The organism is Marinomonas sp., assembly GCF_965225885.1.
Classification (GTDB): Bacteria; Pseudomonadota; Gammaproteobacteria; order Pseudomonadales; family Marinomonadaceae; genus Marinomonas.
In genome coordinates, this window is record NZ_OZ245329.1 from 1,492,845 (window position 1) to 1,550,515 (window position 57,671).

Annotated in this window: 53 protein-coding genes, 3 tRNA genes and 1 pseudogene (2 of these 57 cut by a window edge); 21 read left to right on the forward strand and 36 right to left on the reverse strand. The window is 43.3% G+C overall.

The features are described from left to right. Window positions 1-610: the 3' portion of a tRNA dihydrouridine synthase gene (locus ACO05V_RS07035; protein WP_421856897.1), read on the forward strand. 326 nt of this gene lie to the left of the window's left edge; the window shows 610 of its 936 coding nt (coding positions 327-936); its start codon lies beyond the left edge, outside the window; it ends in the stop codon at window positions 608-610. 68 nt (window positions 611-678) lie between these two features. On the opposite strand, the gene ACO05V_RS07040 is transcribed toward ACO05V_RS07035, so the two are convergent. The 8 genes from ACO05V_RS07040 to ACO05V_RS07075 all read right to left on the reverse strand — a co-directional run bounded on the left by ACO05V_RS07040 (window position 679) and on the right by ACO05V_RS07075 (window position 7,957). Then, a tRNA-Arg gene (locus ACO05V_RS07040) sits at window positions 679-755 on the reverse strand. Between the two features lie 58 nt (window positions 756-813). Next, window positions 814-890 (reverse strand) — tRNA-Arg (locus ACO05V_RS07045). Window positions 891-948: 58 nt separating this feature from the next. Then, window positions 949-1,038 (reverse strand) — tRNA-Ser (locus ACO05V_RS07050). Between the two features lie 58 nt (window positions 1,039-1,096). Beyond that, a complete protein-coding gene (csrA, locus tag ACO05V_RS07055; RefSeq protein WP_072840609.1) occupies window positions 1,097-1,285 on the reverse strand; it encodes a carbon storage regulator CsrA in 189 nt (62 codons plus the stop codon). A 144-nt stretch (window positions 1,286-1,429) separates the two neighbouring features. Next, window positions 1,430-2,671 (reverse strand): aspartate kinase, encoded by a 1,242-nt coding sequence (locus ACO05V_RS07060; RefSeq protein ID WP_421848905.1) that lies wholly within the window; start codon window positions 2,669-2,671, stop codon window positions 1,430-1,432. A gap of 60 nt (window positions 2,672-2,731) precedes the next feature. Next, a complete protein-coding gene (gene alaS, locus ACO05V_RS07065; protein WP_421848908.1) occupies window positions 2,732-5,350 on the reverse strand; it encodes an alanine--tRNA ligase in 2,619 nt (872 codons plus the stop codon). Window positions 5,351-5,578: 228 nt separating this feature from the next. Then, window positions 5,579-6,673: an alanine racemase gene (alr, locus tag ACO05V_RS07070; RefSeq protein WP_421848911.1), complete on the reverse strand. Its 1,095-nt coding sequence runs from the start codon at window positions 6,671-6,673 to the stop codon at window positions 5,579-5,581. 30 nt (window positions 6,674-6,703) lie between these two features. Further along, window positions 6,704-7,957: a D-amino acid dehydrogenase gene (locus ACO05V_RS07075; RefSeq protein ID WP_421848914.1), complete on the reverse strand. Its 1,254-nt coding sequence runs from the start codon at window positions 7,955-7,957 to the stop codon at window positions 6,704-6,706. Between the two features lie 196 nt (window positions 7,958-8,153). On the opposite strand from ACO05V_RS07075, the gene ACO05V_RS07080 reads away from it, so the two are divergent. Next, window positions 8,154-8,609 (forward strand): regulatory protein RecX, encoded by a 456-nt coding sequence (locus tag ACO05V_RS07080; RefSeq protein WP_421848917.1) that lies wholly within the window; start codon window positions 8,154-8,156, stop codon window positions 8,607-8,609. Window positions 8,610-8,698: 89 nt separating this feature from the next. Here ACO05V_RS07080 and ACO05V_RS07085 read toward each other — a convergent pair whose 3' ends face one another. The 3 genes from ACO05V_RS07085 to ACO05V_RS07095 all read right to left on the reverse strand — a co-directional run bounded on the left by ACO05V_RS07085 (window position 8,699) and on the right by ACO05V_RS07095 (window position 12,124). Beyond that, window positions 8,699-10,279 carry a hypothetical protein gene (locus tag ACO05V_RS07085; RefSeq protein WP_421848920.1) on the reverse strand — a complete coding sequence of 527 codons (1,581 nt, stop codon included), beginning with the start codon at window positions 10,277-10,279 and terminating at the stop codon, window positions 8,699-8,701. Between the two features lie 163 nt (window positions 10,280-10,442). Continuing rightward, entirely contained in the window at window positions 10,443-11,519 is a 1,077-nt protein-coding gene (gene recA / locus ACO05V_RS07090; RefSeq protein ID WP_421848922.1) for a recombinase RecA, read from the reverse strand. Between the two features lie 104 nt (window positions 11,520-11,623). Then, entirely contained in the window at window positions 11,624-12,124 is a 501-nt protein-coding gene (locus ACO05V_RS07095) for a CinA family protein (protein ID WP_421848925.1), read from the reverse strand. Window positions 12,125-12,202: 78 nt separating this feature from the next. Here ACO05V_RS07095 and mutS point away from each other — a divergent pair, with 78 nt between their 5' ends. Continuing rightward, window positions 12,203-14,854, forward strand: coding sequence for a DNA mismatch repair protein MutS (gene mutS, locus ACO05V_RS07100; protein ID WP_421848927.1), 2,652 nt, complete (start codon window positions 12,203-12,205; stop codon window positions 14,852-14,854). A gap of 117 nt (window positions 14,855-14,971) precedes the next feature. After that, window positions 14,972-15,295: a ferredoxin FdxA gene (gene fdxA, locus ACO05V_RS07105; RefSeq protein ID WP_012071401.1), complete on the forward strand. Its 324-nt coding sequence runs from the start codon at window positions 14,972-14,974 to the stop codon at window positions 15,293-15,295. Window positions 15,296-15,859: 564 nt separating this feature from the next. On the opposite strand, the gene ACO05V_RS07110 is transcribed toward fdxA, so the two are convergent. Then, window positions 15,860-17,080, reverse strand: coding sequence for an EAL and HDOD domain-containing protein (locus ACO05V_RS07110; RefSeq protein WP_421848930.1), 1,221 nt, complete (start codon window positions 17,078-17,080; stop codon window positions 15,860-15,862). 162 nt (window positions 17,081-17,242) lie between these two features. On the opposite strand from ACO05V_RS07110, the gene ilvD reads away from it, so the two are divergent. From ilvD to ACO05V_RS07125, 3 genes are all read left to right on the forward strand, one after another. Next, complete coding sequence (gene ilvD / locus ACO05V_RS07115) at window positions 17,243-19,087, forward strand: dihydroxy-acid dehydratase (RefSeq protein WP_421848933.1); 1,845 nt, start codon at window positions 17,243-17,245, stop codon at window positions 19,085-19,087. A gap of 94 nt (window positions 19,088-19,181) precedes the next feature. Continuing rightward, window positions 19,182-20,024: a 23S rRNA (adenine(2030)-N(6))-methyltransferase RlmJ gene (locus tag ACO05V_RS07120; RefSeq protein WP_421848936.1), complete on the forward strand. Its 843-nt coding sequence runs from the start codon at window positions 19,182-19,184 to the stop codon at window positions 20,022-20,024. A 22-nt stretch (window positions 20,025-20,046) separates the two neighbouring features. Beyond that, the gene (locus ACO05V_RS07125) at window positions 20,047-21,270 is read left to right on the forward strand and encodes a PAS domain-containing protein (protein ID WP_421848939.1); all 1,224 of its coding nucleotides are present in this window, start codon (window positions 20,047-20,049) and stop codon (window positions 21,268-21,270) included. A gap of 77 nt (window positions 21,271-21,347) precedes the next feature. On the opposite strand, the gene ACO05V_RS07130 is transcribed toward ACO05V_RS07125, so the two are convergent. Further along, window positions 21,348-21,767: a secondary thiamine-phosphate synthase enzyme YjbQ gene (locus ACO05V_RS07130; protein WP_421848942.1), complete on the reverse strand. Its 420-nt coding sequence runs from the start codon at window positions 21,765-21,767 to the stop codon at window positions 21,348-21,350. A 6-nt stretch (window positions 21,768-21,773) separates the two neighbouring features. Next, on the reverse strand, window positions 21,774-22,283 hold the full coding sequence (locus tag ACO05V_RS07135; protein WP_421848945.1) for a dihydrofolate reductase: 510 nt from the start codon (window positions 22,281-22,283) through the stop codon (window positions 21,774-21,776). A 163-nt stretch (window positions 22,284-22,446) separates the two neighbouring features. Between ACO05V_RS07135 and ACO05V_RS07140 the strand changes: the two genes are divergently transcribed. Further along, window positions 22,447-23,298 (forward strand): thymidylate synthase, encoded by an 852-nt coding sequence (locus tag ACO05V_RS07140; RefSeq protein WP_421848948.1) that lies wholly within the window; start codon window positions 22,447-22,449, stop codon window positions 23,296-23,298. A 76-nt stretch (window positions 23,299-23,374) separates the two neighbouring features. Here ACO05V_RS07140 and ACO05V_RS07145 read toward each other — a convergent pair whose 3' ends face one another. The 7 genes from ACO05V_RS07145 to ACO05V_RS07175 form a co-directional block, all read right to left on the reverse strand. After that, window positions 23,375-23,875, reverse strand: coding sequence for a GNAT family N-acetyltransferase (locus tag ACO05V_RS07145; RefSeq protein WP_421848951.1), 501 nt, complete (start codon window positions 23,873-23,875; stop codon window positions 23,375-23,377). Then, window positions 23,859-24,386, reverse strand: coding sequence for a GNAT family N-acetyltransferase (locus ACO05V_RS07150; RefSeq protein WP_421848954.1), 528 nt, complete (start codon window positions 24,384-24,386; stop codon window positions 23,859-23,861). Before ACO05V_RS07150 ends, ACO05V_RS07145 begins: the two co-directional genes overlap by 17 nt. A 1-nt stretch (window position 24,387) precedes the next feature. Further along, window positions 24,388-24,672 carry an addiction module antidote protein gene (locus ACO05V_RS07155; RefSeq protein ID WP_421848956.1) on the reverse strand — a complete coding sequence of 95 codons (285 nt, stop codon included), beginning with the start codon at window positions 24,670-24,672 and terminating at the stop codon, window positions 24,388-24,390. Then, the gene (locus ACO05V_RS07160; protein WP_421848958.1) at window positions 24,669-24,974 is read right to left on the reverse strand and encodes a type II toxin-antitoxin system RelE/ParE family toxin; all 306 of its coding nucleotides are present in this window, start codon (window positions 24,972-24,974) and stop codon (window positions 24,669-24,671) included. Before ACO05V_RS07160 ends, ACO05V_RS07155 begins: the two co-directional genes overlap by 4 nt. A gap of 152 nt (window positions 24,975-25,126) precedes the next feature. After that, window positions 25,127-25,936: a prolipoprotein diacylglyceryl transferase gene (lgt, locus tag ACO05V_RS07165; RefSeq protein WP_421848962.1), complete on the reverse strand. Its 810-nt coding sequence runs from the start codon at window positions 25,934-25,936 to the stop codon at window positions 25,127-25,129. A gap of 27 nt (window positions 25,937-25,963) precedes the next feature. Next, a complete protein-coding gene (gene ptsP / locus ACO05V_RS07170; RefSeq protein WP_421848965.1) occupies window positions 25,964-28,252 on the reverse strand; it encodes a phosphoenolpyruvate--protein phosphotransferase in 2,289 nt (762 codons plus the stop codon). A 49-nt stretch (window positions 28,253-28,301) separates the two neighbouring features. Continuing rightward, window positions 28,302-28,787 carry an RNA pyrophosphohydrolase gene (locus tag ACO05V_RS07175; RefSeq protein ID WP_072841570.1) on the reverse strand — a complete coding sequence of 162 codons (486 nt, stop codon included), beginning with the start codon at window positions 28,785-28,787 and terminating at the stop codon, window positions 28,302-28,304. A gap of 135 nt (window positions 28,788-28,922) precedes the next feature. On the opposite strand from ACO05V_RS07175, the gene ACO05V_RS07180 reads away from it, so the two are divergent. Further along, a complete protein-coding gene (locus ACO05V_RS07180) occupies window positions 28,923-29,579 on the forward strand; it encodes an HAD family hydrolase (RefSeq protein ID WP_421848969.1) in 657 nt (218 codons plus the stop codon). Window positions 29,580-29,664: 85 nt separating this feature from the next. On the opposite strand, the gene ACO05V_RS07185 is transcribed toward ACO05V_RS07180, so the two are convergent. Then, window positions 29,665-30,861, reverse strand: a complete 1,197-nt coding sequence (locus ACO05V_RS07185; RefSeq protein ID WP_421848972.1) for a class I SAM-dependent rRNA methyltransferase — start codon at window positions 30,859-30,861, stop codon at window positions 29,665-29,667. A gap of 108 nt (window positions 30,862-30,969) precedes the next feature. Between ACO05V_RS07185 and ACO05V_RS07190 the strand changes: the two genes are divergently transcribed. After that, complete coding sequence (locus ACO05V_RS07190; protein ID WP_421848974.1) at window positions 30,970-31,836, forward strand: HDOD domain-containing protein; 867 nt, start codon at window positions 30,970-30,972, stop codon at window positions 31,834-31,836. A 101-nt stretch (window positions 31,837-31,937) separates the two neighbouring features. Here the strand turns inward: ACO05V_RS07190 and ACO05V_RS07195 are convergent, their stop codons facing one another. The 9 genes from ACO05V_RS07195 to recJ all read right to left on the reverse strand — a co-directional run bounded on the left by ACO05V_RS07195 (window position 31,938) and on the right by recJ (window position 43,099). Next, complete coding sequence (locus tag ACO05V_RS07195; RefSeq protein ID WP_421848977.1) at window positions 31,938-33,005, reverse strand: ABC transporter ATP-binding protein; 1,068 nt, start codon at window positions 33,003-33,005, stop codon at window positions 31,938-31,940. Window positions 33,006-33,029: 24 nt separating this feature from the next. Beyond that, the gene (locus tag ACO05V_RS07200) at window positions 33,030-34,694 is read right to left on the reverse strand and encodes an ABC transporter permease (RefSeq protein WP_421848981.1); all 1,665 of its coding nucleotides are present in this window, start codon (window positions 34,692-34,694) and stop codon (window positions 33,030-33,032) included. Window positions 34,695-34,749: 55 nt separating this feature from the next. After that, window positions 34,750-35,817, reverse strand: coding sequence for a Fe(3+) ABC transporter substrate-binding protein (locus ACO05V_RS07205; RefSeq protein WP_421856900.1), 1,068 nt, complete (start codon window positions 35,815-35,817; stop codon window positions 34,750-34,752). A gap of 283 nt (window positions 35,818-36,100) precedes the next feature. Then, complete coding sequence (locus tag ACO05V_RS07210) at window positions 36,101-36,928, reverse strand: HDOD domain-containing protein (RefSeq protein WP_421848984.1); 828 nt, start codon at window positions 36,926-36,928, stop codon at window positions 36,101-36,103. Window positions 36,929-37,070: 142 nt separating this feature from the next. Beyond that, complete coding sequence (locus tag ACO05V_RS07215) at window positions 37,071-38,276, reverse strand: UbiH/UbiF/VisC/COQ6 family ubiquinone biosynthesis hydroxylase (protein ID WP_421848988.1); 1,206 nt, start codon at window positions 38,274-38,276, stop codon at window positions 37,071-37,073. A 30-nt stretch (window positions 38,277-38,306) separates the two neighbouring features. Further along, entirely contained in the window at window positions 38,307-39,614 is a 1,308-nt protein-coding gene (locus tag ACO05V_RS07220) for an aminopeptidase P N-terminal domain-containing protein (protein ID WP_421848991.1), read from the reverse strand. A 70-nt stretch (window positions 39,615-39,684) separates the two neighbouring features. Beyond that, window positions 39,685-40,275: a UPF0149 family protein gene (locus tag ACO05V_RS07225; protein ID WP_421848994.1), complete on the reverse strand. Its 591-nt coding sequence runs from the start codon at window positions 40,273-40,275 to the stop codon at window positions 39,685-39,687. 124 nt (window positions 40,276-40,399) lie between these two features. Next, a complete protein-coding gene (gene folD, locus ACO05V_RS07230; protein ID WP_421848997.1) occupies window positions 40,400-41,242 on the reverse strand; it encodes a bifunctional methylenetetrahydrofolate dehydrogenase/methenyltetrahydrofolate cyclohydrolase FolD in 843 nt (280 codons plus the stop codon). Window positions 41,243-41,374: 132 nt separating this feature from the next. Next, window positions 41,375-43,099 (reverse strand): single-stranded-DNA-specific exonuclease RecJ, encoded by a 1,725-nt coding sequence (recJ, locus tag ACO05V_RS07235; RefSeq protein WP_421849000.1) that lies wholly within the window; start codon window positions 43,097-43,099, stop codon window positions 41,375-41,377. A gap of 362 nt (window positions 43,100-43,461) precedes the next feature. Here recJ and ACO05V_RS07240 point away from each other — a divergent pair, with 362 nt between their 5' ends. Next, window positions 43,462-44,694, forward strand: coding sequence for a sugar MFS transporter (locus ACO05V_RS07240; RefSeq protein ID WP_421849003.1), 1,233 nt, complete (start codon window positions 43,462-43,464; stop codon window positions 44,692-44,694). Window positions 44,695-44,785: 91 nt separating this feature from the next. Here the strand turns inward: ACO05V_RS07240 and ACO05V_RS07245 are convergent, their stop codons facing one another. Beyond that, window positions 44,786-45,016 carry a GGDEF domain-containing protein gene (locus tag ACO05V_RS07245; protein ID WP_421856903.1) on the reverse strand — a complete coding sequence of 77 codons (231 nt, stop codon included), beginning with the start codon at window positions 45,014-45,016 and terminating at the stop codon, window positions 44,786-44,788. After that, the gene (locus ACO05V_RS07250) at window positions 45,003-45,893 is read right to left on the reverse strand and encodes a GGDEF domain-containing protein (protein WP_421849006.1); all 891 of its coding nucleotides are present in this window, start codon (window positions 45,891-45,893) and stop codon (window positions 45,003-45,005) included. Before ACO05V_RS07250 ends, ACO05V_RS07245 begins: the two co-directional genes overlap by 14 nt. 200 nt (window positions 45,894-46,093) lie before the next feature. Between ACO05V_RS07250 and ACO05V_RS07255 the strand changes: the two genes are divergently transcribed. The 4 genes and pseudogenes from ACO05V_RS07255 (at window position 46,094) to ACO05V_RS07270 (ending at window position 49,387) form a co-directional block, all read left to right on the forward strand. Then, entirely contained in the window at window positions 46,094-47,305 is a 1,212-nt protein-coding gene (locus tag ACO05V_RS07255) for an IS256 family transposase (protein ID WP_421856882.1), read from the forward strand. Between the two features lie 29 nt (window positions 47,306-47,334). Further along, window positions 47,335-47,757 (forward strand): annotated as a pseudogene (locus ACO05V_RS07260) (porin); the annotation flags it as partial. Between the two features lie 256 nt (window positions 47,758-48,013). After that, complete coding sequence (locus tag ACO05V_RS07265) at window positions 48,014-48,652, forward strand: cupin domain-containing protein (RefSeq protein WP_421849009.1); 639 nt, start codon at window positions 48,014-48,016, stop codon at window positions 48,650-48,652. A 27-nt stretch (window positions 48,653-48,679) separates the two neighbouring features. Next, complete coding sequence (locus tag ACO05V_RS07270; protein WP_421849011.1) at window positions 48,680-49,387, forward strand: fumarylacetoacetate hydrolase family protein; 708 nt, start codon at window positions 48,680-48,682, stop codon at window positions 49,385-49,387. Here ACO05V_RS07270 and ACO05V_RS07275 read toward each other — a convergent pair. Next, on the reverse strand, window positions 49,377-49,835 hold the full coding sequence (locus ACO05V_RS07275; protein WP_421849014.1) for a DTW domain-containing protein: 459 nt from the start codon (window positions 49,833-49,835) through the stop codon (window positions 49,377-49,379). The two genes, ACO05V_RS07270 and ACO05V_RS07275, sit on opposite strands and share 11 nt — an antisense overlap. A 349-nt stretch (window positions 49,836-50,184) precedes the next feature. Between ACO05V_RS07275 and istA the strand changes: the two genes are divergently transcribed. Next, entirely contained in the window at window positions 50,185-51,717 is a 1,533-nt protein-coding gene (gene istA, locus ACO05V_RS07280; protein WP_421846542.1) for an IS21 family transposase, read from the forward strand. Between the two features lie 9 nt (window positions 51,718-51,726). Continuing rightward, the gene (istB, locus tag ACO05V_RS07285) at window positions 51,727-52,467 is read left to right on the forward strand and encodes an IS21-like element helper ATPase IstB (protein ID WP_421846544.1); all 741 of its coding nucleotides are present in this window, start codon (window positions 51,727-51,729) and stop codon (window positions 52,465-52,467) included. A 97-nt stretch (window positions 52,468-52,564) separates the two neighbouring features. Here istB and ACO05V_RS07290 read toward each other — a convergent pair whose 3' ends face one another. After that, window positions 52,565-53,776, reverse strand: a complete 1,212-nt coding sequence (locus ACO05V_RS07290) for an ammonium transporter (RefSeq protein ID WP_421849017.1) — start codon at window positions 53,774-53,776, stop codon at window positions 52,565-52,567. A 476-nt stretch (window positions 53,777-54,252) separates the two neighbouring features. Between ACO05V_RS07290 and ACO05V_RS07295 the strand changes: the two genes are divergently transcribed. Together ACO05V_RS07295 and ACO05V_RS07300 are read left to right on the forward strand one after the other, a co-directional pair. Then, window positions 54,253-54,465, forward strand: a complete 213-nt coding sequence (locus ACO05V_RS07295; RefSeq protein WP_212916310.1) for a cold-shock protein — start codon at window positions 54,253-54,255, stop codon at window positions 54,463-54,465. Between the two features lie 114 nt (window positions 54,466-54,579). Then, the gene (locus ACO05V_RS07300) at window positions 54,580-55,242 is read left to right on the forward strand and encodes a glutathione S-transferase (protein ID WP_421849020.1); all 663 of its coding nucleotides are present in this window, start codon (window positions 54,580-54,582) and stop codon (window positions 55,240-55,242) included. A 16-nt stretch (window positions 55,243-55,258) separates the two neighbouring features. On the opposite strand, the gene ACO05V_RS07305 is transcribed toward ACO05V_RS07300, so the two are convergent. Then, window positions 55,259-56,101 (reverse strand): outer membrane protein assembly factor BamD, encoded by an 843-nt coding sequence (locus tag ACO05V_RS07305; protein WP_421849023.1) that lies wholly within the window; start codon window positions 56,099-56,101, stop codon window positions 55,259-55,261. Between the two features lie 160 nt (window positions 56,102-56,261). Here ACO05V_RS07305 and rluD point away from each other — a divergent pair, with 160 nt between their 5' ends. Both rluD and pgeF read left to right on the forward strand, forming a co-directional pair. Beyond that, complete coding sequence (gene rluD, locus ACO05V_RS07310; RefSeq protein ID WP_421849026.1) at window positions 56,262-57,245, forward strand: 23S rRNA pseudouridine(1911/1915/1917) synthase RluD; 984 nt, start codon at window positions 56,262-56,264, stop codon at window positions 57,243-57,245. A gap of 58 nt (window positions 57,246-57,303) precedes the next feature. Next, window positions 57,304-57,671, forward strand: partial view of a peptidoglycan editing factor PgeF gene (gene pgeF / locus ACO05V_RS07315; RefSeq protein ID WP_421849030.1) — the 5' portion only. The gene runs 379 nt beyond the window's last position; only the first 368 of its 747 coding nucleotides appear in the window; the start codon lies at window positions 57,304-57,306; the stop codon falls past the right edge of the window.

Sequence of the window (57,671 nt, forward strand, 5' to 3'; positions counted from 1 at the left end):
TGACGCACTTTATGACATCATGAGCACAATTCGAAAGACACTGCCAAGCAGAATTCCTGTGTCAGCGAAAATCCGCCTTGGCTTCGAAGATGAAGATCTATTATTTGATAATGTAGCCGCCATTGAGTCTGCAGGCGTTGGCACACTCACAATCCATGGGCGCACTAAAAAAGATGGCTATAAACCACCAGCAAGATGGGAAAAAATAGGCGAAATTCAAGATAAGACAAACATGATTGTCGTCGCGAATGGCGACATTACTGATACAGAATCACTGTTACGCTGCCAATCCATTACAGGCTGCCAACACTTTATGATTGGACGAGGTTCACTCAACAACCCATTTATTTTCCAACAAATAAGAGCAGAGCTAAACGGGCACAAAAGCACAAAAGACAAGACAAGCCTGAACACACTCTTTGCAGGTTACAGCAATGAGCTACAAGAATATTATGACGAAGTCGCTACGCTTGGCAGATTAAAACAATGGTGTGGACATTTACGATTTGATTTTGCGGAAGTTAAAGAAAACCTTCAGGCATTACGACGCTGCAAAAACGTGAATGAGCTAACACAAACATTCGAAAGCATAATGACAAAAACACATTAGGAGATAAAAAAACAAACGAGTTATAAATTAACTTAGGGAGAGTAGATAATTTTATAGGATAACGAGAATGGTGCACCAGAGAGGATTCGAACCTCTGACCGCTCGGTTCGTAGCCGAGTACTCTATCCAGCTGAGCTACTGGTGCAAAACAAATCTTTACTCATAGTATTTCAAGAATAGTTCTAAAAATACTTTTTTTGGAATGGTGCACCAGAGAGGATTCGAACCTCTGACCGCTCGGTTCGTAGCCGAGTACTCTATCCAGCTGAGCTACTGGTGCAAAACAAAATTCCTGTCTTTTTGCTCAGAGAGTAAACTCTCAAAAGACAAACTTGAAATGGCGGAGAGTGAGGGATTCGAACCCTCGATGAGTGTTAACCCATACACCCTTAGCAGGGGCGCGCCTTCGGCCACTCGGCCAACTCTCCGTAACAAGTGGGGCGCATTATATACGACACATTTGTCTTGTAAAGGCTTTTTTAGAAATTAATCTTCAGAAATTTGTTCGTCTTGCTCTTTCTGAATACGAAGATAAATTTCTTCACGATGAACAGATACATCTTTAGGCGCATTAATGCCAATACGTACTTGATTCCCTTTCACACCTAATACAGTGACAGAAACTTCATCACCAACCATTAAAGTTTCACCGACACGACGAGTAAGAATAAGCATAAGAATATCTCCCTGTAATTGCTTTTAACCATTTATTAAGATGAATTGCCCGACAAGTCTTGTAGGGCAATTCCTACAAGCTAATTGTAGCCTCTCAATAAAAATTAAACCATCCATAAATACAGGATTTTATGTATCCAATTGTTAAGCTTCTCGAACCCCTGATGCTGCTTCACTCAATTTAAAAGCGGAATGCAATGCACGAACCGCCAGCTCCATGTATTTTTCATCGATAATGACAGACACTTTAATCTCCGAAGTAGAGATCAACTGAATGTTAATAGACTCCGCAGCCAAAGCTTTAAACATAGTACTCGCTACACCCGCATGAGAGCGCATACCCACACCGACAATAGACACCTTAGCAATCTTGGCATCAGAGAGCACAGCACTCGCTCCAAGCTCTTTCGCGATGACATTCAAGGTAGACAAAGCTTGATCATATTCATTGCGATGCACGGTAAAGGTAAAGTCTGTTGTACCATCCACTGATACATTTTGAACAATCATGTCTACTTCAATATTGGCATCACTAATAGGACCAAGAATACGAGAAGCAATACCTGGAATATCAGGAACTCCTTTCAAGGTTAATTTTGCTTCATCTCTATTGAACGCAATTCCAGAAACCGCTGGCTGCTCCATACCCTTACTCCCCTCAGTTGTAATCAACGTACCTTCACCTTCAACAAAACTGGACAGCACCCTAAGTGGCACTTGATATTTACCAGCAAACTCTACGGAACGGATTTGTAACACCTTCGAGCCAAGGCTAGCCATTTCTAGCATTTCCTCAAAAGTAATTTTATCCAAACGTCGCGCACTATCTACAACACGAGGATCCGTCGTATAAACACCATCCACATCGGTATAAATTTGACATTCATCCGCCTTCAAAGCGGCAGCAAGCGCAACACCAGTGGTATCAGAACCACCTCGACCTAATGTCGTAATGTTGCCGAACTCATCTGCCCCCTGAAACCCCGCCGCCACAATCACTCGCCCAGCGTCTAAGTCTGCGCGCATTGCTTCAGTATCAATCTTTTGAATTCGAGCCTTGCCATGAGCGCTGTCAGTTGTAATACGGATTTGCGAACCAGTATAAGAACGAGCATCAAGACCACGCTTCATCAACGCCATAGACAAAAGCGCAATAGTAACCTGCTCTCCTGTCGACAAAAGCACATCCATTTCACGCGCGCTTGGTGAAGCACTAATGCTTTTCGCAAGAGCAATCAATCTATTGGTTTCACCACTCATGGCAGAAACCACAACCACTATGTCATCGCCTTGTTGCTTATGCTTTAACACTCGATCTGCAACTGCTTCGATACGCTCTATTGTGCCTACCGAGGTGCCGCCGTATTTTTGAACTAACAACGCCATAATTTTTCCACTATTTAAATCAAAAAAGCCGAATTCCAAGCTCTTAAGGAACGATTCAACTTAAACTCTTTCGGCAACCCAACCAGGCACCAATTCAAGGGCTGCAGACAAGCCATCTGGATTGTTACCACCAGCCTGAGCCATATCAGGACGACCACCACCTTTACCATCAACATAAGGTGCAATCATTTTAATCAGATCCCCAGCCTTCACGTTTTTAGTCAATTCTTTGGTGACACCAGCAATCAAACTTACTTTGCCATCATTCACCGCAGCCAATAAAATAACGGCAGACTCTAACTTGCTTTTCAGTTCATCTAGTAAATCACGTAACGCTTTTGGATCTTCTACTTCAACCTGAGCAACCAACAACTTACCGCCATTGATATCTACCGCCTGAGAAGCCAAATCAGCGCCAGCCAAAGCCGCCATTTTACCTTTTAATACATCCAATTCTTTCTGCAAACTACGCGCTTGATCATTCAAGGCTACAACCTTATCTAACACACTGTCTTGGTTACCTTTAACAAGGCTAGCAATACCATCAAGAACCGACTCAGTCTGGCGAGTCGTATCTATTGCCACCTTGCCTGTAACCGCTTCAATCCGACGGACACCTGCAGCAATGCCGCTTTCTGAAATGATCTTAAAGAAGCCTATATCACCCGTACGACTAACATGCGTACCGCCACACAACTCTATCGAGTAATCGGCACCCATAGTCAACACACGCACTTCGCTGTCGTATTTCTCGCCAAACAAAGCCATAGCGCCTTTCGCTTTAGCCGATTCAACATCCATGATGTCTGTTTCTACCGAACGGTTTAAGCGAATCTGTTCGTTCACCATGTCTTCGATTTGTTCGATCTCTGTCGCCGTAACGCCTTCAAAATGCGAGAAGTCAAAACGCAAACGCTCAGGATTTACCAAAGAGCCTTTTTGCGAAACATGATCACCTAAAATACGACGCAGTGCTTCGTGCATTAAGTGAGTCGCGGAGTGATTCAATGTCGTCGCCGTACGCAAAGTACGATCGACTTCGCCAGTCACCTGATCACCAATCACCAAACGACCTTCTTTAAGCTCACCGTAATGCAAATGTGCTTTAGCTTGTTTTGTCGTGTTAGACACTTCAAAAGCACCTGAACCACGCAACCAACCTTGATCACCAACCTGACCACCAGATTCAGCATAAAAAGGAGTGGATTTCAAAATCACTGCCGCCACTTGGCCAGCTTCGATAGATTCAACTGAAGCACCATCAACAAGGATCATCTCAATTTCACAAGTAGCGTTTAGATTCTCGTAGCCAGTAAATTCAGTAACAGAATCCAATTTAACGCTGCTCGACATATCCATAGAGAAGTTACTTGCAGAACGAGCACGAGCACGCTGTGCGTCCATCGCGACTTCAAATCCAGCCTCATCTATTTCTAGATCATTTTCGCGCGCAACATCGTTGGTTAAATCCGCAGGGAAACCATACGTGTCGTAAAGCTTGAAAACAGTCTCGCCAGGAATAACCTTTTGATCGCCTAGTTCAGATATTGCTTCTTCAAGAATCTTCATCCCTTGATCAAGGGTTTTGGCAAACTGCTCTTCTTCTTTTAATAGAATAGAAGCAACTCGCTCTTTTAATTTTGTTAACTCTGGATAAGCTTCACCCATTTCGACATCAAGTGCTTCCACCAATTTATGGAAGAACACACCTTTTTGACCTAGCTTATTGCCGTGACGAATCGCTCGACGAATAATACGACGCAAGACATAACCACGACCTTCATTGGACGGAATCACGCCATCGACTATCATGAAGGAACAAGAACGAATATGGTCAGCAATAACGCGTAGTGACTGTGCACTTAGGTCTTGAGTACCAACCACTTTAGCTGTCGCTTTGATCAAATTTTGGAACAAATCGATTTCGTAGTTACTGTGAACACCCTGCAAAATCGCCGCAATACGCTCCAAGCCCATTCCAGTATCAACAGAAGGCTTAGGCAAAGGCGCCATTTCACCATCCGCAGAACGGTTAAATTGCATGAAAACCACGTTCCAGATTTCGATAAAACGGTCGCCGTCTTCTTCAGGAGAACCTGGAGGCCCACCCCAAATATGCTCGCCGTGATCATAAAACACTTCAGAACAAGGACCACAAGGGCCCGTATCACCCATCGCCCAGAAATTATCAGACTGGTAACGGCCACCTTTGTTATCGCCAATACGAATGATTTTTTCTGCAGGAAGACCGATGTCTTTGTTCCAGATATCAAAGGCTTCATCGTCGTCTGCGTAAACCGTTACCAACAGCTTTTCTGTTGGTAACTTCAATACAACCGTTAGAAACTCCCACGCATAATGAATCGCCTCTTTTTTGAAGTAATCACCAAAGCTGAAGTTACCCAACATTTCAAAGAACGTATGGTGACGCGCGGTATAACCGACGTTTTCTAAGTCATTGTGTTTACCACCCGCTCGAACACAACGCTGAGACGTCGTTGCTCGTGAGTATGGGCGAAGATCTTCTCCCAAAAAAACATCTTTAAACTGGACCATACCAGCGTTAGTGAACAGCAATGTTGGATCATTTCCAGGAATCAATGAACTGGATTCCACAATCTGATGCTGCTTACTTTCAAAGTACGATAAAAATGACTGACGTAACTCAGAACTCTTCATAATGGGATGAGTCTCTATCTCTATTTGTCTGGACGAATTGGATTGCGTGAATGGCAGATTAGCATGTGCCGATTCGATGCAACGAAAAGCACAAAATAGTACACGCAAAGGATAGGTGTTTTCAAAAGAAACCGTCGTAATTTAACGCTTATTTTGTGCATAACTTAAACAAAAGTAAGATTTACGGATGTAAACCTACTTTTGCTTAGTGTTTCTAGGAAGACATTACTAAGAATCTTCACCGCGAATATAGCGGTAATGAGGTCGAGCGGTCATTCTGGTCACCAACTCATAACCTATAGTTGCGGCGTAATCTGCGACTTCTTCGACAGGCACATCGCCCCCCCAAAGTACCACTTCTTGCCCCATGGCAGGCTCAGCAGCGAAATCTTGCATACGCACCGTAATCATATCCATGGACACACGACCTGCTAGGCAAGCGGGTTTTCCGTCGATTTGCAGCGGCGTGCCATTTTCTGCGTGACGAGGATAACCATCACCATAACCTACAGCGACCGTTGCCAGCACATGATCTTCTGCAGCAACATAGCCAAGACCATAACCGACTTTGTCACCTTGCTTAAGTTTGCGTGTTGAAATCACCTTGGACGACAAGGTCATCGCTGGGCGCAAGCCCACTGCTCGACCGCTCACTTCAGCAAAAGGAGAAATCCCATACAACATGATACCCGGACGAATCCAACCACCTTCAGGCACGCTCCACTTCATAATTGCCGCAGAGTTCGCCACGCTGGCTTCAATGTCACCAATCGACTGACGCGCTTGTTCAAAATAAGCCAACTGCTGCATAGTCGCTAGATCTGACAAGTCATCCGCACAAGAAAAATGCGTCATTAAAACAACTTCGCCTACTTGGCCACTGTCTTTTAACGCCGTAACAAACACTGGCGCGGTTTCTTTATCCACACCAAGACGATGCATACCTGAATCCAGTTTCAGGAAAATCTTTTCAATTTTGGCATGGCTAGCCTGCAATTCATCAAGCTGTTGAGCATTTTCTAGAGCGGACCAAAAACCATACTTCTCGCACAGCGCCCACTCCTCACCTTCAAATACACCTTCCAATAACAAGATAGGCGAAACAATACCCGCTTCGCGCAAAGCAATAGCTTCTTCAATGGCTGCCACTGCAAAAGCATCCACTTCTTCATCTAAATAACGTGAGACCTCAACCGCTCCATGTCCGTAGGCATTACTTTTAACAACAGCAAACGCTTTACAAGTTGGCTGTAACTTTTTTGCATAACGGTAGTTTTGTAGGATCGCCTCCAAATCTACCGTTGCCGTGAGTGGCCTTGCCATATTTGCCCCTTAAACTTTTAAAGCGTTTTATTACTTATAACGTTGTACGGAAAGATCTTGTGAATCGATCTCAGTTTTATCGCCAGACATAATGTCAGCAATCACCGATGCAGAACCGCAACTCATCGTCCAACCTAATGTTCCGTGACCCGTATTCAAATACAAACCATCAATACCTGTACGCCCAACAACCGGCGTGCCGTCTGGCGTCATTGGGCGAAGCCCAGTCCAGTAGTCCGCTTGGGATAACTCACAACCCTGATTAAACAAGTCATGAACAACATGCGTGATGGTTTCTGTGCGCACTTTTGGCAAATCAAGATTGTAGCCATTCAACTCCGCAGTCCCGGCAGCACGAATACGGCCACCCAATCGAGTCACAGCAACTTTGTATGTTTCATCCATCACAGTTGAAACAGGAGCAAACTGCGCATCGGTAATGGGCACCGTTAAGGAATAGCCTTTTACCGGATAAACTGGGATAGAAATATCGATCGCTTTAAGCAACTCTTTTGAATAACTGCCCATGGATACCAGAACATTATCAAACTCGAAATCACCTTGGTCGGTTTTTACGGCGCGTATTTTATCACTTTCAACAACCAAGCGTTCAATCGCTACACCAAATTTAAATGTCACACCTAATTCATCACAGTGTTTCTTCAGCTCTTGGCAAAAGACAAAGCAATCGCCGGTTTCATCACCCACCAAACGAAGCCCACCTTTGAACTTGTCGATCACTGGAGCTAGGCCCGGCTCAACGTCTAGAATCTGCGCTGGTGTTAATACTTGATGAGGAACATTTAAGGCTTTTAGCACCTTAATATCTTTTTCAGACGCTTCAACTTGCTCATCCTTACGGAAAAGTTGAGTCAAACCACCCTGACCATCATCGTACTTAATACCAATCTCTTTGCGCATAGCAATGAACTGATCACGACTGTATTCCGCCAACGCCACCATGCGAGACTTATTCACGTCGTAGGCTTTTTCATTACAGTTCGCCAACATTTTACCCATCCAAGCTAATTTTTTAAGCTCAGGATCGGCACTTACTTTTAACGGTGCGTGTTTCTGCATCAGCCATTTAATAGCTTTAAGAGGAATGCCAGGCGCTGCCCAAGGCGCAGAATAGCCTGGAGAAATTTGCCCTGCGTTCGCAAAACTCGTCTCAAGAGCCACACCTTCTTGACGATCAATCACTGTCACCTCAAAGCCTTTTTTCGCCAAATAATAGGCTGACGTCAAACCAACAACACCCGCACCCAACACGCAAACACGCATAGAAAAACCTCAAATAAAGACAAAGTCATATCACCCATAATCACATAAGATATGCAGTTTTATCATCTTATTTATTATTATATTTAAGAATAAAAAACTACAAAATAAAAACAAAGAAGTTTATTAGAAACGAAATGTAAAAACCTCATTCAGCTGATAAAATAACAACTCAACTAGAACAAGCAGAGATACAGACATGAAAGAGCATCAAACTTCTATATTCGACCAAGCCTTGTCACTGCTAAGTCACAGAGAACACAGCAAACAAGAACTAGCCACTAAATTAAAAACAAGAGGGCATGAGGAAGAAGAGATCAACGCGATAATTGAGCGTCTTGAAGAAATGAACTATCTCAATGATAAACGCTTTGCAGAAATCTTTGTAAGGAGCCGACTCAGCAAACCACTTGGCGCCAGCCGCATTCAGCAAGAACTCATACAAAAAGGCATCAATAGCGAACTAGCAAAGACAGCCATATCAGAAGCCAATGCAGATTGGTTTGAGTTGGCAAAACAACTAAAAGAAAGAAGATTTGGAGAAGAAGTAAGCACTGACTTCAAAGAAAAGGCCAAACAATCACGTTACCTTCAATACCGTGGTTTCGACTTCGAGCAAATAAAATACGCCATATCCACCCAAGACGAATACTAGCGACTTTAAAATACACAGGCCCAGACTCACTGACTAAAATCAGATCTGCACTGGCTGAGACCAGATCTGACAGCTCTCTAAATTTGATATTATGAGTTATCCTCTTTGGCCATGAGTGCGGTCAAATAGCGCTCTTCCATTTCAACATAGTTTTTTTGAACTGACTCTATTTTGCCATCAAGCTCAGCAATTTTTTTCTGCAATTTTTCAAACTCGTTGGATTGATCTTGCCCATCAAATAACTCTGCTTCTAGACGCTTGCGCTCTTCTTCAAGTTCTTCATTAATTTCTCGAAGGTTTTCAATTTCTTCTTGATCTTGGCTGGTTAAAACATCTACATCATCTTTAACAACCTGATTGGTAGTTTCAGGATGAAGCAACTTGTATTCAAGATTCTCACGCAAATCTCGTGCTTTGTCCAAATCTCGCTCGAGCATTTCTACATACAGTTCAGACTCATTCACCATTAAACGTAAAGAACTTAACTTTGAGGCCTGCTCATTGGAAAAAGCATCAGACTCTTCAGTAAAAGAGCCCTGATAAAGCAAATCCTCCATATTTTTCATAGCGTTACGCTCTTCTTCTATAACACTATATATGTCCATGTTTGGCGTAACAGCTCCCTCTTGCTCGTCAAGTAATGCTTTTTTCTGTTTTAGAGCCTCATCACGCTTAATGACATCGATATTAAGGTTGTATTTAATTGCCTGTAAATTGTCTAATTTCCCTTCTAAACGCTTAACCACACGACTACTTTCCAAAAGAGCCTTTTCTAACCGAACAATAGAGATATTGTAAACACCAATGTGTTTTCCGTCTCCCTCATGATCCATTTTCACTTTACGAAATTGCTCTTTTAAATCAGCAATAATTGTTTTTTGATAAGCTGCCAATTGTTTTAGATCAGACACTTTATCATCCAACTCTGAACGTACAGAATGAATAAAATCAGACTGATCTGCACTGCTCAAATACTCCTCTAAAGCATTAACATAAAGGGCATTATCACCTTCTTCCTTTACTTCAGCTAAATGCAGCTTCAATCGCTCAGCAAATTCATACATACTCGCCATTTCAGATCGAAGCAAGGCCAGCGACTCGTCTAATTGCACCTCTGCAACTAACTGTTCTTGTAGCTTTACAAGCTGTAGATTCAATTCAGATGTGACATTCACTTGGGCAAATACTTTTTCACCCGTTTTCTGAATGATTTTATTTAACTCTCGCAACAAAGACTGATTCACTTTTAATGACTTCAAAAGCGCATCAATTTCTTGTGCGCGATCCACCTTATCCAAAAGGCTTTTGAATGCTTCTAACAGCACCAACACTTTCGCATTAGGCACAGAATGCTCAATAATATGTATTTCAACATCTAAAAAAATGGCCCAGCAAGACAACGCAGCTCGACCTTGAAAATCAGATTTTGGCAATTCAGTAAGAAGCTGAGTGCATATATTTCGTTGCTGCTCAAGCAAGGCTAGCCACTGCCTTTTCTCTTCTTCTGAGACATCGTGCTGACCATTATGCAAATTAGCTGGTGCAACCTCATCATCAACACCTAGTTCCGATGCTTTTTTCTTCAGAGAAAAATATCGCGACAAAACAAATATAAACACCACAAACAGAAGTGCACTCGATGCAATAAGTCCCCATTGCCAAATCAACATATTGTGATTGCCCTATCTAATGCAAAATTATTAAAAGAAATAATCATAGAAGGATATGCTTTAAGAAACCATCAAACCTACATTTTTTAACGCACTCACCACAAAAACAAAAAAAGCAGGTACAAGACCTGCTTTTAAAAAATGTTCTTTTTGCTAGAAGAATTTAGAAATCTAGTTGTTCTGCTTCTTCGTCTGCTTCAACGTCGGTTTCTTTGCCGCTAGCTTTACCATCTGCTTTAACAGTTTTAGGTAATAAATCTTCACGGATCTTGGCTTCAATTTCTTTCGCCATGTCAGGGTTATCGGCTAAAAACTGAGCAGCATTGGCTTTGCCCTGACCAATCTTATTACCATTATAAGCGTACCAAGCACCCGCTTTATCAACAAAGCCTTGCTTCACACCTAGGTCAATGACTTCACCCATGCGGTAAATACCAGCACCGTACATGATTTGGAATTCAGCTTGTTTAAATGGCGGCGCAATTTTGTTTTTCACTACTTTAACGCGGGTTTCATTACCAATCACTTCATCGCCCTGCTTCACTGAGCCGATTCGACGAATATCCAAACGGACAGAAGAGTAGAACTTAAGTGCGTTACCGCCCGTAGTCGTTTCTGGAGAACCAAACATCACGCCAATTTTCATACGAATTTGGTTGATGAAGATAACAAGGCAATTGGCGTTCTTGATAGAACCGGTCAATTTACGCATTGCTTGAGAAAGCAAACGTGCTTGAACACCAACAGAAGAACTACCCATTTCGCCTTCAATTTCAGACTTAGGAACCAAAGCTGCTACCGAGTCAACAATGATAACGTCAACGCTATTTGAACGTACTAGCATATCGACGATTTCAAGTGCTTGCTCACCCGTATCTGGCTGAGAGATCAAAAGATCCGCAATATTAACGCCCAGCTTTTCAGCATAAGAAGGGTCAAGCGCGTGCTCAGCATCAATGAAGGCACAGGTTTTACCTTGCTTCTGAGCTTCTGCAATAACACTTAGTGTTAAAGTTGTTTTACCTGAAGACTCTGGTCCGTAGATTTCACAAATACGACCATAAGGAAGACCACCAGCACCAAGTGCAATATCCAGACCTAACGATCCAGTAGAAACCGTATCAATATCAAGCTTGGCACCTTCGCCCATCTTCATGATGGCGCCTTTACCAAATTGACGCTCGATTTGAGACAGCGCTGCATCCAGCGCCTTTTTCTTGTTGTCTGCAATAGATGACATAATGAAATCCTTGTGGCTACTTTTCGTTGTGACTAATTGTCGTTGCGGGTAACTCTATCGTTTTTTTTGGGTAATCTCAAGAAATACTGTATATAAAAACAGTATTATTTTTCACCGCTTTTAAGCATCTCTTCAATGCCATTCAATGCCGCCAAAACAGTAGCTTCTCTTACCGCCTGACGATCTCCAGAAAACTGAAATCGCTCAACTTTGGCTTCTTGTCCGAGCGATTGCCAGCCGATATAAACACAACCTATTGGCTTTTCTGGCGAGCCGCCCCCAGGACCAGCCACGCCACTAACAGCCACAGAAATGTCACCACCTAATTGTAAGGCACCAGCACACATCTCTTTCACTGTTTGCTCAGACACGGCACCAAAGGATGATAGCGTTTCTTCTTTTACCGACAAACCACGCATCTTAGCTTCATTGGCATAGCTAATCACACCACCAAAAAACCATGATGAGCTACCAGCTATTTCCGTGCATACCGCACCAATCAACCCGCCAGTGCAAGACTCAGCCGTGACCAGCAACAATCTTCTTGCTTGTAAGAGCTCGCCGACTATTTGTGCTGCTTGTGTCATTTTTTGCATTTGATTCATTATCTTTATCCCTTAAATCCTAGGAAAATATCCCGTAGAATACCCCTCTATTTTTTGGATCACAATCGAGCTTCCCGAATGAGTAAAACACCAGCAGACAATCATACGCCGATGATGCGCCAGTACTTCGGCCTTAAGTCACAGCACCCAAACCAGCTGCTATTTTATCGCATGGGAGATTTTTACGAGCTTTTCTACGACGACGCTAAACGCGCGTCTCAGCTGCTTGATATTACACTTACCGCTCGCGGTCATTCTGGCGGCATGCCGATTCCAATGGCTGGCATCCCCTTCCATGCAGCAGAAAACTACATTGCACGCTTGGTCCGCATGGGTGAGTCAGTGGTTGTGGCTGAACAAACGGGCGACCCAGCCACCAGCAAAGGTCCGGTGGAGCGACAAATCGCTCGCATCGTCACGCCAGGCACCATTAGTGATGAAGCATTCCTGGAAGAGAAACGCGAAAACCTTCTACTTTCCCTTGCTCATCAATCACGCAAAGGCCTCGATGTTTTTGGTTTCTCTTATTTAGACATGGCCAGTGGGCGTTTTTGTTTATTTGAAGTCGATGGTCATGAAGCCCTATCAAGTGAACTACAACGCTTATCGCCTAGAGAAATTTTGATCTCTGAAGATTTTCCAGCACGAGCTACGCTAAAGCTAGAAAAAGGTGTCGCTGAGCTTGGCCCTTGGCATTTTGATTATGAATCCAGCTATCGCCAACTTATTCAGCAATTCAACACCAAGGATCTATCTGGCTTTGGTTGTGAAGCGTTAACGGCCGCCATTGCTTCCGCTGGCGCACTGCTTCAATACGCTAAAGACACGCAACGCTCGGCTTTACCACACATTCAATCCATCATGGTTGAGCATAAAGACGATTCGGTTCTGATTGATGGCGCAACTCGACGTAACTTAGAAATCGATATCAACCTTACTGGCGGCACGAGCAACACCTTAGTCGAAGTGCTAGATAAATGCTCCACACCAATGGGCAGCCGTTTATTAAAACGTTGGCTGCACACGCCGATTCGTGATCTAAACGAAATTCAGGCTCGTCAACAAGTCGTCACTGAGTTACAGCAAAACCAAAGCTATGACGCCTTTGAAGCGCCGCTTAAAAAAGTCGGTGATTTAGAGCGTATATTGTCACGAGTTGCCTTACGCTCTGCCCGTCCGAGAGATTTATTGCGTCTGCGATTTGCCCTTGAAGCTGCACCAGAAATAAACAATTTACTGGCAAACGCAACATCTGAACGCTTACAAGAGCTTAATCAGCGCATTCTGGCGCAACCCACTATCACCGAGACGTTGGCCAAAGCCCTTGTCGAAAACCCACCATCGGTTGTTCGTGATGGCGGTATTTTTGCCAAAGGCTACGACGAAGAATTAGACGAGCTTCTAGCGTTATCCACCAATGCTACAGACTTTCTTGCAGAAATGGAGCGCAGCGAAAAGGCCCGTACAGGCATCAGCTCATTAAAAGTCGGCTTTAACCGAGTTCATGGTTATTACATCGAAATTAGTCGTCTGCATTCCGATCAAGCACCGGTGGAATACATTCGTCGCCAGACGCTTAAAAATGCTGAACGTTTTATCACGCCAGAACTAAAAGCTTTTGAAGACAAAGCACTCAGCGCGAAATCGAAGTCTCTTGCTCGAGAAAAAGAGCTTTACGACGCACTGCTAGAACAGCTTAATGAGATTTTAGGCGAACTACAAACCACCAGCCAAGCCTTGGCACAACTTGATGTACTGAATAACTTTGCGGAACGTTCTAACGCACTGAGTTTTACCTGCCCAGAGTTACACAATCGTGGCGGCATTCAAATTGTCGGCGGCCGTCACCCTGTGGTGGAATCGGTCATTTCAGAACCCTTCATACCAAACGATCTTGACCTGAATGACAAACGCTCATTATTGATGATTACTGGTCCGAACATGGGCGGTAAATCGACTTATATGCGCCAGATCGCTTTGATTACGCTATTAGCTCATACTGGCTGCTTTGTTCCAGCTGAATCGGCGTCTATTTCAGTGGTCGATCGAATCTTTACTCGCATGGGCTCGTCTGACGATCTTGCCGGCGGTCGTTCAACCTTCATGGTGGAAATGACAGAAACGGCAAACATCCTCAATAACGCCAGCAAAGACAGCTTAGTCTTGATGGATGAAGTCGGACGCGGCACCAGTACATTTGATGGTTTATCATTGGCTTGGGCAGCCGTCGACTATTTAGCCAATAAGCTAAAATGTCACGTCTTGTTCGCAACGCATTATTTTGAGCTCACCACGTTAGCAGATCAATTAGAAAACGCGGCCAACGTTCACTTAACGGCGACTGAATACGAAGATGAAATCGTCTTCTTACATAAGGTGCATGAAGGCCCAGCGAGTCAATCATATGGCTTACAAGTTGCGCAACTGGCAGGCGTTCCTCGTGATGTTATTGGGCACGCTAAGCAAAAGCTTAAAGAACTGGAAGTCGTTACTGGCATTGACCTTGATACAAGCACCATAGAACCGAAAACAGACTCAAGTTCAACCAAAGCTAAAACCAAGCCGCACTTGGCCAAAGAAAACAAGAGTGAGTATCAACCCCAGCAAGTGGATATGTTTGCTCAGGCCGAACAAAATGCCTTGAAAAATGCCATTGAAGAACTAGATTTAGACAACATGACGCCGCTAGAAGCCATTAATGCCCTTTACAAACTGAAGTCTCAGCTGTAGTGGGCATAAGCTAATAGCAGATAAATTTAGACTAATGACGATTGTTGCTTGCCGCGAAATGGCCTATACCTCTAAAATAGCGCGCAATCATTTTTATAGCTTGTAAGGAGAAGTCGAATGGCTTTCATCGTAACCGATAACTGCATTCGCTGCAAATACACTGACTGTGTTGAAGTTTGTCCTGTGGACTGCTTCTACGAAGGCCCTAACTTTTTAGCCATCAACCCTGATGAGTGTATCGACTGCGCATTGTGTGAACCTGAATGTCCTGCCAATGCCATCTTCTCTGAAGACGAATTGCCAGAAGACCAAGAAGTGTTCGTAGAGTTGAACAGAGATTTGTCTTTGATCTGGCCGAACATTGCAGAGAAAAAAGACGCACTTCCTGATGCGGCGCAGTGGGATGGTGTTGAAGATAAATTAGAGCATCTAGAGCGCTAATTTAATGTCGTACCAAGTGTAAAAAGCCCAAAATGCAAAAAAGCGACTATTAGAGTCGCTTTTTTATGCCTAACTTTATACCGATAAAAATCGATCAATAACAAATTTTAGGCAAAAAAAGGGCGCCAAACGGCGACCCTGCTTTTTGCTCACATCCTGTTAAGCAACTCTTCCGATGAGTAAAACATCATTGTTTGCTTCATCATGAAGCCTCCAAACTATCCTTACGCATAGTGCATTCCATCAAACCATGTCATTCCTTAGAACAGTCCATTGCTCTTGAACATCCGATTCAATCCTCAACACCATCAATGGCATCTTATAAAGCACTTCATGCGCTCTTCATCCATGAATTCCGTTTGGATAAGACACAATTTACCAGCTAAAAAATATAAATCAACTTTTCAGAAAACGATTATTTTTTAAATAATTTCTTTTAAAATCAATATTTTATATCGAAATCAAAAATAATAATGACATTTAGCCACACAACAAACGGGAAACGCCTACAGACATGTAAGGAAAGGACTACAAAACATGTTTATTCATTTAAAACATAAATTGTCATACGGCGATGAGGAACTCATCTGTCCACTTAATCGCATCTAAATAGGTCTTTTTCAGATCATCCAAGTCTTGGACATTTTTTATCATGTGGCCGTTTCCGTAATGCTCGACTAGATCAAGAGTGTTACCCACTCTTCCAGATCGGTGAACTATGGCATTGATAAACTCACTCGGCAAAGGCAACTCACCAAGCACCTCATCCAGCTGCATGCCAGTGCAAACATCAATCATCGACAACATTCCGGCTAGGAAATATTTATCCTGATTGTTATAACCTCGACTTTGAGCAAACAATTCAGCATGCTTTGCTCGCACCATAATTTGCTCAAGTAAAACGTGTCTATCACCTACCATCTCTGACATTAATAACAAATTTGTGAGCGATTTGAGTTTTTCCACACCAATCAACATGATCGCCAAACGCACTGAATCAACAGAAGCGACTAAGCCCGTTACCGGGGAATTTAGATAGCGCAGTAGCTTATGTACTAACCCGGCGTCTTGACTGACTATTCGCTCTAATTCATCAATACTTAAAACCGAAGTATTTAACAGCGACGACATCAACTGAAGTAGTGTCATGCTGTTCACTTTAGAGGCTTTACTAGATATCAACTCAGGCTTTTCAAAAAAGTAGCCTTGAAAATACTCAACACCCAACAAACGACAAAATTGATAATCTTCCCAGGTCTCAACTTTTTCAGCAATAATCTTGACGTCAAAGCCTCTCAGCGCTTCAACTTGCTTATGAAAGTCATCATGACCTAGAACTAATATATCCAATTTAATGTAATCAGCCAGTTCAATAAAGGGCGTTAACTTACTATCAAACACAAAATCGTCTAATGCTATAGAACAGCCCTCTTTCACCCAGCGGCGTAAAGATGACAACAACATCGCATCAAAGCCTGAACCTTCCAGCACTTCAACCACGATATTTTCTTTGTTAATAGGCATGCCACTGTGACTTAACAAATACGCCCGAGGAAAATTGATAAACGCCTTACTTGTTCCAACTAAGTGTTCCATACCAAGCTCAAAAAGACTGGTAGCTATTACTTGAGCCGTTGCACCAACCTCATCCATGACATCTGCCTGTACTGAAACCGCATTTTTACGATAAAGAAGTTCATACCCCATTACAGCAAGGTGACTGTCTACTATTGGCTGCCTTGCCAATGCAACATTAGAGTGGGCTAATAGTACATTTTCGACCATATCGTTTCCGTTTCAATAAAAGTATCAGTATTGATTTATACAGTGTCTCAATATTGCCTAAAAATTGCCATTGGGCATAGTCAATAATCTTGGTAACATGGAGTCATTAAATGTGAACAACTATATAAAGAAAAACAAAGCAAAAAATCTGTGGGGAAAATAATGCCAATATACCGTTCCAAGACAACCACCTCAGGCCGCAATATGGCCGGAGCTCGCGCGTTATGGCGTGCAACAGGAATGACAGACGACGACTTTCAAAAGCCAATCATAGCAGTGGTCAACTCTTTTACTCAATTTGTACCAGGTCATGTTCATCTCAAAGACATGGGGCAACTGGTTGCTCGTGAAATTGAAGCCGCAGGTGGTGTAGCGAAAGAATTTAATACTATCGCTGTCGATGACGGTATCGCCATGGGTCATGACGGCATGCTTTACAGCCTTCCATCTCGTGATCTGATTGCAGATTCTGTTGAATACATGGTTAATGCTCATTGTGCCGATGCTATGGTTTGTATTTCTAACTGTGACAAAATCACACCTGGGATGCTAATGGCTGCTATGCGCATAAACATTCCGGTTATTTTTGTGTCTGGTGGTCCAATGGAAGCGGGCAAAACCAAACTATCCGAGAACAGACTTGACTTAGTCGATGCTATGGTTATCGCTGCAGACCCAACGGCAACAGATGAAAAAGTCGCCGAATACGAACGCTCAGCATGCCCAACCTGTGGTTCTTGTTCTGGCATGTTTACCGCGAACTCCATGAACTGCCTAACCGAAGCGCTTGGTCTAAGTTTACCGGGCAACGGCACGACACTAGCAACTCACTCAGACCGTCGCCGTTTGTTTTTAGATGCGGGTCGTCGCATCGTAGACATCACTAAACGTTTCTACGAAAACGATGAAGCAAACTGGGCACCACGCTCCATTGCAAGCTTCGAAGCCTTTGAAAACGCCATGACGTTAGACATCGCTATGGGTGGTTCAACCAATACTATTCTTCACTTGTTGGCTATTGCCCGTGAAGCAGGTGTTGATTTCACTATGCAAGACATCGATCGCTTGTCTCGTAAAGTTCCTCAACTTTGTAAAGTTGCACCGAACTCACCAAAATACCACGTTGAAGATGTACACCGTGCCGGTGGTATTTTTGCTTTGCTAGGTGAGCTTGATCGCGCGGGCATTTTACACAACCAATGTCACACAGTGCACTCTAAGACCATGCTCGAAGCATTAGAGACATGGGATATTATGCGTGCACCGACACCTGAGATTGTCGAGTTTTACAAAGCAGGACCTGCTGGCATCCCAACGCAAACCGCTTTCAGCCAATCGACTCGCTGGCCCTCTCTAGATGGCGATCGTGCAGAAGGTTGCATTCGTTCTATCGAAAACGCTTTTTCCCTCGAAGGCGGCTTAGCCGTACTTTATGGCAACATCGCTGTTGATGGCTGTGTTGTAAAAAGTGCCGGTGTTGACGAATCAATTCTTGTATTTGAAGGTCGTGCTCACGTAACAGAATCTCAAGACGAAGCAGTTAAAAACATCCTTGATGATAAAGTGGAAGCGGGTGACATTGTCATCGTTCGCTACGAAGGTCCTAAAGGCGGCCCAGGCATGCAAGAAATGCTTTACCCAACGTCTTACATTAAGTCTAAAGGGTTAGGCAAAGCCTGTGCTTTGCTAACTGATGGTCGTTTCTCTGGTGGTACATCAGGTCTGTCTATCGGTCACGCTTCACCTGAAGCCGCTGCAGGCGGCGCAATCGGTTTGGTTGAAAATGGCGACCGTATTTTGATCGACATTCCAAACCGTTCGATCAACGTTTTGCTTAGCGATGAAGAGCTACAAACTCGTCGCGACACTATGAACGCAAAAGGCGCAAACGCTTGGAAGCCAGTTGAAGATCGCCCACGTAAAGTCTCTCCAGCATTAAAAGTCTACGCACACTTTGCGACCAGTGCGGACAAAGGGGCAGTACGTGATATTAGTCAAATCGACTAATCGTTAAAAAGTAATACGCAAAAGGCCGCTTTGCCAAATACAGGCGTAGCGGCCTTTTTCATTCAAAACCCAATAATTCATCACAGGAAAGACCATGCTCAGCTATCGCCATATTTATCATGCAGGCAACCACGCTGATATTTTAAAACATTTGACGGTCAGTCAAATATGTCGCCATTTTATAAAAAAAGACGCGCCTTTTTTCTATTTGGATACACACGCTGGCATTGGTCAATATTCGCTAAACTCTGAGCAGGCGCAAAAGAACAAAGAATTTCATTCAGGTATCGCACGACTGCTAACCGAAGACAACCTTCCTGAGCCATTGGAAGATTTGTTAGACATCGTCCGCGAGATGAACCCAACAGATACCTTAGAGTTTTACCCCGGCAGCCCAAAAATTGTCGATTATTACGTTCGCCAAAAAGACAAACTACACTTATGTGAGCTGCATCCAAACGATTACCCAATTTTAGCGGCGCTTTTCCCAAATAAGCGTAAAGCCAATGTGGTGAAAGACAATGGCTTTGCCGCGGTTAAAGCCATGCTGCCACCGCCGCAAAAGCGTGGATTCGTCTTAATGGATCCGCCTTATGAGGTAAAAAAAGATTACCAATATGTAGTTCAAGCATTAGAAGACGGTTACAAGCGCTTCCCTCAAGGCACTTACGCCATTTGGTATCCAGTATTAAATCGTCAACAAGCTAACGAATTATTAAAATCCGTCAAAGCAACCCATATTCGCAATGTGCTTTTGCTTGAGCTTTGCATTAGAAACACAGAACAAGAGTGCGGTATGGCAGGAAGCGGTATGATTATTGTCAATCCACCTTGGACGCTAGAAAAAGAAGCCAAGGAATTTTTGCCTGTTCTCACTAAGCTGCTAGCAGAAGATGATGAAGCGGATTACCAAGTCACTTGGATAACCCCAGAATAAACATATTATAAAGGAGCGCGTCATGAACACGCCTTTTGAACTCGCGTTTAAGTACATGCCAACGCCTGCTTTTATAATAGAAAGCAGCACTGGCAAACTAATGTCATACAATCGCAATTTTGAAATTTTGTTTGAAAATTTTAATGCGACGCCTTCCGATACCTGGGAATCTCTTTGTGAAGATGCAGTTTCTCCTGACGACTGGCAAACACTTAACAACAAAATAAAAAGCGGCAGCATTGAACGCTGTGAAAGCCTAATCCGTGTTGGTGATAAGCTGATCAATATGCAGCTGGAGATGAGCCATCTTGGCGAAACAGTGTTGGCTTGTGTTTACAACACTGACCACATGGATCTTTCTGCGGCCGAAAACACCCTGCTAAAATTCGCACTGACTGAATCGTCTGCTGGGTTATGGATCTGGGAAACTGAGTCAGATCTAGTGTCTTGCTCAAAATCCATTGCGACACTATTAAATTATCCACTTGATAAAACACCACGTTCAACAACTGAATGGCACGCCCTTGTTCACCCTGATGATGTAAAAAAACTGGCCACTGTCGTCAATGAACATGTGGCTCTCAATCAAGATTATTATGAAGTTGAATATCGTATTCTAACGGGTGATCAGCGTTACCTGTGGGTAAAAGAGCGTGGCAGAAGCTACACTAAAGGCCCAGATGGCAGCATCAAGAAGATCATTGGATTCATGGTGGATATTAGTCACCAGAAAGCATTAGAAGAACATCTTCGTAACCAAGCCACCTTTGATGAACTAACAGGATTATTGACTCGTGGCGCGGCGCTGACGCACTTTAAAAAGCAACTAGGCTTGGCAAAGCGTCAATACACGCCATTAACCATGGCGAAAATCAACCTTGATGCCAACGAGCGCCTAAGCAAACTCCCGATGGAAGCTCGCAATATTGCCATTCAAACCTCTGCTCGTTATATCTATAAAAAGATTAGAGAAGCCGATGTACTCGCACGAGTAGAGCCAGACAAACTGCTGTTATTACTACCTAATACCAGCGTAAAAGATGCGAAAACGCTGCTAAAACACATCATCAATCCGACAGAAGATGAGAAATCAACCTTGTTCGAAGGTAACTCTGATCCGATGGATTTCTGCATTGGTATCGCAGCCTTTCCAGAAGATGGTGAAACGATAGAAGAGCTGGCCCTCAGCGCAAATCAAGCTGTTGAAAATGGACAAGCCTCTTGCAAACAAATCGTCGTTAACTAGGTTTAAGCTTTCAAAAATAAAAACGCCGCATTTTTCAATGCGACGTTTTTATTATCTCCAAATATGATTACGTCGTATTATTCACCTTGTAGCGTTAATACAATCCGCCTCGCACCGCCATGATCTCGGTGTTCACCTAAATAAATGCCTTGCCAAATCCCTAAGCACAACCTCTTATCTCGAATAGGAATCGTCAAAGATGAACCCAACATGCTGGCTTTTATGTGTGCCGGCATGTCGTCGCTGCCTTCGTAAATGTGCTCATAATAGGGCTGATCTTCTGGCACCATGTGAGAAAAATGTTTTTCCATATCTCGGCGAACAGAAGGATCGGCGTTTTCATTGATCGTCAAAGAAGCCGAAGTATGCAGCAATTGAACATGCAACAAACCTATCGAGACCGGCGACATCTTTGATAAAGCCGCTTCCACCTGATCGGTAATCAAATGAAAACCTCGACGCATCGCAGGCAATTGAACTTCTACTTGCTGCCACATAGCGGATTACTCTGCGCTGGTTCTTTGGTAAACAGAAAAACGGTAGTCGTAAGGATTTGGTCCTTCGGCGGCGAACGCTTCTTCACCTATTAAGGTAAACGATGGCCAATCTACTTCTGGAAAAAACGCATCACCTTTTACTTCAGCATCCACATGAGTAATGTACAAACGATCTGCGCGCTCAAGCGCAAGTTGATAAATTTGCGCTCCGCCGATAACCATGACTTCTTCTTGACCATTGACCAAGCAAATATCTTCACCAAGAGAAATGGCATCTTCCAATGTCGTCACCACATCAATCCCTTCCGCTTGATAAGCTGAGTCACGACTGATAACAATATTGCGACGACCAGGCAGTGGCTTGCCAATCGATTCAAAGGTTTTACGTCCCATAACAATGGGTTTGCCCATGGTCGCTTGCTTGAAATATTTAAGATCATTTGGCAAATGCCAAGGCAAGGAGTTATTAATTCCGATGGTTCGATTGGTAGACATAGCGACAATAAGTGACAACATACAATAACCTGCTTAAAAATCTTGGCTCTTCTTTGCTCCGACAATCCAAGAGCAAAGGCTTCTGATATAATCAATGACATTTATTATACCCATGACGAACCAGATTGCATTTCTTAACCTGCACTAGCAAACGTCATCAGGAAAAACAGACAAGGCATTTTTTATGAAACAGTATTTAGATCTTTGCAACCGCATTGTCAACGAAGGTGAATGGGTCAACAACGAGCGTACCGGCAAACGTTGCCTAACCGTGATTAACGCTGACCTCACTTACGATGTTAGTAAAGGCGAATTTCCGCTTGTAACGACCCGCAAAAGCTATTGGAAGTCTGCTATTGCCGAAATCATCGGTTATTTAAGAGGCTATGATAACGCGGCGGATTTTCGTGCGTTGGGCACCAAAACATGGGATGCCAATGCCAATGAAAACGAAGTTTGGCTAAACAACCCTTATCGTAAAGGCAAAGATGACATGGGACTTTGCTACGGCGCCATTGGTCGTCACTTCCCAAAACCAGACGGCGGTCATATCGACCTATTAAAACAAATTATTGATGACCTAACTCGTGGTGTGGATAACCGTGGGGAAATCCTCACATTTTATCACCCTGGCGCGTTTCACATGGCTTGTCTTCGTCCTTGTATGTACAGCCATCACTTTTCATTGCTTGGTGATACGCTTTATCTAAACAGCACTCAACGCAGCTGTGATGTGCCACTTGGATTGAACTTCAATATGGTTCAGGTGTACGTATTGCTTGCCATCGTTGCGCAAATCACAGGCAAAAAGCCGGGCAAGGCTTTTCATAAGATAGTGAACGCTCACATCTATGAAGATCAGCTAGAATTAATGCGTGACGTACAACTAAAGCGCGAGCCTTATCCTCTGCCAACGTTAAAAATCAACCCAGAGATCAAATCTTTAAACGACATAGAAACGTGGGTCACCATGGATGACTTTGAAATAGAAGGCTACCAATTCCACGCACCTATTGTTTACCCTTTTTCCGTTTAAGTAGCGTAAAAGCAAAACGGCGAACCATAATTAGTTCGCCGTTTTTATTGAAACCATCGTTGTGAATAGATTAATACTATAAGAACTTTTCTATCAAAATCTCATCAATATATTTGTCACGAACTTTAGCGTGCTTTTTCGCAGTTCCTACCACTTCAAAGCCTTGCTTTAAATACGTCGCTAAAGCGTTTGGGTTATCTTCTCTGACGTAGGCGAATAACTTCTCATAGCCTTTTGATCTTGCTAAGTCGAAGGTCGCTTCAAATAAACTCGATGCAACGCCTTGTCTTCTGCAGCGAGCATCAACAAAAGTGCCAATAATACCAACATGATCAAAAGCGTGAGTATAAGCAGCAAACGGCTCGACATTTTGAAAGCCAACGACGTTTGAACTCTCTTCATTTAACGCCACATGAAACACACCTCTCTCAGGGAAGTCTTGAATAAATTGCGCTTCCTCTTCTACCGAAAAAGTAATATCAAGTACGGTAAAAAGGCCTTCCTCGATAATGGGATTCAAAATATTAACTATGCCTTGTGCATCTTTAGTTTGCACTTCTCTAACCAAGAGAGTCATATTTTTCCTTAACGATTTTCTGGTATTCAATACAATTAATGTTTTTACCCTGTACTTCTGCGAAGTTTTCATGAGTCTTCATTTCAACAAATCCGTTGTATGTCAGCACTTTCTGCGAGGCAAAATTGTCTACCGAAGCAAAGGCTATTAATTTGTGAAGTTTATGTTCGATGGCCAATTGAATTATTTGCTCAACGGCACGTTTGGCGATGCCACGTCCAGTAAATTTCTCGCCCAACCGATAACCTAAATAAGCCTCGCTCAATACCAAATTGATATCGGTTAAATTGATGCGACCAATAATCTCGCCATTGTCATCAATAATAAGCATCGGCAGCATAGCTTTTCTTTGATGTTGCGAAAGAAATTCTTCAATGTGTTTTTTTATACCTTCATCAGTGTAAAAACCGACTTCTCGAGGATTGATATGTGATTCAAACCACGCTTGGTTTTCTGTTTCAAATAACAGCAAAGGTTTAGAGTCAGACCGAGATAATAGACGCAGTTCCATTTCAAGCTGAGTGTGTGGTGAAGCGAAAATTTAGTGCCTGCATGATTTTAAAAATCGTGTCGAAACGCGGCTTCGTTTTACCACTGATGGTTTTATATAAGCTTTCTCTGTTCAGTCCAGATGCTAAAGCAATATCGGATACGCCATGCTTTTTAACCAGCAATCCCAACGCCTCAATAAAAGTATTTGGGTCATCATCAGCCAAACATTCTTGTAAGAAAGACTGCACTTCTTCCTGTGTTTCAATATAATCAAACGGATTAAAATCGCTTGTCTTTAATATCATGATGGTTGCTCCCATTCACTAAGCAAGATCTTCGCTTTCTCTATATCTTTGCTCTGCGTGCCTTTATGGCCACCATTAATGAGCAAGATAATTTCGTTATTACGAACGCTGTAATAAACTCGATAGCCTTTTCCTACAAAAACACGCATCTCTAAGAGGTTACTCGCAATCACTTTGCTATCACCAAAGTTGCCGTTAATCGCCCTAATAATTCGCATGTTTATCGCCAAAAGAGCTTGTCGATCCTTCAGTTTAGACAGCCATTGATCAAAAACATCCGTTTTCTTGATTTCATACTTCATAGAAACAATTGTAGCCCTCAGGCTACAGTGATGCAATTTTAATCTGCTATTTTATATCTTGGAAAAAATACACAGAAATCACAATTAGCTTTATCCGTCCAAAAAAAACCAGCCGTGTGGCTGGTTTTAAGCGTCACTCTAAATCTTTTTAGCTATTTTGAAGCATTCGCTTTTGGAAATGTATTTAGCTTGAAGCCAGCAATAATGAGACCTACACCAATGATCACCATTGGTAAAGACAGGAGCTGTCCTTCTGTCAACCAGCCAAAAGCAAGGTAGCCTATTTGTATATCTGGCTCGCGGACAAATTCTACTAGGATTCGGAAAATTCCATAGAAAAGTAAAAACATACCGGAAACACAGTAACGTGGCTTTGTTCGTTGCGAGAAAAACCACAAGATGCAAAACAGTACGACACCTTCTAATGCGAATTGATACAACTGCGAAGGATGACGAGCAAGTTGTAGCGGATCATTAGGGAAGATCATGGCCCAAGAAACGTCTGTCGGTTTGCCCCATAATTCGCCACCAATAAAGTTACCTAAACGCCCAGCACCTAAGCCGATTGGTACAAACGGTGCCAGGAAGTCAGTCACATCCACAAGATGTTTGTTATAGCGACGAGCAAAAAAGAACATAGCGGTAATAACACCTAGTAACCCGCCATGGAATGACATCCCACCTTCCCAAATACGAACTAAAATCAGCGGATTATCAACAAACGCGGGAAACTGATAAAACAAAATATAGCCAACCCGACCACCTAATATGACACCAAGAGCGCCATAAAATATAGCATCGCTGACCATTTCTGGTATCCAAAGTCCATTAGAGCGTTTGGCGCGGTACATGCCACACAAATAGGCACCAGCAAAGCCGACCAAATACATAATACCGTACCAATGCACGGAAATTGGTCCTATTGAGACGGCAATAGGATCAATGTTTGGATATGAAATCATAATATTGAAGCAAACCTCTGGTAGGTATTATTCCACGTTTGTGGTTTTAGATGGTCGAATCAAACGCTCGATATTGGCTTCGCGCATGAGTCGTGTCATGGTCTGTGTGACTGCTTCGGCATGAGATAGTTTCATTACTTCATTCAGCATGGCTTGAGACTGCTCCATCGAGATGTTTCGAATAACCGCTTTTACCTTAGGAAGACTGGTCGAACTCATCGATAACACGTCGTATCCCATGGCCATCAATAAAATAGCACCCATCGGATCACCCGCCATTTCACCACAAACACTCAGACCAACACCTTCGTCTCTGACTTGATCAACGATACTGAGCAAGGCACGTAAAACAGAAGGATGGAAAGAATTGTATAAGTCCGCTACACGCGGGTTATTTCGATCGACGGCAAGCAAATATTGCGTTAAATCGTTGCTTCCTACGGATAAGAAGTCCACCAATTCTGCCAACTCTTTGACTTGATAAACGGCAGCAGGAATTTCTATCATCACGCCAACTTGCGGCATTTTGACGTCGTAACCTTCTTCTTTCACTTCGGCGTAGCCCCGACGAATCAGTGCCAAGGCTTCTTCAACTTCCGCCACATTAGAGATCATAGGCAGCATAATTTTTAGATTATACAAGCCGGCACTGGCTTTTATCATGGCGCGAATCTGCGCCATAAAGATTTCCAAATGATCCAGAGTAACTCGAATACCGCGCCAACCTAAGAAAGGATTCGCTTCAGTTATCGGGAAATAAGGCAGCGCTTTATCACCGCCAATATCTAAAGTACGAACCGTTACAGGCGAAGGAGCAAAACCTTCTAATTGCTGACGATAAATAACAACCTGTTCCGCTTCAGTAGGGAAACGATCCCGCACCATGAAAGGCACTTCTGTACGATAAAGACCGATACCTTCCGCACCACGATCCAAGGAACGAGCAATATCGGCAGACAAGCCTGTATTTACATACAAAGACAATCGATGACCATCAAGGGTTTCGCACGGCAAGTCTTTGAGCGTTTCGTACTCTTCTTCTAACAGGCGCTCTTCGTCGACAATTTGCTGATAATTTTCAATCAGTGCTTCAGATGGGTAAGTGAAAATTTTCCCCAAATAACCATCGACAATAAGATCTACTTTATCCAACTGAGCATAAGGCAAGTCTAATGCACCCATCACCGTTGGAATCCCCATAGCACGAGCTAAAATCGCCACATGGGAGTTACCCGATCCCATCACTGAGACGAGGCCTTTAATTTTATCAATAGGGATTTCACCCAACATAGACGCAGTAAGCTCTTCACCGACAATAATAGACGGCTCGCTGAAACGCTCAGCGACATTCGGTGCTTTCTCTTGAAGATGAGATAATATACGACGGCCAAGATCGCGAAGGTCCGATGCTCGCTCACGTAAATAAGGATCGTCCATACGGTTAAACTGCTGAATGTGCGCCTGAATAACCTGTCTTAATGCACCTTGCGCCCAATTACCTTCCTTGATCTTTCGAACGATTTCCCCAGCGATAGAGTTGTCATCTAGGATTTTCAGATACACATCAAAAAGCGCTTTTTCATCTTCTGAAAGATGTTGGCTAATACGATTGCTGGCACGACGAATATCTTGTCGAACCGCATCAAGTGCTTGATAAAATTCCTGAATTTCTTCTTCAAAATCTGTGGTAGTACGATCCGGAATAACATCTAAATCGGCAGGAGGAAAAACCACAACACCGCGACCAATTGCCACACCAGAACTTCCAGGAACCCCTTTGTAACGAAAATCCGATCCACTTGGTATCGCGTTAGGATTCAGATTGGTGATCGCCCCTGTTGCCTCTGCATGAGCAATAACACCTGCTAACTGAGCAGACAGAGTAATAAGAAAAGCTTCTTCGCCTTCATCAAATCGACGTTTGTCTTCGTGCTGAACCACTAGAACGCCTAGCACTTGGCGATGATGAATTATTGGAACACCTAGAAAAGAACGGTATCTTTCTTCACCAGAGCCTTTTAAATAATGGAAAGATGGGTGGATATGAGCATCTTCAAGGTTAACAGGTTCGGCTCTACGGCCAACCAAACTAACCAGACCTTCATCCGCTTTCAGACTAACATTACCAGCAACGTTTGCATTTAAGCCACGAGTTGCCATCAAGATATATTCTTTGGTATTTTGATCTACCAAATAAATAGAACACACCTCGGCACGCATTGCTCTGCGGACACGACGGACAATAATATCCAGTGCCGCAGATAAAGACTGCGCGGCGGTCACCTCTTGGGTAATACGTCTTAACAAACTTAGCATAGCTCTCCCATCAATCTACATAACCTCCAGCATCAAGCCAGCAAGTTTATCACTTTTCTAGTCGACGATGTGCGCTGGGAATAAGCTCTTTTAGAGCTCGGCGGTAAACATCTTTTTTAAACGCCACAACCTGACCAAGTGGGTACCAATAACTTACCCAACGCCAGCCATCAAATTCAGGGGTTTCAGTTCCATCAACGCACACAGAAGCATCAGGACAACGAATAGAAAGAAGAAACCATTTCTGCTTTTGTCCAATACATAAAGGCTTACTATTGTGTCTTAGCATGCGCTTAGGAAGACGATAACGCAGCCAACCCCGAGTTTTACCTATTACTTCCACCTGATGAGGATCTAGACCTACTTCTTCTTTAAGTTCTCGAAATAAGGCTTCTTCAGGTGTCTCGTCGGATTTGATGCCTCCTTGAGGAAACTGCCAAGCATTTTGCCCTACGCGTCTCGCCCAAAGAAGTTGGCCACGCTCGTTCATCAGTATGATGCCCACATTCGGTCTGTATCCGTCTGCATCAATCACGAGCTATCACCTTTTAATATAAAAATAAATTAGTTTCATTGTTCCATAATTCCCCCATCTGCACAATTAAGACTAATGTTATTTATTGTCTCCAAGGCTATAATTCGCGCACTTTAGACAAATTGAGGACAGCTTGTGACACTCGCAATATTTGACTTAGATGGCACCTTATTAAACGGCGATAGTGATTACACTTGGGGACAATTTCTCGTTGAGAAAGGCTTAGTCGACAGCCAGGACTACAAACTGGCGAATGATAAGTTCTTTGAAGAGTACCAAGCAGGCACTTTAGACATTCACGAATACTTAGCTTTTAGCTTAGAGCCATTAACCAAATTCTCAAGAGAAGAATTAACCAAGCTGCACAACACTTTCATGCAAGAAAAAGTTCAGCCGATGATGCAAGAGAAAGCTAACGCTTTGATAAAACATCACAAAGACCAAGGTCATTTCTTGCTGATGATCACTGCGACCAACCAATTCGTTACAGGGCCAATTGGCGATGCTTTGGGCATGGATCACATCATTGCGCCTGTGCCAGAGATTATTGACGATCACTACACAGGCAAAATTGTTGGCGTGCCAAGCTTCCAAGACGGCAAGGTCACACGACTAAACGAATGGTTGACAGAAACTGGTCACACGATGAAAGGCAGTTACTTTTACAGCGACTCTCGTAATGATTTGCCGTTATTAGAATTGGTCACTTATCCAGTCGCTGTTGATGCTGATGAAACGCTAACAGAGATCGCACAAGATCGTGGTTGGCAGCATATTTCGTTAAGAGATTAATCAACGAAATGATAAAAATATAAAAGCGCTGCCAAATCCAATCCGACAGCACTTTTTACTGTTAAATGATACAAACAAAGTAAGCTTATAAGCCCATGTTGTTATGAATACGATAAAACAGGGCTTTTAGGTATTCCGTTTCTTCAATCGCAGGATGCACTGGATGATCTGGCGCTTGTGTTCCGCGGTAAATCAATTGCGAGAAACGCTCTAACTGGCGACTGTTACTACGAATAATATCGTGTAAACGTGCCGTTTCTAGGTGCATAGAACAAGACCCAGAAACCAAAATACCACCCTTCGCAACCAATCGCATCGCTAACTGATTAGCGCGATGATAAGCGCCTTCGCCAGCTTTGATGTCTTTACGGCGAGCAATAAAAGCTGGCGGATCCATGACAACCACATCAAAACGCTCTTTGTCTTCAATCAAAGACTGCATTGCTTCAAACGCATCGCCATGCATCAAGTTAGAACCACCTTCGTATTGGTTCAGTTTAAGGTTTTCATCCACATGACTTAAAGCACTTTCAGACGCATCAATAAAAGTCACGTCTGTTGCACCAGCAGATGCAGCTTGAACGCCCCAACCACCAATGTAAGAGAAAACATCTAATACGCGTTTGCCATCACAAAAGCCTTGCATGGTTTTGCGGTTTTCACGGTGATCATAGAACCAACCGGTTTTTTGGCCATCCCAAACAGGCGCTTGGAACAACACACCATTTTCTTGTAGGAAAACCAATTCTGGAACCGTACCAAAAGCTTCTTCAACGTACGTTTCAAGACCTTCGATCTGACGCATCTTGCCATCATTTTTCATCAAGATAGCAGATGGCTTCACCACATCTTGCAAAGCTTCAACGATCTCGTTTTTCACTCGCTCCATACCAGCAGTCGAAATTTGCACAACTAATATATCGGCAAAGCGATCAACTACTAAGCCTGACAAGCCATCAGAATCACCAAACACAAGACGGTAATATGGCGCCGGGTAAGTAAGCTCGCGCAAAGACAGGGCAATCTTAATACGGTGAACTAAAGTTGATTTATTTAAAAAAGTATCAATACTACGACTCATTAAACGGCCGCATATCAATGTGTTAGGATTGATTGTCGCAATACCAAGAGGTTTACCTTGAGCTGTTTCAACAACAACCTGATCCCCTGGAGTGAATTGCTTTAATGGCGTCGCAGAAGTATCTACCTCATTGCTGTAAATCCATTGATGTCCAGCCCTTAAACGGCGATCAGCTTGACCTTTTAGTCGAATAACACTCAAAATTTTCACCCAGTATATTTAAAAAAACGCTATTATAAAGACTCTAGATTCAATTGCTACGAATTACGTAGCGGTAAAGTTACTTGCCTTAAAGAAGTGAAGTAGTCCATGTCCTCTACATTAAATGAAAATCAGCTCAAACTCATCTTGCAAGGCATCAGCATTCCACCACAACCGCAAATTATGGTGGATTTACACATGGAACAAGCCATGCCAGATCCAGACATGGCACGTATATCAGAAATCATTTCACAGGATGTGAGCCTTTCAGCCGCCGTCTTAAAACTCGTCAACTCTGCGTCCTTTAACTTACCGAAAAAAATTGCCTCCATTCAACAAGCCGTGATATTGCTTGGCCCAACAAGCGTCACCAATATCGTTAACGGGCTTGCGGTAAAAAGTGAACTGTCAGATGACGCAATACAATCACTACACAGCTTTTGGGATACCGCCAGTGATGTTGCCGCCATTTGCTCAAGTCTCGCCAATCAGCTTGATTTTAAATATCAAGATGAATGCTATTCGCTTGGGCTTTTTCACAATGCCGGCATTCCTTTGATGCTTAAGCGTTTTGATGGTTATCAAGATGTGCTGAAACAAGGCTATCAAGATCCCGAATTCAACCTCACCGATGTTGAGAACCAAGCCTTTAAAACCAACCATTCTGTTGTCGGTTATTATTTGGCTAAATCATGGGGATTGCCTAAAAGTTGCTGTGCAGTTATAGCGAAACATCACCGTGTCGATTACCTATTCCGTCACAGAGTTCCCGGTGATTCTATAAATCTCACCTTTGCCTCCATTTTAAAAATGGCTGAGCACATTGCATCGACGTTCAGACACATAGGCGGAGCAAGTGAAGACTATGAATGGCAAAAAGTTGGTCATTACGCCCTAGATCATTTAGAACTGAGTGAATACGATTTCGAAGGCATGATTGAAGTCTGTCATGAGCAAGGAATCGGAACGGTCTAACTCTATTACTTGCTTCTCAATAAAACATAAAAACGCCCAAGTGATTTATAAGCAAATCACTTGGGCGTTTTTATTTAAAGACCTTTCGGAAGGAAAAATATCTAACGCGGGAACATAACCAAATGATCTAAATGGACACTTAGCCCAATCTCTTGACCAACAGAGTGATTGTGATGGGAAGAAGCAAAACAATACACCACTTTGCCAGAAGACAATTTCACACGATATAAAAAGTGTGACCCACGAAACCATCGGCTCACAATCACACCAACAAACTCACTGTCGTCGTCATGTAAAATGTCATCAGGGCGAACCAATAAATCTACTTGAGTATTGTCGGCAAAACCGTGATCCAAGTCGCCGCGAATATTCCCCAAATCGGAATGCACACAATCTGGCCCACAGACGGTAGCCGTCAAGAAATCCCCACGCCCAATAAAACTCGCCACAAAACGTGTTTCTGGTCGATGATAAATTTGATACGGCGAGCCCGTTTGATGAATCACACCCTCGCTCATAACAGATACTTGATCCGCCATAGCAAAAGCCTCCATCTGATCATGAGTCACTAATAACGCACTCATTTTTTCATGCTTCAATATGGCACGAATATCGGGCACTAACTCTTCTCTTAACTTTGCATCAAGCCCCGAGAAAGGCTCATCCATCAGCAAAAGTTTAGGCTTAGGGGCAATGGCTCGCGCCAAAGCAACGCGTTGCTGCTGACCACCAGAAAGAGAATGCGGATAGCGTGATTGGAAACCTGACAACCCAACTAGATTTAACAAATAAGTAACGCGCTCCTGCGCTGCCTCTTTCGGCCAAGCAGACAAACCAAACGCAATATTTTGCTCAATAGTGAGGTGTGGAAACAAGGCGATGTCTTGAAACACCATGCCGATAAAACGGTGCTCAGGATTAACACTGTGTGTTGAATTGGAAATCACCTCGTCATCAATACGTATTTCACCAACCATTAAGGACTCAAAACCGGCAATTGCACGCAACAAGGTCGATTTACCGCAACCACTTGGCCCGAGCAAACAACCTATCTGACCTTCTAGTAGCTTGAAAGAAGCATTTTTAACAACCGCATCTCCATCATAACCAACCGAAACATCGGCCAGTGTCATTTCTTTCAATAGTTTATGGGGAGGTAACGATGACATATGCAATCCTATTTTTAATAAATGCTATTTAGCACTGTCAGTGCGAGAAGAAATGGAACGACTCAACAAAATCACTGGCACCAATCCCACCAACACGATCATTAACGAAGCGGGAGCCGCATCGACCAATCGCTCATCTGATGCGAGTTCAAAAGCTCGCACTGCTAAGGTATTAAAATTAAATGGTCGTAATACCAAGGTCGCTGGTAACTCTTTTAATACATCGACAAAGACGATTAGCATGGCCGTTAAAACCGAACCTTTTAACAGCGGAATATGAATGCGCGTTAATACGTTAAAAGGCGACATTCCCAGCGAACGCCCGGCCATATCCATACTAGGTTTGATCTTTCCAAGACCATTTTGCACTGCACCTAAAGACACCGCCATAAAGCGAACCGTGTAGGCAAACAGCAATGCCACTAAGGTACCAGAGAAAATCAAACCGACTCTTTCACCGCTGTAATGTTTAACAAAATCAATAATTCGATGATCTAGCCAAGCCAACGGAACAATAGTGCCAATCGCAATAATCGTCCCCGGCAGAGCGTAACCTAAACCCGCAATGCCAACCGATGCTCTAACGGTTCTGCCATTATTTAAACGAATGGCATAACTCAATATCAAAGCTAAACTCACCACAATAAGAGAAGCCATCGCGGCCAAATAAAAGGAATTCCACGCCAGTTGAATAAAGTTTGTGCCGGGCATTTCTGCTTTAAATACCGCCCAATACGCCAATACACTGACAGGAATAAGAAAACCAACAAGGATAGGCAGCCAGCAAAAGATACAGGCCAGCAAACCACGGCCACCATTCAGAATCATACGTCGATTACTGGCCTTTTTTAGACCTGACGCATGGTAGCGAATGCGATGCCGTGAATATCGCTCAAGCAGAATCAATACCGCGACAAACATCAGCAAAATACCCGCTAGCTGTGAGGCCGCCGCCACATCACCAAAACCATAAAAGGTTCGTAAAATGCCTGTCGTGAAAGTGTTTACACTGAAATATTGCACCGTGCCGTAATCGGCTAATGTTTCCATCAGCGCTAAGGTCAGGCCCGTTACAATTGCCGGACGCGCAAGGGGAAGTGCCAATTTAAAAAAAACAGCACGACCAGAATAGCCAAGTGTACGACTAACTTCTAAGGTGTTCTCAGACTGTTCTAAAAAAGCCGCTCGACTCATGAGATACACATAAGGATAAAGCACCAAAGTCAGCATAGCGATGGCACCACCAAGAGAACGTATTTCAAAGAACCAATACTCACCGTAACGCCAACCTGTCAGTTCGCGAATAAAGGTTTGCACTGGACCGGCAAAGTCCAACACACCCGTATAGGTATAAGCAATAATGTAAGCGGGTACTGCCATGGGCAACAGTAAAGCCCAAGAAAGAAATGCGCGACCAGGGAAGTCGCACATGCTAGTTAACCAAGCACAAGGCACACCAATGACCAATACACCTATGCCAACACCCAACATGAGTAACAAAGAGTTAGAAATATATTCCGCTAAGACGGTCTGATAAAGGTGTTGCCACACTTCACTATCGCCAGTCAAAACGTTAATCACCACAACCAAGATGGGCAATGCCAAAATGGCCGCAATCAGCATTGCCGCCATTTTTAACCAATTCCACTTAGATTGACTTGCTAAACTCGAGTGAGCTAAATTCGCCATTAATCATCAAAAACCATATCAGAAAGCTCATTACGCTGAGCAAATATCAGAAAAATCACTTCCAACCAGCAATATCCATCAGCTCAACCGCTTCACGATTGTTTTCACCTAGTTTGCTTAATGAAATGGTATCTGCTCGGAATGTTCCAAATGGCGCCAACATTTCTGGAGCACCTATGCCTTTCACCACTGGGTACTCATTATTCACGTGAGCGTACCATTCTTGGGACTCTTTGTTGGTAAGAAATTCAAGCAGTAATTTGGCGTTTTCAATATTGGTAGCGGCAGCCGTAATGCCTGCGCCACTGACGTTTACATGAGCACCGCGTTCACCTTCGGCCTGATTAGGCCAAAACAATTTCACCGTGTTATAAACGGCTCTTTCATCAGCACTGTCACTTTGACCAAGGCGACCATAATAATAGGTATTCGCCAGCGTCAAATCACATACACCGGAAGAAACCGCTTTTAACAGATCCACATCACCACCAAAAGGCGGGCGCGCTAGGTTAGCAACCAAACCTTTGATCCATGCTTGCGTTTTCTCTCGGCCATCGGCTTCTAACATGGAAGCAACCAAAGATTGGTTATAAATATTGGCTGACGAACGCACACAAATACGCCCTTTCCACTTTGGATCGACAAGGTCTTCGTAGGTGGATAAATCGTTTTCTGACACTTTTTGAGGATTATAAAAAATCACCCGAGCACGCTGAGACAAACCAAACCAATAGCCATCACTATCGCGCAAATGGCTCGGAATATTAGCGCTTAATACATCACTGTGAATGGGTTTTAATACACCAGCCGCCTTTGCACGGTGCAAACGACCAGCATCAACCGTAATAAAAATATCAGCAGGACTCGCATCGCCTTCCGCTTTCAAACGGCTTAACAAAGCATCAGCCGAGCCGGTAATAAGGTTCACAACCACATCGTTTTGTTCTGAAAATTTATCCAAGGCAGGCTTTATAAGAGATTCTTTGCGTGCTGAATAGATGTTCACCTCGCCTTTGGCTTGCAGACCAGTAGAAAGAAGCAATGACGAAGCTAACGCAGCAAATCCAACATAGCTCAATACAGGCTTTCGCCCTTGAATTTTAATCATTTTGCGCAGTTTCACAGACATGCTCACCTTCCACCAATTCAACAGATTTCCTCTTCCCATAAAAACACCACAGATAGAGTGGAAAATAAGAGAAAAGGCCATAAAAAAAGAGACAAGAAATTAGCACAACACAATGCTAAACACTAGCGATTATCATTTATTTGTAGGGATAGATCAGGGGTTGAACCGAGAAAAAAGGCTAACAGAAGATTGGCATATTTGTTTTTCGAATACGCCAATCTATTGAATATATGTTTCTTTAAAGCATTTTGAGAGGCTTTAAACACGACAATAAAACTTAATGCAGTAATTGATTAAGTCCATCGCCGATTGCTAAAGCATCATCTAATTCATAAATGATGCCCTCAGGTAAACCCGCAGCTTTCGATACTGCCGAAGGAAAACCTTCTCGAACTAGGTCGTATTCCCGTTCGTTGTGAATACAAGCATTTATGTAGCAGGCCAGATTCAATACACAAGCAAGTGGATTTGGTTCATCATCCGAAAAAGGACGTTTATGATGCTGTACTGCGTACCCAAGTCCTGCCGGAAACTTCCACAAATCCATCAGTGCTTTACCAGCATCTTGGGTAGTAAAACCAAGTAAATCTTGTTCAGCTTTAACTCGACCCGCTTTGCGATTTTTCACCAAAAGTTGAATCTCTTGCGCAATGGCAGGTTCGGTAAGATGCAACAGTAATCGCCCGATGTTATGAACAATACCTGCCGTAAAGGCTTCGTCTTCTTGAACCAAAGGCGTTCGTTTTGCAAACCATTGCGCCAATTCAGCGACTCGAAAAGAATCTGCCCAGAATTCATTCAGATTTAAACCTTCGACTTTTGCGACCGAATTAGAAAAACCAGAAGCAATGACCAAGGTTTTCAATTTATCGGTTCCAAGTAAAACAGTAGCTTCATCGATAGAAGAGATTTTTCTTGATAAACCGAAATAAGCTGAGTTAACCACTCGCAATACTTTCAAAGAAATCGTCTGGTCGTGGGAAACCCGTTCAGTAAGATCGGAATATTTAACATTAGGATCACTAAGAAGCTGAATAAGCTCACGAACGACATCGGGGACATTGGGAAGTTTATCCGTTTTCTTCAGAAGATCTGTTGCTTGCATAGCATTCCGCCTTGTTCTCTGATTGGTGATGTATCTATACATGCAGAATATGACAGCAAACGTTTTTTGCAACCGGAAATACGTAGCGTTTTGAAAACACGCCACTTAGCTCCAAATAGCAATAGCCAAAAAAGAGCTCATATTAAGAAAAAGACGACAAACCTGCTGCTCGGGCAACCAATTTTTTCTTCAAAGACTCACCTTGATTAAATTGCTTCATGCCAATATTTCTGAGCTGAACAATAAGCGGTTGCTGGGTGGAAAATAGGCGTTTAAACGATTCCATACCTGCGGCCATAGCAATGTTATCTAACATACGAGCACGCTGGTAACGGCGCAATACTTTACTCGCCCCAAGATGCTCGCCACGTCGATGGGCTTTTTCTAGCACTTCTACTAATGCTTTTACATCACCAAAACCTAAGTTCGCACCTTGCCCTGCTAAAGGATGAATGGTGTGTGCCGCATCACCAATCAATGCCAATCCGGCTTTGACATACTGTTTTGCATGACGCTGTCTTAATGGAATTGCTTGACGAGTTTGTGTGAGTCTCAAGACCTCAAAACGCTTATTTATTGCGTAATGCAAACGACGGCAAAAAGCGTCTTCATCAAGCGCCATCAGAGATTCCGCTTCTTTAGGCGGGACAGACCAAACTATGGAAACAAAATGTTTCTGATCAACCGAAGGAAGCGGAAGAAATGCCAAGATGCCTTCTTCACCAAAACTCTGCCACGCGGTATTTTCATGAGATTGCGCGATTTCGATGGTAGTAACAATGGCATGATGACCATAATCCCATTCAAGGGTATCAAAGGCATTTTCGCTGCGCAGTTTGGACATGGCGCCATCTGCAGCAATAATGACCTGGGCCTCCAGAACATGCCCTGACGTCAGTTCCACTTTGACACCAGACTCACTTAATTCATGAGACTCTAACGTATCGCCTAAATACAGATCGATATTTTTTGCACGTCGAACTTGCGCCATCAGCTGCTGATTTAAAACCGCATTTTCGACTAAATGACCAAGCTCAGGCATCGCCGTCGCTTGAGCATTAAAGTCGATAAAACCATCGCCAAGGCCATCCCAAACCACCATATTGTCATAAGAAGCAATACGATCATGAGCAATGCCTTGCCAAACATTAGCTTGTTCAAGCAAGGCTTTTGATTGACTAGAAATGGCGCTGACTCGAGCATCATAAGCAGGAGGCGTAGACAATCGATATTCACCATCATGTTTATCAACAAGCGCGATTCGCAAAGAAGATTTAGCCAATAATATCGCAGACAGAGCGCCAACCATGCCAGCGCCCACAACTATCAAATCGTACGATTTAGCCATCTTCTTTACTCCGTCTCGTCTCAGTAGTTTTTATCGACTTTCAGCCATTAGAGCTTCAATGTCTGTGATTTTTTTTGGCAGTCCATGGGTCAAAATATAAGGGCCATCGGCGCGGATAAGTACATCGTCTTCAATACGAATGCCAATGCCTCGCCACTTTGCATCTACCGACTCATTATCTGCTGAAACATATAACCCAGGCTCAATGGTTAACACCATGCCCTCTTCTAGCAAGCGTGATTCACCAGCAATTTTATAAGCGCCACAGTCATGAACATCCAGACCTAACCAATGCCCAGTATTGTGCATGTAAAAATCTCGGTATGCTTTGCTCTCGATCAGTTGATCGACATCGCCGGTTAATAATCCGTGCGCAACCAGACCCTCGGTCAATTTTTGAACCGCTGCGTTATGACAAGCTTCATAAGGCGTCCCGACATTAAGCTCTTTCATGCCTGCATGATAAGCGTCTAACACCACTTGGTATAACGCCGCCTGTGGCTCACTGAATTTACCGCTCGCTGGAAAAGTACGAGTAATGTCTGCTGCGTAACAGCCTAGCTCCGCACCCGCATCAATCAAGATAAGATCGCCATCTTCGATCACTTCATCGTTTTTGATGTAATGTAAAACACAGGCATTACTGCCTGAAGCCACAATATTGTTATACGCAGGTTGGCGTGCGCCGGATTTCATAAACACATAATTCAGTTCCGCTTCCAGTTGGTATTCATTCACCCCCGGGCGGACAGATCGCATAGCTTGCTTATGAGCCTCAACACTGATTTGCGCTGCGGCTTCCATAATGGCGATTTCTTCAGCGTCTTTACGCAAACGCATTTCAGACACAAATGGCAATAAGTCGATAAAACGTGTCGGTACCGCCGCGCCAATTCTGACTTTTGCAGCAATAGCGTCACGCCAGCCGGCAATTTTTTCACGCAAGACATCGTCGTTAAACAAATACACAACTTGCTCAGCGCCATCTAAAGCAGCAAACGCAACCTTGTCTAATTCTTCTAACGGAGCCGCATCATTCGCACCAAAATTTGCTATCGCGCCTTCACTTCCAAAACGAAAACCATCCCATTGCTCGCGCTCAGGATCTTTTGGCAAAGTTACTAATGTCATTTCGCCTTTACCACGAATAACCGCGTAAGCACTTGGTTCTGGAAATCCAGTTAAATAGAAAAAGCTACTATGTGGACGAAATTCATACTCACAATCATTATTACGAGTGGCTAGCTCACCCGTTCGCAAAACAACCACACTGTTTTCAGGCAACGATTGAATCAAACGCTCACGGCGAGCCTGATAAGTTTGAGTATCAATTTTCATAGAAGGTTTCTCTTATTAATGGTTATTCCAATAAAACACTAGCGATAACGTTTTGATTTAAAATTGAAATCTAGTGTAAGGAGTTCTGTTTAGTATGATCTATATCGGGATTGATATCATGATGTTCTGTGTACAACATCATTGCAGACAATCTGACATATTCTACCAATTCGGTTAAATCGGCTTCATTGTCATTGTTGTCTTCTAGTGCGCGCATTTCCGCTTGCATGCCTGAGATATTGGCAAAATCACGCAAAATTTGCTTCGTATCATCCGACAAATCATTCTTTTGCCCAGACAAGCCATAACCAGCCAAAAAGCCATGCGCCCATTGCGCTAACGTCACGCCTCTTTCACATAATTCAGCGTCTTCATCGGAAATACTTGGTACCAGCGCGAACTCACCATTTTGCAACAAAGTTAGCGTGGCGGTATAAAGCTCAACGATTACCGCTCGGCTAGCGTCGTCTTTCCAACCTTCGATATCACAAAACTCTACCACCATGGACAACCAATCTTCCAATGGCAAAGTCACGCCAGAAGCAAGATAACCACAAAGTTGGCCATGCAATTCTGATGGTGATGCGGTAATGGATTCTGTGACAAAAACATCGGCGATCAAATCGAAGTCCAACGCGTCTTTTAACATTTCTGTGGACATAAACTGTCTACCTATTTCTGTTCAATTTATAAAAAAGAAGCCGCACCTAGTGGCGCGGCTTTCTGTCCCATTTTGCAATTTCATATCTACAATATGGGGCAGTGATACAGACCTTTCAAGTCTATTAGCCTAGTTGTTTAAGGCCAGACTCTAATGTTTGTAGAATTAAAGTATTGATTGTCATCGGACCAACGCCACCAGGAACAGGCGTATACGCCGCAACGCGATCAGTCAAAGGAGCAAGCTCAATATCACCAACACCGCCAGGATGATAACCAGCATCAACCACTACTGCGCCGTCTTTGATCCACTCTGCTTTGATGAATTCTGGTTTGCCAACCGCACCAACGATCACGTCAGCTTGTTTAACAAACTCAGACAAATTCTGTGTGCGAGAATGACAGATCGTCACGGTTGCATTGGCATTCAACATCATCATCGCCATTGGTTTGCCAAGAATCGGGCTACGACCAACCACAACAACGTGCTTACCTTCTAGGTTCACATCGTATGCTTCTAACAAACGCATAATGCCAGCAGGCGTTGCCGCGCCATAAGCAGGCTCTTGCATTGCCATACGACCAAAACCAAGACAAGTCACACCGTCTACGTCTTTGTGAGCCGCAATCGCGTCGAAACACAAACGCTCATCAATTTGCTCAGGCACTGGGTGTTGCAACAAAATACCGTGTACGTCTGGGTTATTGTTTAGCTCGTTAATCTTTTCTAGTAGCTGCTCAGTAGTCGTGGTTTCAGACAATTCAATTGCCATAGAATCCATACCAACACGACGACAAGCATTACCTTTCATCTTCACATAAGTGGCTGATGCTGGATCAGCACCCACTAGAATTGTCGCTAAAATTGGGGTGCAACCGGTACGCGCTTTCAACTCGGTAACTTGAGCCTGTAGGCGGTTTTCAGTTTCTTTGGCGCAAAGTTTGCCGTCAAGAACCAGTGCAGTCATGAATGAGCTCCAGTAAATTTAGAGTGATGTATGAGGGAGGCGCATTATACCTCAACTTTTGACTTGATACGCAGTGGCAAAAAGAATTTCAGTGAAATTCCCACTATTCTATTTGATGCACTCTCTTTGGTGTTAAGCAGGTTCCAAATAGTCCACCAACAACTGTAGGTTTCGCTGACCACGAAACTCATTCACATCAAGCTTATAAACCAAACGCGCTTGTGTCGCTTTATCATTCGGCCATTGGTCTAGATCGACAAAAAAGCTAATCGCATCTAATAAAAGCCCACTGCTCGGCTCACGAACCATAAGTTTAAGATGTTTTTCACCGACGATTCGCTGCTGCAATATATCAAATACACCGTCAAAACAAGGCTCTGGGAACATCTGTCCCCAGGGACCAGACAAACGAACTTGCTCGGCAAAACTCAAACTAAAGTCTTCTGGCGCCAGCGGTCCATCGGTCAATAATGTCGCTTCTAACTGCTCCGGTGTTACCCATTCAGTAATAATGGCATCGAATGCCAACTGAAAAGCTTCATAGTGGGATTCTTTGATAGACATGCCAGCCGCCATGGCATGACCACCAAACTTGCTAAGCAACTGCGGATATCGCTTAGCTAATAAATCCAATGCATCACGAATATGAACGCCGGGGATAGAACGCGCTGAACCTTTTAATTCGTCTTCACCAACTCTGGCAAAAGCAATCACAGGACGATGGCATTTATCTTTCATTCGCGAAGCCAAAATACCAATCACGCCTTGATGCCAATCTGCGTCGTAGAAACACATACCATTTGGCATGTCTTGTTCTTCGTCCAACAAAGACACAAGTACCAATTCGGCCTGCTCTTTCATGTCCGATTCAATGGCTTTGCGTTCACGATTGAATTGATCCAACTGCTGCGCGTAATCGCGTGCTTGATGAGGATGAACCGCCAGCAAACATTCAATACCGACCGACATATCATCCAGACGACCTGCTGCATTCAATCGTGGGCCAACCACAAAACCCAAGTCTGATGCTTTCAATTGAGTATGATCACGACGACCGACTTCTAATAAAGCAAGAATACCAGGTCGCGCCAAACCCGCTTGAATACGCTTAATACCTTGCTGAACGAGAATGCGATTATTAGCATCCAAAGGCACAACATCAGCCACAGTTCCGAGCGCAACTAAATCCAAATAATCCGCCATTTTAGGCTCAGGTATATGCTGTTCAGTAAACCAGTTGCAGCTGTTCAACTCGGCTCTTAGCGCCGACATCACGTAAAAAATCACCCCAACGCCCGCTAAGTTCTTACTTGGAAAACCACAGTTTGGATGGTTTGGATTCACAATGGCATCAGCGTTTGGCAGCGTATCACCGGGCAAATGGTGATCCGTCACCACCACCTTCATACCATAGGATTTTGCTGCTAGCACGCCATCAATACTGGCAATACCATTATCCACCGTAACTAAGACATCCGGCGATCGTTCTTGCGCAACCTCAACAATTTCAGGCGTCAGTCCATAACCAAATTCAAATCGATTTGGCACCAAATACTCAGGTGCAATCGCTCCCATTGCTTCTAGAGCAAGAATTCCAAGACTCGTACTGGTCGCACCATCGGCATCAAAATCCCCAACAATCAGAATCTTCTGATCTGCAATAATTGCATCGGCCAATATCTTTGCTGCGGTGGTTAAATCAAATAAAGAATCAGGTCTTAATAAATGCGGTAAGCGATAATCCAGTTGAGCAACGGACACCACATCACGAGATAAAAAAACTCGCTGTAAAGTCGCAGACATAGTCGAAGGAAAGTCATTTTTTTCAGCCGGCACAGCTCGGCGTTCAATACGCATAGAGATCTCAAAGTCAGATTAAGCAGGTAGTCGAAGAATAACACGAAATTGATTACTCACGCGCGATTCTCTGTTATTGCAATAAAGTCCCAGCCCACGCAACACGCTCAGATTAAAAGGCCATAAACTGCTTAAAAATCAAACTCATAAAAGCATTAGGTTTTGTTACATAAAGGGGAAAAAGGAGAGGTTTTCTTACAAAAGTGACGCAAAAAAGGAATGTTTTAGGCTATCGCCTTATTCCCTCAACGCCTGACCAGAAAGTTAAGATGTTCGGTGCTATGATGCCGCACTTTTTTGATTTGGATAAATATTCTAAAGATAAAAACTGAGCAAATCTCGTTTAACTCATCGGAAAAAATATGAAAAATCACTCACCTACGACTCATAAACCACAGTCAAACCAACGATTTGCGTTGGTTGCCTTAACATCATTATTCTTTATGTGGGGCTTTATTACCTCACTGAATGACATTCTAATACCGCATTTGAAAGGCGTTTTCGACCTTAACTATACGCAAGCCATGATGATTCAAATGTGCTTCTTCGGCGCTTACTTCATTGTCTCCATTCCTGCTGGAAACCTAGTTAAAAAAGTAGGATTCCAGCGCGGTATTGGCATCGGTTTGATGATTGCAGCAGCTGGCTGTTTGCTTTTTGTGGCCGCCGCAAAAGCACAGCAATACAGCATATTTTTGACAGCTCTGTTTGTTTTGGCAGCAGGCATCACCATTCTTCAAGTAGCAGCAAACCCGCTTGTCACTGTGATGGGACCAACTGAAACCGCATCAAGCCGCTTAACACTTTCTCAAGCCTTTAATGCGCTAGGAACAACGGTTGCTCCTCTTGTCGGGGGCGCTCTATTGTTCACAGTTGCAGGACAATATGCGACTAAAGCGCAAGAAGCGGAAAGCGTTATTATTCCGTATATCGGCTTAGCAATTTTACTCATTCTTTTAGCCGCTATTTTTACTCGTATTAGCCTGCCAACACCCTCAAATATTGAAGAAGACACAGCAGATACACCAAGTGTAAGTATTTTAAAACACCGTCATTTGGTATTGGGTACTGTCGCTATTTTTATGTACGTCGGTGCAGAAGTGGCCATTGGTAGTTTATTGGTTAACTTCTTTGGTCTTGAAAATATCGCTGGGCTAGCTGAAGCGGATGCCGCTCATTACGTTGCCTATTACTGGGGTGGCGCCATGGTAGGACGATTTATTGGTGCCGCGTTAATGCAGCGTATCTCGGCTGGTAACTTGCTTACATTTAACGCCTTAGCAGCAATTGCACTGATTGCTAGCGCGATATTAAATGATGGTCATGTGGCTATGTGGTCCATTTTATTAGTTGGCCTATTCAACTCTATTATGTTCCCAACTATTTTCAGTCTTGCCCTGAAAGACCTTGGACCACAAACAAGCCGCGGTTCTGGCTTACTATGCTTGGCAATTGTAGGTGGCGCTATATTGCCTGTATTGCAAGGTTCTATTGCTGATTCTATTGGTCTACAAATTTCATTTGTTATGCCAGTGATTTGCTATCTATATATTGCTTACTTTGGCGTCTTTGGTTCCAAACCCGTTTCTCGGTAAAAAACAGACAGCAAAAACAAAGGCCCTGCTTAAGTCATTAAGCAGGGCCTTTTATTTATTAGTAAGTCACCATTTTACATATATCGTACATTTAACTTCTATGAGTTCGGTTTCGCCCCGCACGCTTGGCACTGTATAAACGGTTATCTGCTAAAGTGATTGCCTCTCTAAGCGACGTTGTTTCATTCATCGTCGCCACACCAAAGCTCATGGTCATTCGAAATTTCTGATCTAAATAAACAAACTCATATTCTTCTACGCGCTGTCTAATGGACTCTGCCAGAGTAAAAGCCTCCGGCTCACTACAATCACAAACTGCTATTAGAAATTCTTCGCCCCCCCCACCGAGAAGCTAAACCACCTTCGGGAAGAGACATTTGAATGATTTTGGCAAGTTGATTAAGCGCATAATCTCCAGCGTCGTGACCATATTCATCATTAATACTCTTAAAAAAATCGACATCTGCCAACAGAAGATGAAAGCTTCTATAAGAGCTTGCCTCAAGACGTTGTAACATTCCTCTACGATTTAGTAGTTCAGTCAAGGCATCGAGATAAGCGACGAGCTTTAGTTTGGCGGAGGTTTCTTTTAATTCCTGATTAAATCGAGACATCGAATATTCATAAATACCAGAAAGAAACACCACTAAGATAAAGGAAAATAGAATTCTCGATTTTAACGTTGGGTCATAACCAAATTCTGCAAAATGGCTATTCGTATAAAACATCGTAATGATTAAAGCTAAAGTAAAAAAACCAAGCTCAATCATGCCTCTTTTCATGCCATGCAAAAATAACGACACAGCAGGAATACAAAATACCCAAACATGTCCCGTACCATTAACCCCACCACTATAAACAAGGTAAATCATCAAAATATAAAGAGGGTAAATAACAAAATTGCCTGATAAGGTGTGGTTATGAGTACGGCGCAAGTAGATATGATTTATTGCATACAAAAATGCAATCAAGATAAGCACGGAACCAAGGACAGTTTCCCCTTCGATGAGAGACCCAACACCTAATGGAAACGTAAAAAGCACACCAACGGATGTAAAAAGATTAATAATAAAAACTCGACGAATATCTTCTGAGAAAACATCATCGCTTTTACCAACATAGAAAGAGGTCAGCCAAGCAGATTTGGCGTTCTTGTTTGTAGAACGTTCGGCTTTTAATTTATGTGAATGTTTTGTCATGCATATTCTCTGACCCAGTAATCCTAAGTCGCAATGGTGGGAAAAATATGAACAAACTCCCCAATATGTATAATCCTACACCAAAGCCTAAAATAGCTCCTCTCATAACCCCCTGCGGTTACAAATTGAGACTGTAACTAATTTTGTGTAACTACCTATCACAACATATTCTATAGAGAATTAAGGATAGGTAGATGCAAATGAACCAAAAAGAACTGGAAGCCTTCGCAAAAGAAGCCGCCAAAGGCATTAAAACGCCTGAGGATCTTAACGAATTTAGCCAAATGCTGAAGAAGATTACCGTTGAGGCGACCTTGAATGCAGAGATGGATGAGCATCTGGGTTACGAGAGACATCAAAAATCCTCGTCAACCAACAGTCGTAATGGTAAGAACAGTAAGCGTATTAAGACGGAAGATGGTGAGTTTGAACTGGATACGCCTCGTGACCGCGAAGGTTCTTTTGAACCAAAGCTGGTCAAAAAGCACCAATCCCGCTTTACTTCCATGGACGATAAAATCCTATGGCTCTACGCGCAAGGTATGAGCACCCGAGACATCGTCAATGCCTTCGATGAATGGTACGGTGCTGAGATATCTCCGACACTGGTATCACGTGTTACCAACGCGGTGATCGAGCAAGTAACTGAATGGCAAGCACGCCCCTTGGATGCCATCTATCCCATTGTGTATCTTGATTGTATTGTGTTGAAAATCCGCCAAGATAAGCGTGTTATCAATAAATCGATTTTCTTGGCACTCGGTATCAACACCGACGGTCATAAAGAACTCATGGGCATGTGGATTGCTGAGAACGAAGGGGCTAAGTTCTGGCTAAACGTCCTCACTGAGCTTCAGCAGCGTGGTGTAGAAGATATTCTCATCGCTTGTGTTGATGGTCTAAAAGGCTTCCCAGAAGCCATCAATGCCGTTTTCCCACAAACCAGCATTCAACTGTGTATCGTGCATATGGTACGCAACTCATTGAAGTATGTATCATGGAAAGACTACAAAGCGGTGACGGCGGACTTAAAGCAAGTTTACCGCTCTGCAACGGAAGAAGAAGCCTTGTTGGAGTTAGATCGTTTCGCAGGCGTCTGGGACGATCAATACCCGCAAATCACCAAATCGTGGCGCAATCACTGGCATAATCTTAATACACTGTTTAGTTACCCTGACGATATCCGCAAAGCGATCTACACAACGAACGCTATTGAATCACTGAACAGTGTCATCCGTAGAGCCATTAAAAAACGTAAAGTCTTCCCAAGCGACGATTCTGCGAGGAAAATGGTTTATCTTGCCATTAGAGAGGCCAGTAAAAAATGGACAATGCCCATTCAAAACTGGCGCCAAGCGATGAGTCGATTTATTATTGAGTTCGAGGAGCGACTCGAAAAGCACCTTAACTAAATGGTAGTTACACAGAATCTGTTACAGGGTCAGATGGCACTGCTGCAATGGCAGTTGTTAAATACTCTACTGGTATCGTTTCTGTAGCGTTAGGTCACGATACTCGTGATAACACAGCAGCAAAAGATGCTAAAGCTGTTACTGGTCTTGCAGTTACTGTCACTCCTTTAGAAAATCTATCTGTTACTGGTAAATATGAAACACAAGAAGATACTGCCGATGTTCTTGGCCTAGCTGCTCGTTATGGCTACGGTGCAGGTGACGTTTACGCTTCAGCTCAAGTTATCTCTCCTGATGCTGATGGTGCGGATGACTTTAATGAATTTGCTGCTGGTGTTACATACAACCTAGCTTCAAATGTTTATGTTTTTGCAGAAGTTGGTACTTTTGAAACTTCTGCAGACAGCGATTCTGACACAAAATCTGCTGTAGGTGTTTACTACGGTTTCTAAGATCCTCTCCTAGAAGATTTTATTTACTCTAAGGCTCCTGTCTATTTAATAAGGTGGGAGCCTTATGTTAAGTAAGATCATTCAAGGTTCCATATTTCTTCTCTTGTAGGCAGATTGTTGGAACATTTGGCACCCGGTGGCAACATCTGGTGCCTTTTTTATTTATAGGTCTTCGCTTCTTAAAATTAGTAAAGACTTGATTGTTATTTAATCAAACCGTTAAACTTATTTTTTAATATAAGATTGGCGGCCAATTATGCTTAACATGGATTTTGCTCAGACAGTATTCATGGATACGAATAAAATTGATTGGATAGCCAGTCCTATGTCTGGTGTTTTTCGAAAGCCATTAGCGCGGGAAGAGGCCGAACGAGGTCACGCAACGAGTTTAGTACAATATGAGCCAGCCTCTGTTTTCCGGCCTCACCCACATCCTTTAGGGGAAGAGATACTTGTTTTAGACGGTATTTTTTCTGATGAAAAGGGAGACTTTACAGCGGGAAGTTATTTTAGAAATCCTCCTGGTAGTAGTCATGCGCCCCATAGTCGTGATGGCTGCTTTCTATTAGTGAAACTGCACCAGTTTCAAGTGTCTGATTTAAATCAAGTCTATATAGATACTCCTGACATCTGGTCATCCGAAAAGTCTGAGGTTGTATCGCTTTACGAATTTGGTACAGAGCGAGTTTGGCTTGTTCGTATTCAAAATGGTGAGGATATGTTAAGTGAATTGGACTTACCCGCTTCCGTTGAGTTATTTATTATTTCGGGTCAAGCTAAATACGGAGATGTGCAAATGTCTTCGGGGGCTTGGTTTCGTGAGCCTGAATTCACACTAGACCAATGGGTTGTGATGTCAAATTGCTTTATTTGGTTAAAGTCAGGTCATTTCTAGTTTTTCTTATTCTTTATTGAGACTCAAATGAAAAATATTGTACCGGAGCAGCCTAGAGTTTATTTGCCTATCGCTGAAAGTGATCAAGTATTCCCTGTTGGTCGTGTTTATTGTGTTGGTCGTAATTACGCTGAGCATTCTAAAGAAATGGGCGATGATCCAGAAAGGGATCCGCCTTTCTTTTTTGCGAAAGATGCCTCTTGTGTCGTGCCTTCTGCTTTTTCTATAGTCACTCGTATTACTTACCCTATGGCCACGTCGCAGTTTGAATATGAAGTAGAGCTTGTTGTGGCGATTGGGAAAGGTGGTCGTAATTTAACGATGCAGCAATCTGGAGAGGCTATTCTTGGTTATGCCGTAGGTTTGGATATGACACGTCGTGATCTTCAGACGCAGGCCAAAAAGAAAGGGCGCCCTTGGGAAGTGGGGAAGTCATTTGATGAGTCTGCACCAATAAGTCCTATTTTATTAAAAACAGATTTACTTGCTGCCAATCTTTCAAAAGCTGAAATTGGATTAAAAGTGAATGGTGATTTAAAGCAAATTAGTAATATAGGCAATTTAACTTGGTCTATTGAGGAAGTTATTTGCAAATTGTCAGAAGTTTTTGAGTTGCGACCGGGCGATTTAATAATGACAGGCACACCCGAAAATGTAGGCTCTGTTATTGCTGGTGATGAAATGCTGGCTTGGGTTGAGCATTTGGGGGAAATTAGAGTAAGTGTTACTGATTAAACTCAGTAAACCTATTTGATAGAACTGATGCTGCTGGATGTTCATATTCTGTTAATAAATGAATAGCAACTTCAGCAGTGCAAAGGCCAATGTTTTTTTGATTACGACGTTTGCTGTATACAGACTTTACACCTTGAATTTCGCGATGTTTGAATTTTTGTAGATAGGGTGATTGATTGTATATTTTGCGAGCTTGTTGCCAAGTTCCATCAATAATGATGATGTTGTCTATTGAGCGTGTAATGTCACCACAGTGTCTCTGTTGTTCATTCTCACACAGATAAATTAGTAAGGTATTGCTTGGCGTTAGTTCTAATATGGCTTCGCTTGGCGCGACTCTAGACCACACTATAATTTCACACTCACTATCTAGAGCCTCTTTTACTAGTTTTCCTGTTCCTGTGGCTTTTTTGAGTTCTTCACTGTGTGTAACTAGCCAAATCTTCATTTAGTATTTTCGCTTCAATAAATAGGCAATTATACCGATCTCTAGATGAACTAGAAAATAAACAAGCCTGATGTCGGTTTAGCCAAAAATGAACTAAAACAACATCAGGCTTTTATATGTGCATATACCGGAGCAATCCGGACACCCATTCCGATATAACTCGGACACCCATTCCGTTTTTATCCGGACACCTATTACGCTCTAAACCGGACACTTTTTGGCTTTTCCCGGAATCCCTGTCCGGATTAGCGTAAACTCTGTCCGTATTCACCGGAATCCCTTCGTTTTCTCTTTTAAATCAATCGCTCACTACACTTGGTTACCCCTAATACGTTGCCAGGAAGTGATCATGACCAGAAAGAGAACCTCAATGACCAATATTAAAGAGATTTTGCGTCTCAAACATGAGTGCCATTTATCCACGCGGCAGATTGCTTCTTGTTTGAATATCGGCCGCTCTACCGTGTCCGATGTCCTGACTCGTTTCAAACAAAGTGACTATTATTGGCCCCTTGCCAGTGACGTTTCCGATACCGATCTGTCTAAAGCGCTGTATCAAGAAAAACCGGCTAATCGCCTGAAAGTGATGCCGGACTTTGCGTACTTTTTTATCGAACTCAAGCGCAAAGGGGCGACGAAGCAATTGTTGTGGGAAGAATATGTTGCCGAGCACCAAGAGCGCACTTATGGCTACAGCCAGTTCTGCGAGTACTTCCGTCGTTGGCTCACCACACAAAAACGCAGTATGCGTCAACTCCATACCGCAGGTGACAAGTTATTCATTGATTATTGCGGACCGACTATCCCGATCGTCAATCCGGAAACGGGCGACGTTCGCCACTCACAAGTGTTTGTCGCCACACTGGGAGCGTCTAACTACACCTACGTTGAAGCCAGCGAAAGTCAAAAGCTGGAGCATTGGTTACAGTGTCACGCCAATGCGTTTGAACACTTCGGTGGCGTTCCCGCTTTATTGGTGCCAGACAACTTAAAAGCTGCCGTGACAAAAACAGATCGTTATGAGCCGAAACTCAACGACAGTTATCGTCAGTTAGCACATCACTATCAAACCGCTATTATGCCGGCTCGTCCCTATAAACCCAAAGACAAAGCCAAGGCCGAAAATGCGGTTCTGATTGTTGAGCGCTGGATCATGATGCGTCTTCGTCATCGCACCTTCCACACCCTGAGAGAGCTGAATAATGCGATTCGAGAGCTGATGAAGGTTCTGAATCAGCGACCAATGCAAAAGATTGGCGTGAGCCGCCAAGCCCTTTTTGACACCCTCGATAAGCCCGCCCTGAAACCATTACCGATGCAAAAATATGTCTACACAGAACATAAACGCGCCAAAGTGGGGCCGGACTACCACATTGAGTACGCAAAACATTACTACTCGGTACCGCATCAGCTTGTGGGTCAACATGTGACACTGGAAGCCACGTCGCAGATCATACAAATCTTCCATCAAGGTCAACCTGTCTCGTCTCACCCAATCAGCCGAAAAGAGTATGGACTGAGTACCCACATGGAACATATGCCGAGCCATCATCAACATCAAAAGTGGTCACCAGAACGCTTGATCGGATGGAGCAAGCAGATAGGCGTCGCCACCGAAAACGTCATCAAACAACAAATCCAGTCCAAAGCTCATCCAGCCCAAGCCACTCGTCGCTGCCTTGGCATACTGAGTCTAGCGCGCAAACATGGTGATGTTCGCCTAGAGCAAGCCTGTCAGGATGCCTTACTGGTAAACAAGCCCGTTCTACGCTTTATCCGAAATCTGCTCGACCATCATCGAGAAGGCACGCTGTCCCTTCCTTCTGACTCGACACCCGACATCCCGCACAGCAATGTTCGCGGGCCACACTGCTACCACTAGGAGAACGACATGAATCACCTGACTGAACAACTAAAAATGCTGCGATTGAGCCATGCCGTCACCGCGTTAGAGCAACAACGAGAACAATTAACTACCTATGGAGAACTGGACTTTGAGCCACGTCTCACATTGCTCCTTGACAGTGAGCTGCTAGGCAGAAATCAAGGCAAAATCGAACGGCTCAAGCGACAAGCAAAACTGCGCGTAGAAGCCAGCGCCAGCCAGCTACTCTACAAAGAAGGGCGTGGACTGAAACGCCTCCAATTAGGAGAACTGCTGACAGGCGGTTATCTGCAAAAGCATCAAAACATCCTTATCACAGGCCCAACGGGCGCGGGAAAAACTTATGTTGCCTGCGCTCTTGCCTCACAGGCGTGCGAGCAACTTTATAGCGTTCGTTATCTGCGTCTGAGTCGACTGCTGGACGACCTCAGCCTTGGCCGCTTAGACGGCACCTATCAAAAACAACTCGCCGCCCTCGCCAAAAAGCAGCTGCTGATACTCGATGACTGGGGAATGGAAAAACTCAGTGCGGATCATGCAGGCCATTTATTAGAGCTTTTAGAAGATCGTTACCAAACAAGCAGCACGATCATGATCAGTCAACTGCCGGTGAAAGAGTGGTACAACATGATAGGCAATGCCACGGTAGCGGATGCTTTATTAGACCGTTTAATCCACAACAGTCACCGCATCGAACTAGGAGGAGAATCGATGAGAAAACTGGCGCAATCCGGACACATGGAGTAAAACTAGAAACTGAGAAAATGAAGGGAAAAAGGTGTCCGGATTAAAACGGTACCAGTGTCCGGAATCAGCGGAATATGCATATATGCAAGAGAGGTCGTTATTCTTTGCCAATAGACCCTATTTTATGAATGGATAAGTCTGCGCCATTAAATTCATCCTCTTCGCTTAGACGTAAACCACTCATAGATTTAACTATTCCATAAACAACGAATCCGCTTAGTGTTGCTATCAGAATGCCACCTAAGCTCCCTAGAAGCTGGGATAAGAGGCTAACTCCACCTAGCCCACCAAGTGATTCGGATCCAAAAATGCCCGCTGCAATGCCGCCCCAGGCTCCACAAACACCATGTAAAGGCCAAACACCTAGAACGTCATCTGTGTGTTTGAATTTTTGCTGAAGAATAGTAAATAGAATGGTAAATATCGCACCAGCAAATGCCCCAGAGGCTAAAGCACCAATTGGATGCATAATGTCGGAACCTGCACATATGGCAACCAAACCAGCTAATGGACCATTATGGATAAACCCTGGGTCATTTTTACCAAATAGCATGGCTGTGATAATTCCACCTACCATTGCCATTAAAGAGTTAACGGCGACTAAGCCGCTCACACCATCTAAAGTTTGTGCTGACATGACATTAAAGCCAAACCAACCGATGCAAAGTATCCAGGCGCCCAATGCCAAAAATGGGATATTTGACGGTGCGAATGCGACTAATTTGCCATGTCTAAAGCGGCCGCGACGAGTACCCAGTAAGATGATAGCGGCAAGCGCAACCCATCCACCAAAAGCATGAACAACAACGGAGCCTGCAAAATCGTGAAAAGGTGCTCCATATTGTTTTTCTAGCCAATCTTGAAGGCCATAGTTACTATTCCATACAATGCCCTCAAAAAATGGATAAGCAATACCTACAATGACTGCTGCAGAAATGAGCATAGGATAGAATTTTGCGCGTTCAGCGACACCACCCGAAATGATGGCTGGTATCGCGGCAGCAAAGGTCATAAGAAAGAAGAATTTTACTAAGCTATAACCATTTTCTTGTGATAGCACGGCGGCACTATCGAAAAAATTAATACCATAAGCTATTTGATAACCGACAAAAAAATAAACGAGAGCGGAAATCGCAAAGTCGGTCATTATTTTGACTAAAGCATTGATTTGATTTTTATGGCGTACGGTTCCGACTTCTAAAAAAGCGAATCCTGCGTGCATGGCAAATACCATGATGGCGCCTAGTAGTATAAAAAGGGTGTTTGAACTGGACACTAGCATGTCTACTGCACTGTTTGTGGATATCACAGATGGCTCCTAACGTTTATTGTTGCACCGAAACGGTTTGCTCTTGTCCATAAGTGCTTTATTTTGGGGCTTTATTGGTTATTTTATAAGTAAATTTAAAACTTCGTTTGTGAAAAGCAATAACTGTTCCAGTTGTGCTTTTTTTTGGTGCTATAAAATGGATATTTTTTTGAATTGCACTATTTTGGTGTTTTGGGTGTTTTCTTTAGTAGTGCGATGGTGCTTTAATTTGAGAGGTGCTTCCTATAAGTGTGATCTTTTTATCTGGTCTCAGTGTTATTACTTTTTTTAACAATACTTGTTTTTCATCTGCTTTCTATTTTGTTTTTAACGACATATTATCGATGAGTTAATGTATGTTTTAAGCGCATTTGCAACTTAAAACACTTAACATTTAAAAGTCGCTTAAGGTTTAATTGCTTTTCGCGTAGTTAAGAGATTGCTCATTTAAGAGCAACATAAATAATGAGGTTGTTATGTCAGGTCAGTTAGTATCAGGTATTGTGAAGTGGTTTAATGACGAAAAAGGATTTGGTTTCATTGAGCGTGAAGGCGGTCCTGATGTTTTTGTGCATTTTCGTTCTATTAATGGTAATGGTCGTCGTACGCTACAAGAAGGTCAGAAAGTAACGTTTGAAGTGACTCAAGGTCAAAAAGGCCCACAAGCTGAGAATGTCACTCCAGTATAATTGAGCTTTTGATCTAGTAAAAAACCATGCGTTTTAACACCTTATATTATGTAAGAGGTTTATTGTGCGCATGGTTTTTTTATGTCCGTAATTTATTAAATACAGGAGATTGTTTTGTTGCCGGTTTTGTATTCGTTCAGGCGTTGCCCTTATGCGATGAGAGCTCGCTATGTCATTGCTTTCTTAGGAGTATCTGTGCAGTTACGAGAAGTGGTTTTAAAGTCTAAGCCAGCTGCCTTGCTGGAGTTAGGCGGGCGATCAAGTGTGCCACAACTTGTTGATGTAGATGGGATTAGATACCCTGAGAGTTTGGATATTATTATTTGGGCGCTCTCTAAGTCGGGTGATAGCGATCTAGTGAATCAATTATGGCCATTGAAAGGTAATCAGCAAAATAAGATGAAGGCATGGATAGCGTATAACGATAAATTTTTTAAACATTGGTTAGATCGTTATAAATATGCAGATCGATATCCTGAATCGAGCGAAAGCTATTATCGTGATAAAGGCGAAGTTTTTTTACGCCGATTAGATAAGCGTTTAAGCAGAAATGAGTTTTTATTGGGAGAAAGCATGAGTGTAGCGGATATTGCTGTATTTCCATTTATTCGCCAATTTTCAGGAGTTAACCAAGGTTGGTTTGAGTTATCACAATACAATAATGTTAAGCGTTGGCTGGCAGAATTTGTTAATTCAGAGATGTTCAAATCTGTGGTGATGGTTAAGTATGCCGCTTGGGAAGCAGGGCAAGAGGATATACTCTTTCCTGCTCACTAAGCGGCTTTAATTTTTATTAATCAATCATTCCAAATGTAACCCAGTATAAAAAACCTGGATCAGCGTCGTTTGGTAGCTTCAACGCTATAAAGTTACCTTTATTGTCTACATAGGATGAATTTGGAAAATTTTGTTTTAACACGGCAAGATTGGTTTGTGCCAAATCTGTTTGTTTCAGATCGTTATATGACTGAACACTAATCGCCAATGCTTCCTCTACAGAGCGTGTGCTTGGATAGTGTTGAATAACTTCTTGGCTGCGGCGCAGTGCAGAAAGCGGTGCTTTCCTTTTCAGGTAATAGTGCGCAACTTGTAATTCATGACGCGCCACCATTTCACGCAAATAATACATACGTGCTTTTGCGTCGGGCGCATAAGTACTGTCTGGATAGCGCGCAGTGAAATCGGCGAACTCTTTGAAGGCTTTGTTTAACTCTTTTGAGTCTCTTTCGCTTGGGTCTAAGTTTAAATAGCGAGACATTAAACTTTCTGCGCCTTTGTAAGTAGACATAGCGCGCATATAATAGGCGTAATCAACCGAGTCATGCTCTGGGTGATTTTTGATAAATCGTTCAGCTGATGCATGAGCAGCGATGAAGTCACTTGCTTCCATTTGTGCGTAAATTAAGTCTAATTCCGCGCGGGTGCTGAATTCACCAAATGGATAACGAGAATCTAAATCTTTTAGATGTTTTATGGCGGTAGTAGGGAGGTTTTCTTCCAGCGCTTGCTGAGCTTTGTCGTAATAGACGCGTTCAGGTAGGTCTGGTTCTTGTACCTGCTTGCTTGAACAGGCAACAATGAATAAAGAAAAACTTACTATTCCAGAGAATCGGAGCAACGAGTGATGAAATCCCATGTATAATCAAAACCTTGATATGGTAGTAGATAAGCCTCAATCGGCATTTTGTAGCGTTATATTGCGAAAGATGATGAAGTGCAAGGCGCTACACGTTTTTTCACATTCAGGCCCAATGATAAATTTATTGAGCTGAAAACAACAGACTAAAGTACATTGTATGGCAGAGCGCATAGTAAAAGAAGCCCAAGTTCCCTTCGATTTAGGTGGCAACCGTTTCGATCAGATCGCAACAGAACTGTTTAGCGACTATTCTCGTTCACGGATCCAAAGCTGGATCAAAGAAGGTGTCTTGAAGGTCGATGGTAAAATCACTAAGCCAAAAGAGAAATTATTTGGTGGTGAAGTGGTGACATTGGACATCGTTATCGAGGCACAAGAAGAGCACGAAGCTCAAGAAATGGATCTTGATGTTGTTTATGAAGATGATGACATCATGATTGTTAACAAGCCTGCGGGTTTGGTTGTTCATCCTGCTGTTGGCAACCGTGATGGTACCTTGATGAACGCGATTCTTCATCACGCACCAGAAACGGCTCATCTCCCGCGTGCTGGTATTGTGCATCGTCTTGATAAAGAAACCACAGGCTTGATGGTGGTGGCCAAGACATTGGCGGCGCAAACAGACCTTGTGACTCAGCTACAAGAACGTAGTATGGGACGTGAATACGAAGCCATTTCTATTGGTGTAATGACTGGCGGCGGGGTTGTTGATGAGCCAATTGGTCGTCATCCTCATAATCGTCAAAAGCAAGCGGTAGAGCCTGTTAATGGCAAAGACGCGGTAACACATTATCGTTTGGTAGAACGTTTTAAAAACCACACGCATATCCGTTTAAAGCTCGAGACAGGGCGCACGCATCAAATTCGTGTTCATATGGCGTTTATTCAATATCCATTGGTGGGCGATCCGCAATATGGCGGTCGTTTGAAGATGCCAAAGGCTTGCTCTCCTGAGTTGCAGGATGAGCTACGTCATTTCCGTCGCCAAGCCTTGCATGCAAAAAAATTGGAATTGTCTCATCCGATTACTGGCGAATGGATGCAGTGGGAAATTGATTTACCAGATGACATGAAGAAATTATTAGATGCCCTTAAAAAGGATACAGTAGAGTCTGGTAGTAATGACTCTGAGTATTTCTAATTTGGTCGTGTTGTAGGGGCAGCTTCGGCTGCCTTTTTTTATTTTTTTGGAGATAGTTATGTCTTCTAACACCTCTTCTTATATTTGTCCTAATTGGCCTGCGCCTTCATCTGTTCGCGCTTATGTTTCTACTCGAATTGGCGGTGTTAGTCGCGTACCTTTTGATGGGTTGAACTTGGGTCTTCATGTGCAAGATGATCCAGCGGCGGTTATGAAGAACCGGCAATTATTTGCTTCTTATATTGATATGCCAGATTCCACGACTTGGCTAAACCAAGTGCACGGTACGGATGTGGTTAATTTACCTTCTAACTCATTACCAGAAAGTGCTGATGCTGCGTCATCCTGCTCTGTTAATCAGGTTTGTGCTGTGCTGACGGCGGATTGTCTGCCAGTGTTTTTTTGTAATCAAACTGGAACTCAGGT

What these genes read in the sequence shown, in the direction of transcription:
- ACO05V_RS07240 (WP_421849003.1), top strand. Translation starts at nt 43,462, where the DNA reads ATGAAAAATCACTCACCTACGACTCATAAACCACAGTCAAACCAACGA.
- ACO05V_RS07125 (WP_421848939.1), top strand. Translation starts at nt 20,047, where the DNA reads ATGAACACGCCTTTTGAACTCGCGTTTAAGTACATGCCAACGCCTGCT.
- ACO05V_RS07195 (WP_421848977.1), bottom strand. Translation starts at nt 33,005, where the DNA reads ATGTCATCGTTACCTCCCCATAAACTATTGAAAGAAATGACACTGGCC.
- ACO05V_RS07075 (WP_421848914.1), bottom strand. Translation starts at nt 7,957, where the DNA reads ATGCGTGTTTGCGTGTTGGGTGCGGGTGTTGTTGGTTTGACGTCAGCC.
- ACO05V_RS07140 (WP_421848948.1), top strand. Translation starts at nt 22,447, where the DNA reads ATGAAACAGTATTTAGATCTTTGCAACCGCATTGTCAACGAAGGTGAA.
- ACO05V_RS07190 (WP_421848974.1), top strand. Translation starts at nt 30,970, where the DNA reads ATGTCCTCTACATTAAATGAAAATCAGCTCAAACTCATCTTGCAAGGC.
- ACO05V_RS07270 (WP_421849011.1), top strand. Translation starts at nt 48,680, where the DNA reads ATGAAAAATATTGTACCGGAGCAGCCTAGAGTTTATTTGCCTATCGCT.
- ACO05V_RS07150 (WP_421848954.1), bottom strand. Translation starts at nt 24,386, where the DNA reads ATGGAACTGCGTCTATTATCTCGGTCTGACTCTAAACCTTTGCTGTTA.
- rluD (WP_421849026.1), top strand. Translation starts at nt 56,262, where the DNA reads ATGGCAGAGCGCATAGTAAAAGAAGCCCAAGTTCCCTTCGATTTAGGT.
- ACO05V_RS07120 (WP_421848936.1), top strand. Translation starts at nt 19,182, where the DNA reads ATGCTCAGCTATCGCCATATTTATCATGCAGGCAACCACGCTGATATT.
- istA (WP_421846542.1), top strand. Translation starts at nt 50,185, where the DNA reads ATGACCAGAAAGAGAACCTCAATGACCAATATTAAAGAGATTTTGCGT.
- ACO05V_RS07215 (WP_421848988.1), bottom strand. Translation starts at nt 38,276, where the DNA reads ATGGCTAAATCGTACGATTTGATAGTTGTGGGCGCTGGCATGGTTGGC.
- ACO05V_RS07225 (WP_421848994.1), bottom strand. Translation starts at nt 40,275, where the DNA reads ATGTCCACAGAAATGTTAAAAGACGCGTTGGACTTCGATTTGATCGCC.
- ACO05V_RS07095 (WP_421848925.1), bottom strand. Translation starts at nt 12,124, where the DNA reads ATGAATCAAATGCAAAAAATGACACAAGCAGCACAAATAGTCGGCGAG.
- ilvD (WP_421848933.1), top strand. Translation starts at nt 17,243, where the DNA reads ATGCCAATATACCGTTCCAAGACAACCACCTCAGGCCGCAATATGGCC.
- ACO05V_RS07085 (WP_421848920.1), bottom strand. Translation starts at nt 10,279, where the DNA reads ATGTTGATTTGGCAATGGGGACTTATTGCATCGAGTGCACTTCTGTTT.
- ACO05V_RS07135 (WP_421848945.1), bottom strand. Translation starts at nt 22,283, where the DNA reads ATGTTGTCACTTATTGTCGCTATGTCTACCAATCGAACCATCGGAATT.
- ACO05V_RS07255 (WP_421856882.1), top strand. Translation starts at nt 46,094, where the DNA reads ATGAACCAAAAAGAACTGGAAGCCTTCGCAAAAGAAGCCGCCAAAGGC.
- ptsP (WP_421848965.1), bottom strand. Translation starts at nt 28,252, where the DNA reads ATGCTAAGTTTGTTAAGACGTATTACCCAAGAGGTGACCGCCGCGCAG.
- lgt (WP_421848962.1), bottom strand. Translation starts at nt 25,936, where the DNA reads ATGATTTCATATCCAAACATTGATCCTATTGCCGTCTCAATAGGACCA.
- csrA (WP_072840609.1), bottom strand. Translation starts at nt 1,285, where the DNA reads ATGCTTATTCTTACTCGTCGTGTCGGTGAAACTTTAATGGTTGGTGAT.
- ACO05V_RS07220 (WP_421848991.1), bottom strand. Translation starts at nt 39,614, where the DNA reads ATGAAAATTGATACTCAAACTTATCAGGCTCGCCGTGAGCGTTTGATT.
- istB (WP_421846544.1), top strand. Translation starts at nt 51,727, where the DNA reads ATGAATCACCTGACTGAACAACTAAAAATGCTGCGATTGAGCCATGCC.
- alr (WP_421848911.1), bottom strand. Translation starts at nt 6,673, where the DNA reads ATGGCAAGGCCACTCACGGCAACGGTAGATTTGGAGGCGATCCTACAA.
- folD (WP_421848997.1), bottom strand. Translation starts at nt 41,242, where the DNA reads ATGACTGCACTGGTTCTTGACGGCAAACTTTGCGCCAAAGAAACTGAA.
- ACO05V_RS07060 (WP_421848905.1), bottom strand. Translation starts at nt 2,671, where the DNA reads ATGGCGTTGTTAGTTCAAAAATACGGCGGCACCTCGGTAGGCACAATA.
- ACO05V_RS07305 (WP_421849023.1), bottom strand. Translation starts at nt 56,101, where the DNA reads ATGGGATTTCATCACTCGTTGCTCCGATTCTCTGGAATAGTAAGTTTT.
- ACO05V_RS07160 (WP_421848958.1), bottom strand. Translation starts at nt 24,974, where the DNA reads ATGAAGTATGAAATCAAGAAAACGGATGTTTTTGATCAATGGCTGTCT.
- ACO05V_RS07155 (WP_421848956.1), bottom strand. Translation starts at nt 24,672, where the DNA reads ATGATATTAAAGACAAGCGATTTTAATCCGTTTGATTATATTGAAACA.
- ACO05V_RS07210 (WP_421848984.1), bottom strand. Translation starts at nt 36,928, where the DNA reads ATGCAAGCAACAGATCTTCTGAAGAAAACGGATAAACTTCCCAATGTC.
- ACO05V_RS07130 (WP_421848942.1), bottom strand. Translation starts at nt 21,767, where the DNA reads ATGTGGCAGCAAGTAGAAGTTCAATTGCCTGCGATGCGTCGAGGTTTT.
- ACO05V_RS07295 (WP_212916310.1), top strand. Translation starts at nt 54,253, where the DNA reads ATGTCAGGTCAGTTAGTATCAGGTATTGTGAAGTGGTTTAATGACGAA.
- fdxA (WP_012071401.1), top strand. Translation starts at nt 14,972, where the DNA reads ATGGCTTTCATCGTAACCGATAACTGCATTCGCTGCAAATACACTGAC.
- ACO05V_RS07275 (WP_421849014.1), bottom strand. Translation starts at nt 49,835, where the DNA reads ATGAAGATTTGGCTAGTTACACACAGTGAAGAACTCAAAAAAGCCACA.
- ACO05V_RS07200 (WP_421848981.1), bottom strand. Translation starts at nt 34,694, where the DNA reads ATGGCGAATTTAGCTCACTCGAGTTTAGCAAGTCAATCTAAGTGGAAT.
- recA (WP_421848922.1), bottom strand. Translation starts at nt 11,519, where the DNA reads ATGTCATCTATTGCAGACAACAAGAAAAAGGCGCTGGATGCAGCGCTG.
- ACO05V_RS07250 (WP_421849006.1), bottom strand. Translation starts at nt 45,893, where the DNA reads ATGACAAAACATTCACATAAATTAAAAGCCGAACGTTCTACAAACAAG.
- ACO05V_RS07145 (WP_421848951.1), bottom strand. Translation starts at nt 23,875, where the DNA reads ATGACTCTCTTGGTTAGAGAAGTGCAAACTAAAGATGCACAAGGCATA.
- alaS (WP_421848908.1), bottom strand. Translation starts at nt 5,350, where the DNA reads ATGAAGAGTTCTGAGTTACGTCAGTCATTTTTATCGTACTTTGAAAGT.
- mutS (WP_421848927.1), top strand. Translation starts at nt 12,203, where the DNA reads ATGAGTAAAACACCAGCAGACAATCATACGCCGATGATGCGCCAGTAC.
- ACO05V_RS07080 (WP_421848917.1), top strand. Translation starts at nt 8,154, where the DNA reads ATGAAAGAGCATCAAACTTCTATATTCGACCAAGCCTTGTCACTGCTA.
- ACO05V_RS07265 (WP_421849009.1), top strand. Translation starts at nt 48,014, where the DNA reads ATGCTTAACATGGATTTTGCTCAGACAGTATTCATGGATACGAATAAA.
- ACO05V_RS07110 (WP_421848930.1), bottom strand. Translation starts at nt 17,080, where the DNA reads ATGGTCGAAAATGTACTATTAGCCCACTCTAATGTTGCATTGGCAAGG.
- recJ (WP_421849000.1), bottom strand. Translation starts at nt 43,099, where the DNA reads ATGCGTATTGAACGCCGAGCTGTGCCGGCTGAAAAAAATGACTTTCCT.